The organism is Formosa sejongensis (assembly GCF_033447105.1).
Classification (GTDB): Bacteria; Bacteroidota; Bacteroidia; order Flavobacteriales; family Flavobacteriaceae; genus Formosa.
In genome coordinates, this window is sequence record NZ_JAWQUN010000006.1 from 173,015 (window position 1) to 230,295 (window position 57,281).

Here is a 57,281-nt window from a genome sequence, read left to right on the forward strand (position 1 = left end):
GACAATACTGGTCTCCCTTTGCCAGGGGTTTCGATTATATTGAAAGGAACGGAAAAAGGAACCACCTCCGATTTTGATGGTATCTACCAGATTTCTATTGAAAACCCGTCAACGGCCATACTTATATTTAGTTACGTTGGTATGGAAACCATAGAAATTAACGTAAACGGAAAAACAGAAATTAACACAACTCTACTTGAGAATGTTACCGCAATGGATGAAATTGTTGTTATTGGATATGGATCTCAACAAAAGAAAGATATTACCGGATCTGTATCTGTAGTAAACTCAGCAGATTTTGAATCGAGGCCAAACACGCAAATGGCATCATTAATTCAAGGAAAAGCAACCGGTGTTCAGGTTCTTTCAAGTTCAGGGAAGCCCTCACAAGGCTTAAGCATTCGGATAAGGGGAACAAATTCAATTAATGCTGGAAGTGAGCCTCTCTATTTAATTGATGGAGTTCCGACTACCGATACAAGGTCTATAAATCCGTCCGATATTGAAAGTATTACCATTCTAAAAGATGCGTCTTCAGCCGCAATTTATGGTGCACAAGGAGCAAATGGTGTAGTACTTATAACTACAAAAAGAGGTGCATCCGCAAAACCAACAGTGGCATTTGACACCTATACTGGTGTTTCTCAAGTTTGGAATACGTTACCAGTATTAAACGGAGAACAGTATAGAGATTTAATGACTGAACTGGGTCAAAATACGGATTGGGAAAACTATAATGAACATACCGATTGGCAACAAGAAATTTTTCAATCTGGATTGTCTCAAAATTATCAACTCTCTGTGAGCGGAAATAGCAATAATACAAATTACTATTTATCTGGGGGGTATACCTCACAAGTTGGTGCTGTTAAAAGTTCAGAAATGGATAGAGCTAACTTTAAAATAAATTTAGAGCAGAAAGTTAATGACTGGTTAAAAATAGGCAGTAGAGTATCCTATTCAAAATATTCAGATGTCGATATTAATGACAATTCAAGCGCAAATACTGGAGGTGTTTTACTGGGCGCACTAAATACACCAAGTATCATTGGGGTTTATAATCCTGATGGAACGTTTACAAGTAATCCATTTCAAAACTGGGAAAACCCACTTGCAAGTACAGATGGAAGTGATAGAGAATATAATAACAGAAGATTTCTTGCTAATGTTTACTTAGAATTTGATTTCGCAAAAGATTTTACGTTCAGAACAAACTATGGTATTGATGATAGCAACGGAATTTATAACTACTTCTTAGATCCATATCGCACTAGTTACGGAAGAGCATTACAAGGCATAGGTATTTATAATACAGATAACTCCTTCTTTTACATCCTTGATAACACTTTAAAATATAATAAAGTAATCAAAAAAAATAAAATTGAAGCGTTAGTGGGTTTTGTAGTTCAAAAAAACACTTGGGAAAATAGCGCTATTGAAAGAAGGAATTTCGCAAGTGATGGGATTAAAACTGTAAACGGTGGTTCTGAAATATTTGTTGCAACAGCCTATGAATCGGAAAAAGCAAATACCTCGTTTATAAGCAGAGTTAATTACGATTATGACGATAAATATTTATTAACTGCCAATTTTAGAGCTGATGGTTCAAGTATTTTTGGTTCAGAAAACAGATGGGGATATTTTCCTTCGTTCTCCGTAGGTTGGAGATTATCTGAAGAAAATTTTCTAAAAGAATCAAATACAATTAACAATCTTAAATTAAGATTTGGTTGGGGTATTGTTGGGAATGATCAAATAGATAATTATGCTTATTTAGGACGAGTTGGTAGTGGTGCAAATTACCCTATTGGAGGTATTACTATGCCAGGAACCTATCCTGCTTCCATTGAAAACTTAGCTTTAAAATGGGAACAATCTGAACAAGCAAACATTGGTGTTGACCTAGGTTTCCTTCAAGGTAGAATACTTTTTACAGCCGATGCTTATGTTAAAAACACATCCGATTTATTATTAAATGCTCCTTTACCAAAAAGTACAGGATTTGATAGTGCCGTACAAAATATTGGTGAATTACAAAATAAGGGGATAGAATTTGCTTTAACCACCATAAACATTAACAAAGCAGTTGTTTGGTCATCAACTTTAAATCTTTCTTTTAATAAAAGTGAAGTCGTAAGTTTAGTTGGACAAGAACTTTACCAGGGTGAAATTGCAGGAAGAGGATATGCTAGTTTGGTTAAAGAAGGACTTCCTTTAGCTACTTTATATGGTTATGAATATGGTGGCGTAGATAGTGCAACAGGAAATGCTTACTATATTAATAACGCTGGCGAAGCTACTTTTTCGCCAACTGCAGACGATAGAAAAGTAATTGGTGATCCCAACCCAGATTTTTTATATTCTTTTGATAACACCATTACTTATAAAGGATTTGGATTAAATATATTCTTACAAGGTACTCAAGGAAATGATATGCTGAATGCTACCAAAATTGAAGCAGAAGGTATGTTAGACCCAAAAAATCAATCTATTACAGTTTTAGATAGATGGAGAAATCCTGGCGATGAAACTAGTATTCCAAAAGCGACTTGGGGAAGTACCGATAATTCAAGAATTTCTACTCGTTTTATTGAAGACGCGTCTTACTTAAGATTTAAAACTATTTCCTTAAGCTATAATTTTGGATCCGAATTTATGGACAAACTTAAAATGGGAAGTTTAAAATTATATGTAACAGGTGAAAACTTATTTACCATTACAGATTACTCAGGTTTCGATCCTGAAGTAAATGCATTCGGCGGAAGTAACACTGTTAGAGGAATTGATTATGGAACCTACCCTCAGACAAGAAACCTAATTTTCGGTGTAAACGTTACATTTTAATCAATAAATAAAAATATTATGAAAATAACTAAAATAATAGTTGCATTAGCCGTAACATTTACGTGTTTGTCTTGTGAAGACTACTTGGACTTAAGTCCAATTTCCGAAGAGACATCTGATAATGCATACGACAGCGCAAGCCAAATTGAAGCAGCACTTACGGGAACATACGAATCATTTCAATCATCAGATTATTACATTTGGGACAATATTCTTTTTCAAGATGTAAGATCCGACAATCATTATGCAAGTGGTGATAATCCTGAAATATTCTCCATAGATTATCTAACCATTTCACCTACAAATTCAAAAGTATATGGTAGTTGGTCTAATTTATACAATGCAATCGCAAAAGCAAATACGGTTATTGATAAAATAGATATTGTTGAAGACCCTAATTTAACCGAAGAAAAAAGAGAGCAAATTACTGGTGAAGCTTATTTTCTAAGAGCCTATCACTACTATAATTTAGTGAAAGGCTGGGGTGGAGTTCCACTAGTTTTAGAAGCTGTAAAGTCAGCAGATCCTGCAGTTGTTAATATTCCAAGATCATCAGAAGAAGACGTTTACGACCAAATAATTTCCGATTTACAATTAGCAGCTTCACTATTACCAGATACTTTTGGAAGTGAAGCTAGTGTAAACAAAGCAAGAGCCACCGCTGGTGCTGCAAATGCTTTGGCAGCAAAGGCATGTATGCAAAAACCAAACCCAGATTATAGTCAAGCGTTAACTTTTATAACTAAAGTTGAAAGTAGTACAGCAAACTATATTTTAATTGATTACAATTATTTGTTTGATGGAAATCACTATAACAATAGCGAATCTATACTTGAAGTTCAATTTTTAGGTGGTGATGAGGGAAATTGGGGCCCTCAAATGTTGTTACCTCCATCAATCTCGGGAGATACGTGGAGAAAATTTGTAACACCTTCACACAACTTAGTAAACGCCTACGATGCTGAAGGTGATGTTGTCAGAAAAAATGCTAGTATCTTATTCGAAAGCGTACAATGGATTGATGAATATTGGGGGAATGAAATTGGAGCGACCATACCATTTGGATATAAATGGAAAAATGCTAGTGGCTGGTCAAGTACAAATCGTCAATATTTATTAAGATATGGTGATATCGTATTATTAAAAGCAGAAGCATTAAACGAAACTGGACAGTTAGAATTAGCTGCTATTGAAGTAAATAAAATTAGAAATCGTGCACTTTTACCTGATTTAACTCCTGCACAACGAGCATCTAAAGACATTCTAAAAACAACTATTTTAAACGAAAGAAGACTAGAATTAGCACAAGAAGCACAACGCTGGGACGACTTAGTTAGAAATAATGTAGCTGTTTCTACAATGAGTAATTTGGTAACAATTGATTTAAGAACTGGGAATCCTGTAAACTATAACATGACGCCTGCTAAAATTTTACTACCAATTCCTCAACAAGAATTAGATAGAAATCCAGCATTAGTACAAAACCCTTTATAAGCCTAAAAACCAATAAAATGAGACATATATATATAAAAATAATTTTCTTATTAGTGCTGATATTTACTATTGGAGCTTGTGAAGAAGAAGACAATTTACAACCCGAAGGGCAATGGGAATTATCCACGCCTTCAGCTGTAACACCGCAAAGTAATGAACAGATTGTTTTGGAGGAGAACAATACAAATGAATTAATAACTTTTAGTTGGACAGAAGCAACTTCATCTGCAGGTTATGATGTTTATTATTCCGTGCTTATTGTTGATGGAGAAAATCCTAATTATACCAATCCGATTATGGATATAGAAGCTGAAAATAGTGGTAAAGATCTTTCAGCTACCGTATCGTATGGCGATCTAGATACTGCTTTATCTTTAGCTGGATACGCAGCAAACTCCAATGCAAATTTAATTTGGGCTGCCGTAGCACAAAGCTTAAGCAAAGAGGAAATGGGCATTAGTAATTTAATTGTAAAGCGTTTTGAAAACGAAATTATTCCAACTCAATTATTCTTATCAGGTACTGCTACTGAAAATGGTAATGATATATCAAATGCAATTCCATTAAGAAGATTGAACAATTCAGAAGGTAATCCCTCAAATAATTACGAAATGTACACGAGTTTAACTGCTGGAAATACATTTATGTTTTACAGCGAACAATCGTTGCCTGCTCATAAATACGGAGGTGCTGAAGATGTTTTAGTAAAAAATGGAAATCCTATAAGTGTCACTGAAGATGGTCAATACAGAATATCTGTAGACTTAGATAATAACACCTATTCTTTATTAAAAATTAATACATGGAATGTAAAAGGAAGTCCAATTATTGGTGGCTGGGATAGTGATGAGCCTTTAGCATATATTGGAGGTGGTGTTTGGCAAGCATCTATGGATTTAGTTGAAACCGGAGGATTTTTATTTAGAGCTGATGTTCCTAGTGGAGATTATTGGAGCTACTTAATGAAACGTGTTGTTGGAACTCCAAATGAGGTCATTATGGAATCGCAAGCTGCAAGTCAAGGCTTATTATATGAAGATATTCCTTCTGAAGAAAAAGGGACTATGATTGTTACATTAGATTTATCATCAAATGCATACACTTATACTATTGAAAAAGACCCAAATGTAGCTGAACCTATTGAAACTCCAGAAACACTATTCTTATTTGTAAATAATACAATGGTTGAAGAATTAACTAAAGATGGAGATGTTTTTAACGCTTCTAATTATCTGGCATTACAAACTAGCGATGTAGTTTCTTTTAACGTAGCATCAGATGGTTCTGGAAATGGATATACAATATTCTCTAGCATTGGAGTAACAGACACTCCTGATGACGCAAAAGTAATCGCTAATGCAGAAATCAGCAATGGTAATGATGAAATATCTGTTGAAAGAGATCAAGCATACAACTTTAGTATAGATTTTTCTAGTGCTAAATTAACTTGGAGCTACTACAACATTACATTATTTCACTGGGACGAATTAAATCAAAAATGGGATGACAGAAATGAGTACTTAATGACTTATGTTCACCCTTATAAATTTACTACTTCAGCAAGTTTAAAAGCTAATTTTGACATGAAATTCTTCTCGCCTTGGGATAATGATTTTGGCGCAGATAATCCAAGTGCATTAAATGGTACAATGACAAATCACGGTGGTTCAAACTTTAAAAATACAACTATTGATGGGACTTATACTGTTTCGATAGAAGTTACAAATGACTACTTAACTGGGACATATAATTTTGAACTATAACTAATATAAAACCAACTGCTTATGCAGTTGGTTTAAATCTAAAAAAATGAAAAATAAAATTATAAAATACATTAAAATTTTCATCATTGGAATTATTTGCATCGGAATTCAAATGGGGTGTCAAAGTTGTCAAAGTGAAAATGACATAAACGAAATAGCTCCTCCAGTTGTACAACCTGTAAATGTCGAGTTTTACTTAACAAAAGCAGATCAATCTGTTTTATTTACAAAACAAACTTCTGGTATTTCAGCTTATAGCGAAAACAACTATTCAACCATTACTGTTAACTCTTCAATTGAATATCAAACAATAGATGGTTTCGGATACACCTTAACTGGTGGTAGTGCAATGCATATTAATAATATGTCATCAACAGCAAGAGCTAATTTATTAAATGAACTCTTTAAATCTGATGGAAATAATATTGGTGTAAGCTATTTAAGAATTAGTATTGGCGCTTCCGATTTAGATGCCGCTCCGTTTTCCTATGACGATTTACCTTTAGGTGAAACTGATGTTGAATTAAATAAATTCTCTATATATGAAGATCAAAAAAATTTAATCCCGGTTTTAAAGGAGATTTTAGCAATTAACCCTAACATTAAAATTATGGGTTCACCTTGGTCTCCTCCTACTTGGATGAAAACCAATCAAAACTCGAAAGGAGGTAGTTTAAAACCTGAATATTACGATGTTTACGCAAACTATTTTGTAAAATATATTCAAGCGATGGCTGCAGAAGGAATTATTATAGATGCTATTACAGTTCAAAATGAACCATTGCATCCGGGTAACAATCCAAGTCTTTTAATGGAAGCTTCAGATCAAGCAGAATTCATTAAAAATCATTTAGGTCCCACTTTTGAAACCGCTGGAATAACTACGAAAATAATTATTTACGATCATAATGCAGATAGAACCGATTACCCCATTTCAGTTTTAAACGATATAGATGCAAATAAATATATTGATGGTTCAGCCTTTCATTTATACGGTGGAAATATCAACGATTTAAGTAAAGTTAAAACCGCATACCCTGATAAAAACTTATATTTTACAGAACAATGGGTAGGTTCAAACGAGAAATTTGAAGACAATTTAAAATGGCACACTAGAGAGCTAATTATTGGAGCAACTAGGAACTGGTGTAAAACAGTTCTAGAATGGAATTTAGCCGCCAATTCCAATCTGGAACCACATACAGATGGTGGTTGTACAGAATGCTTAGGAGCTTTAACAATCGATGGAAATACAGTGACTAAAAACGTTGCATATTATATTATAGCCCATGCTTCTAAATTTGTTCGTCCAGATTCAAAAAGAATTAGTTCTAACTACATTTCTGAATTACCAAATGTAGCTTTTAAAGCACCTAATGGCGACATCATTGTAATTGTACTAAATAATACAGGCGTACAAAAAACATTTAATATCAACGCACAAGAAGACCCTATTACAACCACTTTAGATGCAGGTTCAGTAGGAACCTACATCTGGTAACCATTTATAAAACTTAATAAAATGACTTATAAATATTTTATATTACTTTTTTCAGTATTTACAATAGTTTCGTGTTCAAAAACAACTAAAAAAGAAGCTATAATAGCAGAAATAATAGAAGAATCCCCTTCTATAAAAAATGAAGTTGAAGTGTATGCAACCGTTAAAGACAGTGATTTAAAATTAACTTTAACAGGTAAATATAAATTCGAAGCAGCCACTCAGCCTTTAGAAACGGAAGTTTCGATCTTTGTAAACACAAATAAAACATTTCAAACCATGTTAGGTATTGGAGGTGCAATTACCGATGCCTCTGCTGTTGTTTTTTCCAAATTACCAAAAGATAAACAAGAGGAATTAATACAAGCGTACTATGGGGAAGATGGTATTGGTTATAATATTATAAGAACAAGTATTCATAGTTCTGATTTTAGTCCCGAAAGTTTTACTTATATAGAAGAAGGAGATAAAGAATTAACTACTTTTTCTATTGAAAAGGACAAAGAGTTTAGAATACCAATGATAAAAAAGGCAATAGATGTTATAAAAGATAATGTAGTTTTTTATGCTTCACCTTGGAGTCCTCCTCCATTTATGAAAGGGAGAAAAGACATGTTACAAGGCGGTAAATTACTACCTGAATTTCAGCAATCTTGGGCTAATTATTATACAGAATTTATAAAAGCCTACGAAGCTGAAGGCATTCCGGTTTGGGGTGTAACCATACAAAATGAGCCTATGGCTGTACAACGTTGGGAATCTTGCATTTATACTGCTGAAGAAGAACGTGATTTCTTAAAAAATTATTTAGGCCCTACTTTTGAAAGAGAAGGTTATGGTGATAAAAAGATTGTTGTTTGGGATCATAATCGCGATTTAATTTCTCACAGAGCAAATGTTATTTTTGATGATCCAGAAGCTGCAAAATATGCTTGGGGTATTGGTTTTCATTGGTATGAAACCTGGTCTGGAGCAGAACCAAATTATAATAATCTGCAAAACATAAACGATTCCTTTCCTACCAAAAACTTATTATTTACAGAAGGCTGCCAAGAAGCATTTGACCCAACACATTACCAACGTTGGTCTAATGCAGAGCGTTATGGAAATTCTATGATTAACGATTTTAATAACGGAACCGTTGGTTGGACAGACTGGAATATTTTATTAGATGAAACGGGAGGACCAAACCACGTGCAGAACTTTTGTTTTGCACCCATTCACGGAGATACGCAAACAGGGAAGTTAATTTACACACCCTCATACTACTATATTGGTCATTTTTCTAAATTTATAAAACCTGGAGCAAAAAGAGTAAGTACAACTTCTAGCAGAAGTACTTTAGAAAGTACTACCTTTATAAATGAAAACGGAACGCTAGCAACAATAGTTATGAATAGAACAAAAACTGAAATTTTGTATAAATTAATTGTTGACGAAAAGGAAATCTCTTTACAGATACCTGCTCATGCTATGCAAACCGTAACTTATTAAACTAACTAAACCAACCAATGACAACACAATTCGAATTTTGGGATTACTTTATTTTTATAGCATATGCAGTTTTAATTTTAGGAGTGGGACTATGGGTTTCTAGAGATAAAAAAGGACATGAAAAAAATGCTGAAGATTATTTTTTAGCGAGTAAGAGTTTACCATGGTGGGCCATAGGTGCCAGTTTAATAGCGGCGAATATTTCTGCAGAACAATTTATTGGAATGTCAGGATCAGGGTTTGCCTTAGGATTGGCAATAGCATCCTACGAATGGATGGCCGCGATTACTTTAATAATAGTAGGGAAATATTTCTTACCCATATTTATTGAAAAAGGATTGTATACCATTCCCGAATTTGTCGAAAAACGATTTTCAACAAATTTAAAAACTATTTTAGCAGTCTTTTGGATTGCTTTATATGTCTTTGTAAACCTAGCATCTGTACTCTATTTAGGTTCATTAGCGTTAGAAACTATTATGGGAATTCCAATGATGTACGGCGTCATGGGTTTAGCCTTATTTGCTGCAGCATATTCCTTATACGGTGGACTTTCGGCAGTAGCTTGGACCGATGTTATTCAAGTTGTATTCTTAGTTTTAGGTGGTTTAGTAACTACCTATATTGCGTTAAATACAGTATCTGATGGGCAAGGTGTAATTGCAGGTATGAAAACAGTTTATGAAGCTTCACCAGAACGCTTTACAATGATTTTCGATGAATCCAACGAATATTACGATATGTTGCCTGGCATTGGTGTTTTATTAGGAGGTATGTGGGTTGCGAATTTATATTATTGGGGTTTCAACCAATATATTATTCAAAGAACATTGGCTGCAAAATCGTTAAAAGAATCTCAAAAAGGGATATTATTAGCTGCATTTCTAAAATTAATAATACCTGTAATAGTTGTAGTTCCTGGAATAGCAGCGTATGTAATGGTAAATGATCCTGAGATTATGGCAAGATTAGGAGCCGAAGGATTACATAATTTACCAACCTTAGAACAAGCAGACAAAGCGTATCCTTGGCTATTACAATTTTTACCTACAGGAATGAAAGGCGTTGCTTTTGCAGCATTAGCAGCAGCTATTGTTTCGTCTTTAGCATCTATGTTAAATTCAACCTCAACGATTTTTACTATGGATATTTACAAACAATATATTAACAAAAATGCGACTGATAAGCAAACGGTTAATATGGGTAGAATATCTGCAGCAGTTGCCTTGGTTATTGCTTGTATTATGGCACCACTTTTAGGAGGAATAGACCAAGCTTTTCAATTTATTCAAGAATATACAGGAATTGTAAGTCCAGGTATTTTAGCAGTCTTTATGTTAGGATTATTCTGGAAAAAAACCACAAACAAAGCAGCAATTATTGGAGCATTAGTTTCAATTCCAATTGCAGTAGCATTTAAATTTACTGCGTTACCATTTATGGATCAAATGGGCTATACAGCCGTTTTAACAATGCTGGTAATAATCATAACCAGTTTAATTCAGCATAAAGGAAAAGATGATGAAAAAGGAATTCCAATTACCAAAGAATCATTTAAAACAAGTGTAAGTTTTAACATTGGAGCTTTTGCAATTATGCTAATTTTAGTTGCGTTGTACGCACGATTCTGGAACTAAAAAACAGATTAAAAATATAAAAAAAAGACGACCTGAAAATGTACAACTGTTATGTGTGTGTTTTCAGGTAGTCCACTTTAAAAAGTCTTTCAATAGTATTCGATTTATGCTGTATATAGCTAATACCACATGTGGTATATGCAATATTGTGGTAATAATTTAACTTGAAGTAGATTTTTTAAATTTGTAGAAATAATGGTTTTGAACTCAAAACTCAAAACTCAAATTAGGGAATAGCAACTTGGTTACGTTGTGCAGAATAATTATCAGAAACCAAATTTCTATTTAGAAAATTCAGCTTTACTCCTTTTTATATTGAAATTTATGGAGCACCATTTTTTATTTTTTTAACTTCGCAAAAAAAAAGCAGTAATCACTTAGCAAAAAACGTTTATAACATTTCAGAAATTATTTATCTTCATTTTCACAGATTGAGTTATTACTATTTCATTCGTAAATAAAAGTATCTTGTCTTAAAAATCCTGATAAAACAGTACATTATAACACGTTTATCTGCTCATAAAAAAACCTATAATCCTATTTTGTAAGATGTATTATAATTTATTCAATTTCTCAGGCTTATTCTGAAAATTGACTATTATTAATCGATTATTAGGACATACGCTTGAATATGATTTTATGCTTAAAAATATAAAATGATTAAACACATTAAAAATCTTAAAACAGCTAAAAAAACACATAAAGTCGTTCAGATATTCTCCAAATTAGCAATAATGTGTGTATTAACGTTATTTTCAATAATGATAGTTTTAGAAAAATTCGAAACACATGCTCTTAAATCTGGAATCATTATATTGCTTATCACATTTATCTTTTGGTTAGGATATCGGTATTTAGATGTACACCAAAACGAATATACTTACGAGGAGCTTTTAGTTGTAGTCTGGGTGCCTATAGGTGCTGTAACATGTTATTTACTGAATGTTTTTGGTAATTTAGGAGGTGTATTATCGACTGCAATCACAGGAACTTTCGCTTCTTTTTTACCTGTTTTTAATACTAAATCTGAATATTTAAAAAAACTACCACCAGCTATTTATTGCGGATCTTTTGTAGGAATGTCTAGCCTAGAAATTGCACCGTCCATTCATTTTGTAATCCTTGCTGGGGTTTTGGCTGGTACATTTTTACTCTTATCCAAAAGCATTTTTATGGGAATTGGAGGAAAGTTAGGCATGGTCGCCTTTGGAGGTGTGCTTATGGTGTCTTTTGTGTATTGGTGTTATTTATGGCTAACATTATGAACAATATAATAATTATCATAACAGGAATTTTAGGAGCTACTTTAACGTTTTACGTTAATGAACGCTTAAAACAAGGAGCTGTTAGAGCTTCGGCATTACTAACTTTAATAGTCAGTTTATTTTTTTATTGCTTTCCAGAACTATTAAATCCTTATTTAACCCAAAATACTCCAACAGCGTTTATTGGAGCATCCTTTGTTGGTATGGTATCATCTAAAGCTATATCTCACTACCACTGGTTAATCATCGCAGGAATTATTTTCAGCATTATTTACATTAATAAAAGCACGTTTTTTAGAGGTTATGGAGGCGCTTTAGGAACATCGGCATTTATTGCATTATTAGCCACAATGGCAATTCCCGTAGTCTTTTTGTAGGCTTCCCCTAATTAGGACACCTTAAAATTCGACAAATAATTATTATTTAGGTCAGATTTGATGAAGAATTTAAATTCTTCATCAAATCTGGGCATATATTCTTTGGGAGATATGTTTCCTAAAGATTTATGTGGATGATTAAAGTTGTAATCTTCCCTCCAGTTATCACTAATTTTCTGAAGTTGATATATATCATTAAAATAATAAGCATCTAGTATATCTTCTCTAAAGAAGCGATTGAAGCGTTCTATATATCCGTTTTGCATAGGTTTACCAGGTTGTGTGTATTTAATTTCTATAAAGTTCTTTTTACACCAGTTCATAAATATTTTTGAGATAAACTCAGGACCATTATCACACCTGACATATTTAGGTGTTCCTATTTCTTCTTTTAAATGTTCTAGTGTTTCTACAACTGCTCTTGCTGGATAAGAAAGCCCAGCGTTAATAGCTATTGCTTCTCTATTACAATCATCGATGACATTAAAAACACGCACCTTTCTACCATCAGTAAGAACATCACTCATAAAATCCATACTCCAACATTCATTGAGTGTAGCAGGTACTTCCAATGGTTGTTTTTCACGTTTAACCAAACGCTTCTTATGTTTACGTCTTAAACTAAGCTTCATCTCACGATAGACTCGTAAAACTCGTTTCCTGTTCCATTTTAGACCTTCTCGACGTATCTTATAATAATATTCATCAAAACCGCGAGTGGGATAGGCTTCTGTTAGTTTACTGAGCTTATCAATAACTTTGCTATCATCCCTTTTACTCTGGTAGTACCACATTGACCTAGTGAGGCCAACAACTTTACAAGCGCGTATAATAGGTACTAAATATTCCTTGATAAGATACTTAACTCGAACTCTCTTGTCGGAAGGCCCTAGAACTTTTTTGACAAAATATCTTTCAACATCTTATTGTCAAGACTTACATCGGCAAACATCTGTTTGAGTTTAAGGTTTTCCTCTTCTAAATCTTTAAGGCGTTTCAATTCTTGTTTTTCCATACCACCGTACTTTTTACGCCAGTAATAAAATGTGCTCTTATCAATACCTAATTCTCTGGATAAATCTCCTACAGACCTTCCTTGTTCATTTTCCTTAAGAGCATTGATGATTTGACTCTCGCTAAATTTGCTGATTTTCATTGTGACAGTTTGAATTTAAAGTTAGTAAATTCGAATTAGTAACTGTCCTGTTTTTAGGGAAGCCTACATTTTCAAAAAAGAAAAAAATAACTAATGGATTTCTAATATTCAGAAAATGGATTTTTAGAGATAAGGACTAATTTATATTCTTATAAAAACGCAACCTTTATAACTAGAATCAAATCAGTTAGTTTTCATTTTTCAGACTGAACATTGATACTGTTTATGTCTAAAATAAATATAAAACAACTTATAATTATACTTTTAACGTCACTAGCGTCCTAAACGATTAATCTCTTTTTTAAAAAAGATTGACCGGTGCTGACTTTATTGAATTACTTGCGCTGAGGGAGGTACTTTTTCTACATAAGTTGAATTTTGTTTTTTGGTTGGCCTATCGAAAATTTATCGTAAAATTTGAAGAGAAAGTATCGCGAAATTTAAAGCTGTTTGAGCTAAACTTATGTTTCTATATTGTTGATTTTTAGTAGCGAGTTCTTTAAATTTAGATACTGAACGAAAAATTTAGATAAAAGTTCGTAAGCCTAGATTTTTTTGGTTCGTTTTTTTATCAATGAAAAAAATGAACATATAATATTATTTAGGACACGATTATTTTAACGTCACTACTAATAGCATCTAAACATTAATTAAGCATAAAATAATTGATGAATTTAATATTATAAAAAATAGCGTTTAGAAAAATCTAGCTCAAATTTTTTTACCTATTAATAAAAACATGGCCTTTATAAAATGTGCTTTGATAATACTCACGATAGCCGAATAATTTTAAGAAAAACGTGAACGTTTTACGGCATCGCATTTAACCAATGAGATAATTAATATCAGTTCCGAATTTCTTTAGATGGCTTTCAAAAATGGCGTTTTATAATTTCGTCGATTTTAAAAATAAAACATTTCTAAATAAGCATAACTACACAAAAATCAGGACTATAAAAGATAGTGCTTATAATAAATTTTAGTACTTTAACACTTACTTATACCCAATAGTCGATTTAAATGCGAATAACATTACTTTTCCTGACTTTTTTAATATTACCAATTAGCCTACATGCACAAAATAAACATGATGGGTCTGGTGCTTTATTAAATTCTTCTGAATCTGAGATCCTAATTCATTTAGATTCCATTAAAGAACTAATGATAATCGATTATTATAAAGAAGATTACAACTCCGTAATTCTGACTGCCAACGAAATTTTAAAACTCGCTCAACGCAATAACCTTCCGTTAGAAGTTATTAAGATTCATAGTTATTTAGCTAATTCTTATCTCCAAATAAAGGATTCCATAAAATCGATTGCATATGCCAGAAAAAACATTGAACTATCAGAACAAGTAAAAGACACCACTACTATTATAGGTTCTCAGATAGATTTAGGTAATATTTATGTCGGAATAGGCGAGTTCGACAAGGGTTTAAATTCGTTTAAAAATGCCATACCGCTTGCAGAAAAGCAGAACAACAAAATGGCAATTTTTATTTTAAACTATAATATAGCCGAGATCTTTTTTAACAACCTTAAAGATCCTGAAAGTGCAAAACCATATCTCGATATCGCAACCAAAAATGTTCCAGAAAATTTTAAGTTTGGACATACAGGATTAGGCTTATATAAAGGTCATTATGCATTTTACAATAAAGATTATGATTTAGCTTCAAGTTTATACCAACAAACCATTGTCATGGCTAAAGAAATAAACTATATACAAGTCTTACGAGAAAGCTATGAAGGCTATATTAATTGTCTGGTCATAAATGGCGATTACAAAAAAGCCTACGAGATTGGCAAAATAGAAGACAGTCTTTCACAAGCTAGAAGCAAGGAAGAAATTGAAAAATCTGCTAGAATTTTAACCGCTGGTTTAAAAAATGCTAAAATACAAGAAGAACTTGAAAACAAAGAACTAAGAAACGAACTTGTTATTGAAAAAGCAGAGACACAAAAAAAACTTTTAATGATTAGTGTCTTTGTTTCTATACTCCTTTTAGGGCTTTTATTATATTTATTAAGAGTAATTAAAATTCGAAGAAGACTTAATCTAGAATTGATAAAAAAGAACCAAGAATATTTAGAAGCCAAATTAGAATCTGAAAAATTAGCTCAGGCTAAATCGCGATTTTTATCGACTATGAGTCATGAGCTACGTACTCCGCTTTATGGTATTATTGGTTTGAGCACAATCCTTAATAATGATGAAAACCTAAAATCTCATAAATCCGAATTGCAAAGCCTAAAGTTTTCGGCAGATTATTTACTTAATCTCGTAAATGATGTACTGACGTTAAATAAAATGGATTCTAACGAAAAAAACAAACTAGAATCTAAAGCATTCGTTCTTAAAGATTTTCTTAATAATATTAAGGAGTCACTAGAATATATTACTGGACAAACAAACAACGATTTTATTATTTCGCTAGACTCTAAAATTCCAGATTGGATAAAAGGCGATCAGACAAAATTATCGCAGATTCTTATTAATTTAATAGGAAATGCATTAAAATTCACAGACAATGGACACGTGCAACTTGCTGTTACATTATTAGAGAATGTAAAAAACAACTTAATAATAAAATTTGAAGTAAAAGATAATGGAAAGGGAATTTCCGAAATTGATCAGCAAAAAATATTTAAAGAATTTAGACAATTAAAGCATCAAGGTTATTTTCAAGGATCTGGCTTAGGACTTACTATTGTACAAAAGTTGCTTATAGATATGGGGTCAAACATTCAATTGGAAAGTGTGGTAGATGAAGGTTCAAATTTCTTTTTTGAAATGACTTTTGCTATTGCTAAAAAGAAAACACCTCAGGAAGATATTTGCGACAAAACTACTATTGAAGTTCTTCAAGGCAAGAAAGTCTTGGTCGTAGATGATAACAGTATTAATCTTCTTGTGACAAAAAAAACATTGGAATCTCATGGCATATTTGTAGAAGTTGCCACAAATGGTTTAGAGAGTATTGATAAGATAAAACAAACAGATTACGACATTGTACTAATGGATGTTAATATGCCAATAATGAACGGCATAGAGGCTACCAAGAAAATACGAGAACTTAATAAGTCCGTTATTATTATTGCCCTTACTGCAGTAACCCAGGACGAACAGGAAAATCGTTTCAAAGACTCACAATTTGACGATGCCATTGTAAAACCATATAAAATGAATGAGTTTTTAAACACCCTTGCCTCTAACCTTATTAAGAATTACCAGAGCAAGTCTTAAAAAAGTCAGTATTTACATAAAGTTTAATCTACTAAAAAATTGATTTTCAATTCTGAAAAATGTTTTTTTTCTTGAACTGATTGCTTTAGAAAAAGAAGCTAACATCAAATTTTCAGTATACAGAATACTAAATTTTATTACCTTGTAATACTTTTCTATGGCATGTGTATTAATATGGTATATACAAACATATAAAAGCAGTAAAACACATAACTTAAAATCTTGATTTACAGCTAATCAAAATTATTTTTATTCATTTTAAAACCTTGATTCGTTACCTAAGTAAGAGATTAATTTTATGAAAAGACTACTTACACATTTCATTCCTATTGTTGTTGTTTTTTTTATTTTTCAAAATAAAGGATTTTCTCAAAAAACAGATACCATTGTCCATATAAACGGAAATATACTTACTGGAGATTTCAAAAAAATGGAATATGGCGTTGCGTCTTGGGATATGACAGGACTTGGAACTGTTAACCTTGAAGAATATGTTATAAATACTATCCGATCTAAAAAACTTTTCGAAATAAAGTTAAAAAATGGATTGGTTTACTTTGGATCTTTTGGCCTGACAGAAGCTCCCCGAAAAGTTTATATTATAAAATCTGATGGTAAAGAATTAATTGCCATGGATGATATCGTCGAAATTTATCCTATCAAAAAAACATTCTGGAACAGAACCACTGGTAATTTTAGCCTAGGGGCAAATTTTTCAAAAGGTAGCAATGTAGGAACGATAGCCTTTTCAGGAAATTTAAGCTACAGAAAACGAAAAACCTATTCCGATTTAACATGGGATTTAAACAACACCTACCAAGGAGACACACTGAGTTCTAACAAAACTGATGTTTCTCTTACATGGCAACGTTTATTAAAAAATCAATGGTCTGCAGGTGTAATTGTAGGTACTACACAAAACAGTGAATTAGGAACAAAACTCCGTATTAACTTAAGTGGTGTTGGTCTTAAAGATTTAGCCTATAATAGTTGGAACAGACTGTATGCTGGAACAGGATTAAGTGTGGCTCGAGAAACCCCATATGATAATGGAAATATTACCACCAACCTAGCTGGGTTATTTCAAGTAGTATGGAAAGTATATAAATATTCCTCTCCAAAAATCTGGGTAAATTCCAATATTAATTATGTCCCTTACTTTACCGGACCCGAAAGATATCTCGCTAGTTTTAACTTGAACCCGCAAGTCAGTATATTTAGTAATAACTTTAAAGTTGGTTTTACGTTGTATTATAACTACGATAGTAATCCGACATCGGATGCCTCTACAAATGATTACGGATTGAACCTACAATTCACGTATTCCTTTCATTAATACTAATCATTAAACATCATTTTAAAAATGATTCGTGACTATTTAAAACGATTACAAAAATTAATTGAAGTACAATTTCACTAATAAAAATATAAGCATTAAGTATTAATTTTTAAAGCTTGTGTATATTTACAACGTCCACAATTATTTAAATTTGACGCTATTAAGATTACAAAATTAAAAACTATGGCTAATAGCGCAATGTTGGCCTGAAGTTAAAATAAACACATTTAAGAATGATTGCAAGAAAAGGAATAGGTTTTAAAAGTCTTATAAAATGGTCGGGAGGCTATTATTTTTGGCTCTCAATCTTTAATGGAATAATAGCTTTGCTTTATCAATTTGAAATTATAAGAGTAACGATTCCCTGGTTACCTGTCTCTGTAATTGGTACAGCTGTTGCATTTTATGTTGGTTTTAAAAATAATAGTGCATACGAAAGACTTTGGGAGGCTAGAAAAGGCTGGGGAGGCATCGTAAACGAGAGCCGAACTTGGGGCATGTTAGTAGACAGTTACATAAATAACCAAAATACAGATAAAGACAAAAGTGATTCTGAGTTACATGAAATAAAAAAACGTCTTATCTACAGGCATATTGCCTGGCTTTATAGCCATAGAAGTCAGCTTTTAATCCATAAACCTTGGGAACATTTGGCGCCAAAAGGAAAAACAAAAATTACGATAGGTTACTTTAGGAAAAATTTTGGCACTGGCCTTTTGGACGATGGTATAACCAAAGAAGAATTAAAGCTCTTTTTACCCGAAGACGAATATGACAGGTTAATTAATTATGCAAATACAGCAACTCATATTATAAACGAACAATCAAGAGATTTACAAAAACTTAGAAAAGAGAATTTAATTAACGATTTCCGACTTATACAAATGGAAGATGTTTTGAGAAGTTTTTACAAATTTCAAGGCATGAACGAACGTATTAAATCATTTCCTCTTCCAAGACAATATTCATCGTTAAGTCACTATTTTGTTGCAATCTTCATTCTATTATTACCCTTTAGTATGATTCCTGAATTAATGACTTTTGAAAATTGGATTTTTTGGTTTTCTGTACCGATAACCTCACTTATTGGTTGGGTATATATCATGATGGAGCTTGTGGGCGACTCTTCAGAAAACCCTTTTCAAGGACTTATAAACGACATTCCAATGATGTCCATTTGCCGCACGATAGAAATAGATTTAAAGGAAATGCTTCATGAAAAGGATCTTCCAGAACCAATCAAAATAATAAACGGCGTTTTAAATTAAAAAAACCTTTACCTAAAAACCACTAAAGAATAATTATTACTTTTAAGTCTAACTAACATTGCATTGACAAAAAAACACAACTAAATCTAATGACTCATACCCCAATTCCAACATTTCCACTAGCCTTAACCGTAATGTTAGGTCCACAAATTTTAGTAGCAATTTTATTAATTACTAGAAAAGATCCTATTAAAAGTTCTTTAGTTTACATCGCATCGATTGTATTAACGTTAATCGCTACAACTTTAATGTACTACATGTTAGTAGATATTACTCACTTTCAAGACACAACTTTAGGCGGCAGACCGATGTTAAAATACGTTATCGTTGCTTTTATTGTGTTCTTAATAATTAAGTTAATAGCTAACCGTCACAAAGCTACAAAACCTCCTAAATGGATGAAAAGTATCTCTACTGCCTCACTACGTAGAATTTTTATAATTGGGTTTAGCCTTATCGCTTTTATGCCCGCAGATATTGTAGCAGCCTTTTCTGTAGGAAGCCTTTTAAATAATAATCCAAAAGGATTTTGGGCTGCATTGCCATTTTTTGGAGCCGTTACACTTATAGCAGCCACCCCTTTAATTTTTTACACCCTTTTAGGTAAAAAAGGCCCCGCATATTTAAAGAAAGTAAATGAGTGGCTTAACACACATGGTTATGTAATTAACATTATTGTTTTGTTATTTTTTATATATCTATTGCTTTATTAATATAATTAAATGGTGAAGAGTTAACAGATCAATTCATCTAATCACATAATTTTCTTCTAAAATAAAACGTTCATAAATCAAATATTAGCATCCTAAAATCAAGGTGTATTAATATACATCGGTATAACAATTCTCAAGACCATTACTACTGGAACATGTCTAAAATTCATTCCAAATAGTAATGGTTTTTTATCTTAATTCTACTCATTTCTAATTTTCAAGATTCAAATGTTAAAGTAAATTGACAGCCTTCTATGTATTAATTTTTAATTTATATTTGCCGAAAATTTGAGCTTTTTACTCCGATTTTTAAATCAATTTTTAACCATTAAATAATAAATTAACAATGAAACAATTATTAAGTGCAACATTATTTCCAATGCGGAAGTTGCTATTTTTATCATCCATCTGTTTACTTGCTTTAGGGTGTTACCCTGATAGAGGCGGTGAATCTGTAGATGATTTTGATGCAGTATATACTACGTATTCACCTGAATATAATTTTGAAGCAACATACACTTATTCTTTACCAGACAATGTCGTTGATCTAGATGACTCGGAAGAAAATAGTCCAGAGTATATCGATCAAGAATATAGCAATGCCATTTTAGGAACGGTTAGAACTAATTTAAATGCTTTAGGTTGGACAGAAGTGACTACAGATGAAGCTGAAGTTGTTATTGTAGCGGCTGCTTTCGATCAGACATTTTTATCTTACAACCCAGGTTGGTGGAATTGGTACTACCCATGGTATCCAGGTTGGGGCTGGGGATATCCAGGCTACTACCCAGGCTACGTTAGCGGTTACACTTCAGGATCTATTCTAGTACAAATGACGTATCCAGAAGATACAAATAGTGATAACGAAGTTCCTGTTATATGGTTAGGTGCTTTAAATGGATTGATTCAAGGTAGCGAACAAAATATTATCAGTAGAATTACAACTAACATAAACCAAGCGTTCTCTCAACCTCCATTTAACAACTAAAATTGTATTTATGAAACTTAAATTTATAATGATTGTTAGTATGTTAACACTAACAATTTCAGCAATAGCACAAGACAACAAGTATAATCTTAATTATATAATCGGATTTCCAACCGGAGCCACAGCAGATTTTACAGAATCGACAAGTTGGAGAGGTATTGGATTCGATTACACCCATATGATTGATAAACAATGGGGTTTTGGTGCGAGTATAGAAATGCAAACGTTCTACGACGAATTAGGAAAAGTTACAACAACTGAAGGCACAGAAACTATAACGGCTAATCGTTATAATTATATTAATAGTATTCCTCTTTATTTAACAGGTTCTTACTTTTTAAATGAAACTGGTAAATTCACACCATTTGTTGCTCTTGGAATTGGTACTATGTACAATAATCAGGAACAAGATCTTGGACTTTATACTATCGAACAAAATGCATGGCAATTTAGTATGCGCCCAGAAATAGGATTCGAATACGAAATAAACTATGGTTTTGGTCTTCGTGGTGCATTTAGATATAATTATGCTTCAAAATCAGGAGATTTAGAAGGCTTTTCTCATTTAGGATTGGCTATCGGAGTGGTTTGGAGTAACTAATAAAACATTCTTTTATATTAAATCCGGACTTATTAATCTGGATTTAATATAAAATCTGATTAGTTTTTTTAAAATTTAGTTTATATTTAAAGAGAATATCAGTTATTTTTTAACTAAAAAACTGATAATATTGTAAAACCTAAAAAATAATTAAAGTGAAATCGAACTTAAAAAATTTACAAATATTGTTAATGACATTATTTGTAACAACTGCGACAATCGCACAAGTAAAAAGTGATTTCGACAAATCTGTTGATTTTTCGAAATACAAAACATATTCAATTGAAGGCTGGGAAAAGGATAGCGACAAAGCTATAAATTCCTTTGACAAAGAAAGAATCACAACTGCTATCGAGTCTGAGTTCTCTTCTAGAGGGATTACTTTAGTAGCAACTGGTGGTGATGCAGCTATAACACTTTACATTGTTATAGACAACAAATCGAGCACAACAGCTTACACCAGTTTTAACGGTGGCTTAGGTTACGGCGGAGGCTGGGGCTGGGGATATCGCGGTATGGCCATGGGTGGCATGGGTATGGGCGGAACAGCGACCACAACCTACTCTCAAGACGATTATCAACAAGGTACTTTTGTTGTTGATATGTATGATGCTACTAGTAAAAAATTATTATGGCAAGGTGTTATTACATCTGTAGTAAAAGAAAACCCTAAAAAGAGAGAGAAATCTATTCCTAAAAAGATTTCAAAAATGTTTGCAGACTATCCTATAAAACCATTAAAATAGGTCTCTTTTGTACTTTCAGAATACCTTTTAAAGATATAAAAGATCCATCCTATGCATTATAAGATGGATCTTTTTTTTTGAGATTATATTTGTATTCAATTAAATTCACAGTGTCTTTTTATACCCTTGCAATGTGATTTATAAAAGTGTAAATTGCACTAAAAATACTACACACTAACATAAGTCATTATTACTTAAAACTAACTTCATATGAAAAAAAAATCATTACAAATCACTGCTTTGACAGCTTTTAGTGCCTTTGCATTACTAACTAGTTGTGAGCAAGCTGATAAAAAAACAGCAGAGACTAAACCTGTTGTAACACAAGAAGCAAGCACATCTGACGAAGGTCTGACTTCAGAAGAAAAGAAAACAAAAGCGGCTTCCATACCAGATAAGGTACAAACTGCAGCAGGAGAACTTACATTTTTTGATGGTGTGCCAACAGGTAATACAAGCGAATTAGTATACGATTATCTAGACCGTGCTAGAGGTGTAGACGTTTTTCTTGATAATATTGGGCCGCTATCTATTTATAGTCTTCAGGTTGCTGTTGCTGCACAAGGTGCAGATGCACCTAATAAAGTTGCCATTTGGGAGCAGTTAATGGATTCGCGCACCCCTGTTATTACCGCTAACACATCTACTATGTATGCCTATTTTTGGACTGACTTAGCAAAAGATGGTCCAACGGTAATTCAGATTCCACCAGGAATGCTTGGTTTCATGGACGATGCTTGGCAACGTTATGTGGGCAATATGGGTGTCGTAGGTCCGGATAAAGGTAAAGGAGGAAAATATCTTGTAATCCCTCCAGGATATACTGGTGAGATCCCTGAAGGTTATTTTATTTTAAAACCAAAAACCAATAGAAACTTTATTTTCTTGAGAGGTTCTATCGCTAAAGGATTAGAAGCTGCCACAGATAATTTCAAACAAGGACTAAAAATTTATCCGTTAAAGGACAAAGCGAACCCAGCACCAACAGAATTAGTAAACATGTCGGGGCGTTCTTTCCAAACCATTTTCCCGAATACAATAGAATATTTCGAAATGTTGAACGCTATTGTTCAAGGAGAGCCAGATGATGCTATTGATGCTGAAGTTCGTGGTGAGTTAGCGGCTATTGGAATTGTAAATGGAAAGCCATTTGCTCCAGATGCGCGAATGACTAAACTTCTTACAGAAGCGGCAACTCTAGGTAATGCGGCTGGTCGTGCCATTACATATGCACCTCGTATTCCTGGTGTAGAGATCTATCCAGGAACAAAACACAACTGGGATATGGCTTATGCTAGTAAAAACACCTCGTTTGAAGCAGACGGTATTATGGATTTAGATGCTAGAGTATTTTTCTACTTTAATGCAGGTGGTGTAACCCCAGCAATGGCGGTAACACATGCAGGAGCTGGTTCTGATTATGCTTTAGGTATGTTAGATAGTGATTCTAAGCCTTTTGATGGTTCTAAAACCTACAAATTACATTTACCTCCAAACGTACCAGTAAACGATTTTTGGGCTGTAACAATTTACGACACCCAAACACGTTGTATGTTGCAAACCAATCAATTATTTCCAACTGTAGGTAGCCAAACCGATGGTTTTGTAAAAAATGAAGATGGATCTTACGACTTATATTTTGCTCCAAAAGCACCAAAAGGACATGAAAGCAACTGGTTAGAAACTGTACCAGGTAAAAGTTGGTTTAGTATTTTACGTATGTACGGCCCACTTGAACCATGGATCGATAAAACATGGATACCAGGTAATATTGAAATAGTGAAATAAAAAATAATTCTAACTATTTAATAAACACGAATTAACATGAAAAAAACATTTAAAAACCTTGCGATGGCCGCAGTTACCTTACTTGTAGTGGCTACGCCAGATGCTTTCTCTCAGGAGAAGTCTTCACAAACTAAGCTAACACCAGAAGCCGTTGCAGAACAAGCCTACACTTATGGACTACAGCAGGCCATCTATTATGGACAACGTTGGACGTATACCCAAAATGATGTAAAAGGCAATCAGGTCTATACAGGTCTTAACCGTTTTGCTTGGGTACGTAAGCAAATTACACCTGATTATCCGGTAGTTACACCAAACGCAACCACACTTTACGGTTTGGGTTTTGTCGATTTAAGAGAAGGACCAGTTGTTGTTGAGGTGCCAGAGATTACTGATCGTTATTTCAGTGTTCAAATCATGGATCAATATGGAATTTTCCGCATAATTGTTGGTTCGCCTTTCAACGGTACAGCTGCACGTAAATATATTTTAGTGCCACCAGGTTATACTAAAGATATACCTGCAGATTTTGCAACGACAGATATTTTTCAATGGCCATCTTTAACTGCTTCTGCAATTGCGCGTATGGCAGTTGAAACAGGATCTGCAGCCGAGATTAAAGAAATCAACGGTTACCAAGACGAACTAACAATGACGCCGTTGGCAGATTGGTTGGCTAATGGTAACAAAGGAATTCCTGAAGCTGACAGAAAAATTGTAAAAGGAGACTTTTTTATCCCAGCTGGTTTACCTGAATATCAATTTGGACAAGTTGACAAACAGACACCTGAGCAATATTTTACATTGCTTAGTGTTATTTTAAATGATGTAACTATGCCTACTATCGAAGATTCTATGATGGAGGCAAAAATGCTTAAAGAACTTGAACAATTCAATATTGGTAAAGGCTTAACTTTTGATTGGAGCAAACTTACAACAGCACAGCAAAATGCATTAACGACCGGTTTTAAAGCTGGATTTGCTGATGTTCGTAAAACATTAAAAACTAACATGATTAATATGAATGGTTGGGGTGTAGTGCGTAACGATGGTGGATTTGAAACCCATTGGATGGATCGTGCCATTATTGCAGATGCTGCTTGGGGTGCACCAGACAAAAATGTCTCTCATGCTGGAGCATTTTTATTTACAGATTCAACAGGAAAACCTTTTAGTGGTGAAAATAAATATACGATGACTTTTGATATGAAGGACTTACCTCCAGTAACTCAATTTTGGTCAATTCCAATTTATGATGCTAATGGTTATTTTGTTGCTAATGAGATTAACAGATATACCATTAACAGTTTTATGTTAGCCGCTGGTGATTTAGTAGCTAAAGATGGAAAACTTGTTATTTATATACAAAAAGATAAGCCAACAGATCCAGAAAAAGCTAAGAATTGGTTACCTGCACCAAAAGAAGGTTTCCGTTTTACTGCAAGATACTATGGTCCTTATGCACCACTTGTAAACGGTTCTTATAACATGCCAAAAGTAGTACCAGTTAAGTAATATAATATGTAAAAGACATGATGCCGTAAAGCAAACCCTGTTTTTGTATTACAGATTTATTTAAAGTACGGATTAACTCTTCCAAGTTAATCCGTACTTTTTTTGTATTACAGATTTAATACTCATCTAAAAAACAACGATATACGAGCTAAATTTATTATATATATAAATTAAATAATTCACAGATAAGAAATTTAACTTCTGAATTGTTTTATTTTAATAAATTATTACCTTGCATTAGAATACTAAATTCTATACTAGAATATTAGAAAAATAAACTCATGAAAAATAAATCATTAAAAATTATTGCGATAACCCTTTTCAGTGGACTAACACTGATGCTAGGTTGTAAACAAGCCGATAAGAAGACAGAAGAAACCAAATCGGAAGTATCTGTGCTTACCGCTGAAGAAGCAACTAAAATCGGTGTCGAAGGTGTCGTTTACGGGATGCCTCTAGTTATTATGGATCTGACTAAAAACGTTTCCACAAATGTCGCTGGCCCAGAACCAGACGCACATGCACCAATCAATCAATTTGGAAATATGGCTGCTTATCCGCCTGCAACAGATCATAGCGTAGTAAGAATGAATGTAGACACACTATATTCATGGGGATGGCTTGACTTATCTGATGGACCTGTAGTTGTTACAATTCCAGATACTGGAGACAGATACTACTTAATGCCTCTAGTAGATGCATGGACAAATGTATTTGCCTCTCCTGGTAAACGCACAGGAATTAAAGCTGGAAATTTTGTTATTACCGGTCCAGGTTGGAAAGGTGATACACCAGAAGGTATGACTGTTTACAAATCTCCGACTAGTATGGTTTGGACACTTGGTAGAACTCAGGCTAACGGACCAAAAGACTACCCTGCAGTTCACAAAATTCAGGATGGTTACAAAATCACTCCACTTAGTGCTTGGGGAACAGATTATACTGCTCCTGCTGGCGTTGTTAATCCTAATATAAATATGGATCCTCCAATTAAGCAATTGGAAGCGATGAGTACTACTGAGTTCTTTAATGCACTTACAGAACTTATGGTGAAAAATCCTGCTTATGCTGAAGATGCACCAGTATTAGAAAAACTTGCTATGATTGGTGTTGTTCCTGGTGAGAAATTCGACCTTTCTAAACTAGATCCAGCTGTTGCCAAAGCGCTAGAGAACGTTGTTCCTATGGCCTTAGGTAAACTAAAAACAGCACCTCTTGCTGCACCTGTTGATGGTTGGGAAGTTCCACCTGCGAAAGTTGCAGATGCTGGTACAGATTATGGTTTACGCGCTGTAGTTGCAATGATTGGCCTAGGTGCTAACATTACTGCTGATGCTATTTATCCGAATGCTTTTGAAGACGCAGATGGAAACAAGCTGAATGGAGAGAATAACTATGTGCTTCATTTTGACAAAGGAGAAACTCCTCCTACAAATAGTTTCTGGTCGTTAACTATGTATAATGCAGAATCTTTCTTTGTTGAAAATCCGATTAATCGTTACAACATCGCTGGTTGGATGCCACTAAAATATAATGACGACGGATCTCTAGATGTTTACATCCAGAAAGAGTCTCCAGGAAAAGCAAAAGAGTCTAACTGGTTACCTGCAGCTGCTGGAACATTTAGTGTGACTCTTAGAGTTTATTGGCCTAAGGAAACTATGATAGATGGAAGTTGGAAAACTCCAGGAATTAAGATGGTTAAAGAATAAGACTATTTATTAAATATTTATCTAAAGTACGGATTCGCTCGAAAGAGTTAATTCGTACTTTTTTTATTTAAGAATTAATCTTTTAAGTCAGTACCGATCTAATATATACTAGAACTATTTTTTTTAACACAAGCTCGTGTAGAGAGTTATCAATTTTAAATATTCAAGTTACACTTTTAATCAAACATAAAAATATTAACTAACATCACATTGCTTTATAATAGGTATTTATAGTTCTACCAAAATTTCTATTACTGACCAGTTACTTAAACCAAAATCTCTTTATTTCACAGGGAATACATCGACTTCAAAGCTGAAGATCCGTTCGTGGTTGATCTACTTCTTGGAATGCTTGGATTTGTTGACGATGCTTGGTTCAGACAAAGTGAAAGGCGGTAAATACTTATGGTTACAACCAGGTTATACTGGGCATGTTCCTGATGGTTACCTAATAATAAAATCTACAACAACTTGATGTTCCTACACGGATCAATCAAAAATAGGTTAGCACCAAATTGCAAAGCGAGTAACAGTTTGCAAACGTTAACGGGGAAAACTGATTTATTATATTAAAAATGCACGCATTATTAGAGCCATGAATCGAAAAAACGTAGAGACTAGGTGAGATTGAAATAGTAAAAGAACAATACGATTTAAAATACACCAATACTCATATTAATTTACGTGGTTGGGAAAATTAAAAAAACCGGAAGACTTTAAAAGTTTCCGGTTTTTTGTTTTAATACGTTATGCAACATATAGAATATCTAAAAAGACTTCTATTTTAATTTTAAGCTAAAATGGTATTAGTTAGATTAACGACCTATAGGAATTCCTATTGCAAAAAACACACGAAATTTATCAGTACTATTTACCCATGTAAAGTCTAAATCTATAGGGCCTATAATAGAATTATAAGATAGTTTACCTCCTGCTGAAACTAAGCTACTCGGATCTAAATTATCATCCCATTCTCCACTAGGAGAAAAAGCATCTTCTGCATAATCATTAAAATCACCGAACCCTACAGAACCAACATTGAAATGAGGTGTTAGGTATAAATTATTAATAAATTCATATTGAAAAGCAATATTAACACCCATAAATTGACTTGCGGGTAATTCGTTTTCTAATAAACCAGAAAACACAAAATCGTTATCACGCGGACGCTTAAAATCACCTCCCAAATAATAGTTAGCACCATAGCCATATTCTTGAAAAGACAAATCGTCTCCGCTCGATTTATCTAAAAAGGTAAATCCTATTTTGGCTCCTAATATTAAACTCATTTTTTTATTTAAACTTTTTATATATTGATAGTTTAATCTAAATTGAGTAAAATCTGTTATATGCCCAGATTCATCAGTATCTAATGACGTATCATAGTAGTTAACTTCCATATCGTTAGTTAATGCTCTACCAAGTTTTACTTCTAAATTGGCTCCTTCACTAGGAAAAAACACTTCATTTAATGAATTGTAAACAAACTGTCCATAAATTTCGATAGTATTAAATTTATAATCTACTAAATTCAAAACATTGTTTACTACTGCCGGATCTGCATCTGGTTTAAGAGACGTGTGCTCGTATTCTAAACCAATACCTGCATAACTTTTAAGCGTATTTATGTTGCGATTAATTTGGTTATCGAACTGAAGATATCTAAACTTCATTTCGTCTATAGAATTTCCCTTTATAATAACATCTTGATTTAAGTTTTCTCCAAAGACTTCCGATCTAAACCACCAGTCTTTATTATTCCCAAATATTTTTTGATATTGGACTTTAAACTTTGGTTCTTGTGCAACATCTAGAGTCACTAAAAAACGAGATGAAGCTCCTAATATATTTCGTCCCGTATAATTAAGTAAGATCCCTACACCTCTAGTGTTATCAAAATGAGCAGCCAACTTCACTTGATTGTGGGATTTTTCGATGGCTGAAATTTCTAAAGTTGTATCATCACCATCAAGAATTTGAGTTGCAGAAATAGATTTAAATAAATTAGTCCCCAAAATTTTATTAACGTGATTTTCACCTTCAACAATGGTATAGTCTTCTTTTACTTTTAAACCAGATCTAGCCTCTACTAAGCGTAAGTTCTCTTTACTTATACCTTTATAAACAATAGTATCAAAAATAACACTTTTTGGCACTTCAGGTAATGCATGTGCTCTTTGCTTATAAGGCTTAAGCATTTTTGCAAGATCGACAAGTTGTCCCACACTAGCCTCAGTTGCTATTTTACCTTCATCGTAAATCAAGGTGCTTTTATCAAAATCACCTGCAGAGAAAGTAAGGTTTGGCACGTGATTTACTAAAATATCGCACTCTTTTTCATGAGCTGCATCTAGCAAACTACTTGAAAGCATCCCTGTTTGAAACATTAAATTTGGAAGACTGTTTAGTTGTTCCTTAGTTTGTAAACCACCAGACACTTCACTTCCTATAATAAAATCTGCTCCCCAATCTATTGCGACATCTACAGCAAAATTATTTAAGACTCCTCCATCTACTAGTAAAGTATTTTTATATTCTACAGGAGCAAAAACACCAGGAATAGACATACTAGAACGCATAGCTATTGCAAGAGAACCTTCGTCTAAAATCACTTGTTTACCAAATACAATATCTGTTGCCATTGCTCTAAACGGAATCGCATAATCATCGAAGCTATTAACGTTATATACAGGATATGTGATGGTTTGAAAAAACTCTCTTAAATTTTGATCGTTTAAAATTGCCAATACAGGTTTAGGTTTTTTATCAATCACTTCGAAGCCTACAGAAAAGCGCTCGAATTCACTTTTTTCCTCGTTACTTACATCATTAACAGATACTTTTCCTCCAAATAGAGTAACCCAATCTGCTGTTTCGGCAATTTCTGCAATTTGATTTCCAGAATAACCTATCGAATATAAAGCACCTACAATTGTCCCCATACTTGTACCCACAACTAAATCGGGAACAATCCCTAACGAATCCAACTTTTGTAAAAGCGGAATATGTGCAATTCCTAAAGCTCCACCTCCACTTAGCACTAACGCTACTTTTGGTTTTTCTTTGGCATCCTCCTGAGCTTGCGCTACATTGGATAATAAAATACAGCTTAATAGAAAGCTTAGTTTTAGTAATTTTTTCATCAAATGGTTGATTTATTTTGAACGTTATTCTTAATTTCTAAGGTAATAAACACACCTAAACCAGATGTATAATTTCCCTTAAGCAATACTTTATATATGTATTAAACTCTTTTTAATTGATAACACTTATACATGTGCTTCCGAGGATTTTATCATATATTATTAGTTACTAAATAAAGGTAACAACTTATAAGTCTGCTATAGTATGCGACACTTATAAGTTATTACCTTTAGTAATCTTTAATCTTTTATATCATACTACATTTAAATTTTATCTATAATTAGTAAACAAAAAATAAGAGTATTATTATAATTATTTTATGCGTTTTTAAAGTAAGAAACGATAATTAAATGATAAGAGAAAAGATCTTCTATCTGCTAAAATACTGGTTTCAGTTCTTAACATCAGGTGTTTGTTATATTGAAATTGCATACCTACAACACCACTCCAACTTTCGGCTAAACCTTTATTTAAACTATATAAAATCGTTCCATCACCACTTGCATTTTCAATATGATCTACAATTGGAGTTAAAATTTTATCTGCAGCTTTTTTCTCGGCTGGAGTTGCTTCATTAGCATACCAATCGTTATAATTAGTTACAATTTCATTTCGTTTATCGTCTGAATTTGGCAACAATTCATCAAACGTAATACTTCCTGTAGAACCTCCAGAGGTGTTTATATACATTGCTCCTGCCCAAAAACTTAAATTTCTTGTAGGCTTATTTTTAAACACAAACGACTTTCCAAAACGTGCACCAAATACACTAACAGGAACTGCTTTATCTACAAGTTCTGGCTTGGTCCATGTAAAATTAAAATCTGTTGCTAAATAAAATGTTCCAATTCCAAATGCGGTTAATACTCCAACACCTGCAGTGCTCGCACTTTGATCTACAACAGAAGTAAATTTTATAGGATAGGTAAGATTCACTTCCGTTTTAACATTTGAATATCCAATGATCCCGTAAACATTTAAAAATGGAAACACCCAAAGGTCTGGTCTAAAATTTATAGTATACGTTGTATTAACATTATCTGCAGTAGTTATAAAGCTAGCATCTGTTAACGGTAAATCTATATTGTCTGTTTGTAATCCTAATTGTAAATTATTAATTAACAAACCTTGTTCCATCCAGATGTAATTAACCATTGCCCCAACTGGATATGGAATATCTACGCCCATCTTATACGCTTTTTCTCCCCATATTGGAAAGGTATGATCGTAATCTATCTGTTTTAGACTATCTACATAGGCTTGGTTAATATCTCGGACTTTAGTGTTCGGGTATTGCGCATATGTATTTTGAATTCCAAAAAACCCAAAAACCAATAGTATAAATAAAAATTGTGATATCTTCTTAAAACAAGTACTCATTGGTGTTCCTTTTGTTTTCATTTTCAAGTCAAAAAACAAGCTTACTTATCATCCTTTTTAGATTCTTTCTTCTCCTTTTTAGATTCTTTTTTCTCTTCAGGCTTCTTGTCTCCCTTTTTAGAAACACCACCAATTGGAATACCAAGTCCTAAATAAACAGAGCGATTATATTGCTTAGGTTCGGCGTTATTATTATTAATATTAACTAGACCGTAGTAATATTTTATATGCAAGCTCAATCCTTTAGGCTTATTCCCTAAATCATAGCTTAAACCCGCTAATAAACCTGCATCTAAATGTGCAATATTATCTTTAATACTTAATTTATAGGTTAAATCGTCTTTCGCTTCTATGTCTTGTAAAAAGTAATCATAGGCCTTAGAACGTAGTCCTAACATAACTCCTAAACCACCATAAAACCCACCATGTATTTGTCGTTTTATAACTAAAGGCACATTAAAATAATTTATTTTTCTTTGTACAGATCCGCCTTCAAACAACTCATCTAATTCAGTATTATCTAATGAATACACTGCGATATCTTTTGAACCCATTGTTGATTTCACAATAACACCAGTATAAAATTTCCAAATAGGTTCTTTATTTATATTGATATCAAAATAAAAACCAAGATCAAAATTTGACATATAATTAGAAGGAATACCTTCTAAGCCTGAAAAATTCACACCTCCTTCTAATCCAAACTCAACGTTAGGTGAATTTAATTTGTCTCCAAAAAGTAAGGAAATTAATACTTGTGATTGTGCTTGATATCCTGTTAACAGGATAATAACCCACAGTGCTAATTGCTTTTTCATAAAAAATATTATTTAACCGTATATCCTTTTCCTTCCATACAAGCGGTAAAGGCATTATTATAATCAGTTGCCGCAGCTTGGCTTTTACTTGAAGCAGCTTGAGCATTTTGTTGTTCTTGTTTTTGCTCTCCTTGTACTTTAGCACGTCTACCTCTAAGACCTCCTAAAACGGCTCCAATTGCAGCACCTTCTCCGGTATCTCCAGCAATTGCTCCAATTGCAGCTCCTGCTCCAGCACCTAAAGCACCACCCTTAATAGCAGAACCATCTGGTGATTTATCTACGGGCGCAGCGGTATATTGTGTTGGATTCATAGGATCGTAACCTGTTTGCTCCTTAGCCCATGAATAACATGCTGATTCATCTGAGTTCTGGGTCGCTTGATCTTGACCTTTTGCAGGGAATACGTATAAACCCAAACCGGATGCTATAGAAGAATTTTGACTTGATTGCGCATTGGCCATAAATGCTCCTGCTACAAGCATGAATAGTGTTATTTGTATTTTTTTCATGTGAAATAAAAGAAATTTATTAATATTAATAAAAAGACTAATTACTGTCAAAGTGATTAATAAAAGTGAATATGATTAAATCACTTTTAAGGGTCAAATATAAAGTCTTTTTAACAAAGATTAACATATTATTATAATAATATAGTTTCTAGCTTTAAAGATTAACAATTTTTAAAAGCTAAACTTATTAAACACCTATATGTAAGTATCTTAAAAACAAAAAACCCACGAGATTAACGTAGGTTTTTGTTTTTAAAATCATGCTTAAAAATGTACTCCTATTATAAGGAGAACGAATATTTAACTTATCGTCAATTTCGATTTAAATAACGTATTCAAATTGTAAAAAGACTTAACAGCAGCATGTGTTATTATTTACTTGCGTGTTTTAGTTTGGGAACAAAAAGGCTGCTTGAATTCTTAATTGTGATTCTGGTCCATTATCAGGTCTTACTACATTATAATAGTAACCAAGTTGTGCATTAATAGGTAATTTACCTACACGCACTAATTTACCAAATCCAGCTCCTAAAGGCACTGTCCATTGATTCCCTGATTCAGCTTCCCAGTTCGCAGTTATGATTGGCGCTGTGTTGATATACCATTTTTTTGGTAAGTTTTTTACCGCAAAAATTTGTGAGTAAAAGTAATTTACATCAGGTGCATATTCAGATCCTGCAAACGACCATGTATTTTGAAGTATACCTCCAATGGTCCATCCTTTAGGTTGAACTAATAAAACAACAGAAGGTCCAGCAGACCATTTATCTGTACCTGTATAATCGCTAGTTGCAGTAGGAATCCCTAAAGCTAAACCACCACCATAAATAAGTTTAGTCGCTTTTTTAGGTGTAAGAAATAAGCTTAAGCTAATATCTCCTAATCCATATTCACTATCGTGTTCTCCAACAGGCTGAGAAATTAATGGAATAATCGTTCTCGTAATTAAATTAAATTTATCATTTATTGAAATAGGAATTACCGGCTGAATATTTGTTGTGTTTTGCGTACGGTTAAATTCTCCAACTCCAAAATTGATATTATTTTGAACAGGCACACTAATCATACTCGCAATAGGGTTCTGAATTTTTTTCTCTAGGTCTGAAGCAGATTCTGGAGCAGCAGTAGCTGCTTCAGTTGCTGTTTTTTCTGCCTGAGCAAAAATACTTACGCTACTTAAAAGTAGAGCGATTAATAAAAGGTTGAATTTTTTCATTGTATTCTAATATTTAAAAAAGTTATTTTAATTAATTTAAATTCGCGCGCGAAATTAACATTTATTTTGGATTAGTTGGTCGTTTTTGCTATTGTTTTTTTCTTGCTTTTCAGAAAATTAGTGGTCCAAATTAATTCAAGTTCAAATGCATTTGTTTGAAAATGTTCTTCGTTATTATAGGTAGTACTATATTTTAAATTTCCGTAGAACACATTAGGTATAACCTGATATCCAATACCACCACCAACAACACTCATTTTATCTTTTACACTTGGATCCCAATACACATCAGATCCCGTATCTTCTCCAACTTGCCATGCATTTCCTCCTTGTATTGTAATTTCAAGTCTATCGGTTACATATTGGCTAATTCCGTACTCTAAAATAAAACGAGATCCCGGACGTACGTTTGTATCTTTAACCGTACTATGCCATCCATAAGAAGGCATAATCATAAGTGCAGTCGCTTTTTGAGGTAATGGATAATAATACACTGCAGCCTGTAACAATTGTGTCCAATAGCCAAGCCCTACATTATCACTTCCTCCTACTTCATACCGTCCTGTAGGTGCATAAAACATATACAACGCAGCGATATCAAAATTCTTTAATCCCCAAGACAACATTATTGGTGCAATGGTTAAATCTCCAAATCCAGATGCACCTCCATCTACAGTCTGATTGTTAGTTAACTCTCCTAATGCAACACCTGTACTTGTAGTTGTGTAATTAGGCGATGCGATAAACATATATTGTGCATTTCCTAAAAAATCTATTTTTGGAGATGCGTATACAAACATCATGCTATTTACATAACCAGAAATATCGACATCTATAGGATAGGTTACTCCGTCGTATTCAAGGGCATTTACACGATCTCCATTTCTATCGTGAAAGGAGTTAGACTTCATATATATATTATAATCCATAACGAATAAACCATCCGTTCCAGGGTTCGCATAATCTCGAACTCCAATAATTCCCGGCGTATAACCTCCCGATAAAAAAGGAGATATTTTAGGAGGTGTTTGTGCTAATGCGGTATTCGCGACTAACATGCATATAAAAAGATTAAGTAAAGTTTTCATATCATATAAAAAATTTAAATTTTGTTTTGTTTAATTTCAATCGTATGTATAATACAGACAACAACATGTGTACATGGTGCGTTTTAAGACACCATGAACTATGCTGAAATTTATTATTTTTTTACTAATTCAATTTCACTTGGTCTCCATGTTTTGTTTATCCATGGTTCTAGTGGTCCGTACATACGTAAAATACTAAACCAACTTTTCCCTGGAAGTGTTTGCAACCAGTTATTTTCTTTTCCAGCTGGTGCTTTTGGTCCGAAATACAGATCGTAAGATCCGTCTTTATTTTTTTCGAATCCCTTAGATTGACTTCCTGCTGTTGGGAATGGCTGATCTGTTTGTAATAACGAGCGTGTTTGCGTATCGTAAATCGTTACGGCCCAAAAGTCGTTTACAGGAACATTTGGAGGCAAATGTAACTTGTATGTTTTAGAGCCATCAAAAGATTTCTTATCTGCATCTAAATATGCAATGGCATAATCAGATCCTGACCCTGCGCGTGTCATTGCCATAGCTGGTGTAACTCCAGTTGCATTGTATAAAAAGATGACACGTGCATCTAAATTCATTGCTCCGTCTGCTTCAAAAGAAGTATTCTTATTTGCATAACCCATAGTCCAAGAACTATTTGTATCTGGATAAATGTACACACCATCTATACGTGGCTTGTAAGTAATTGCTCTTGCTGAAGCCGCTCCAATTACAGCCGCTTCATTTAGTAATTTCGTCATCCTTGCATCAGGAGCAAAAGGCTTTCCTTTCACTATTCCGATAGACGCCAATAAACCTCTAGCTTCAGAGTCAATAGCATCGATAGGTTCTACTTGCACTAATGTATTAAGGTCTTCATAGAAACTAACATCATTATGAACCAGGGTACTATATTTTTTTCCTGAAAAGTTAACAAACTTAGTTGCTGGTGGATTATCGGCCTTAGATAACGGATAAATCTTAAGGTTTGACTTTATATTTTCAACAGCTTTAGGTAATCCATCTTTAATAGAGGCACGTAAAAACATTAAATTATTATACGTATCAGTCTTAATTACAAAATAACCTTCTGGTACTTCTCCGGTGTAACCTGGAGGTAACCATAAATACTTTCCACCTTTACCTTTATCTGGGCCTATAACACCCATATTGCTTATAAATCTAAACCAAGCATCGTCAATAAAACCTAACATTCCAGGTGGCAATTCTACAACTAATGGACCTTCCTTAAGATCGATATACGTTAGAGCATACATTGTAGATGTATTTCCTGTTAAATATAAAGACTCCGATTTAAGTAAGTCTTCGGTAATAGATACTGTGTTACTGGTTGCTCCGATGCTAGCATTCCCTTTACGCATAGCGTTAAGCGACCCAGAACCCTGATTATCAAGAAAGACTTGAACTGCACGCATACGGTCAAGATTATCGTATACCGTTTCTACTGTTGCATCTGTTGGCACACCATCGAAAAATTCTAATTTCCCAATAGGAGTTTCTACCTCATTAGCTATGCCAATTACTTTCAAATCAATATCTGAAGGTGATTGCGCATAACTTGGCAATGTAACAAAAGCCCCAATAAGTGCAATTGTTAGATAATTAAAAGTTTTTTTCATCATCATTTTAATTTAAGTTAGTTATTTGTAAAAAAGTACTGGCAACCGTAACAAAGTATACCAGTACTTTAAAAAATCTCTCATTTATTATTTTACTAATTCAACTTCACCTGGTTTCCATGTTTTGTTAATCCATGGCTCCAATGGTCCGTACATACGTAAGATGTTAAACCAACTTTTTCCTGGAACAGTTTCTAACCAATTGTTTTCTTTCCCAGCTGGTGCTTTTGGTCCAAAATACAGATCGTAAGACCCGTCTTTATTTTTTTCAAATCCTTTTGTTTGACTTCCTTTTGTTGGAAATAACTGACTTGTTTGCAACTGACAACGTGTTTGAGTGTCGTAAATCGTTACAGCCCAGAAATCGTTTACAGGAACATTTGGAGGTAAATGCAATTTATAAGTCTTCGCACCATCAAATGGTTTATCGTTATTATCTAATGTACCAATTGCATAATCAGAACCAGCACCTGCATGTGTTACAGCCATTGCTGGCGTTACACCACCTGCATTGAAGTAGAAAAATGTACGTGCATCTAAATCCATAATACCGTCTGCTTCAAACGAGGTATTTTTGTTAGCATACCCCATATCCCAATTCATACCACTACCTGGATAGATTTCTACACCCTCAATACGAGGCGCATAGGTAATTGCACGACCTGCAGCATTACCTAAGGTTGCAGCTTCTGTAAGTAATTTTGTCATTCTTGCATCTGGAGCAAATGGCTTTCCATTTACAATACCAATAGCAGCTAACTCTCCACGAATTTCAGCATCGATAGCATCTTCTGGTTCACCTTGAACAATCGTGTTTAACATATTATAATACTCTAAAGTACTTGGAAAAATAGTCTGGAACGAGCGACCTGACATGTTTACCAATTCGGTAGGTGCAGGATTCGCTTTATCTTTTAAAGGATATACTCTTAATCCTTTTTTGAAATTATCTGTTGCAGCCTCTAATCCTTTAGCGATTGAACCTCTCAAGAAAATAAAGTTTCTGTGTGTTTTAGGTTTTAAGATAAAATATCCTTCAGGAATTTCACCAGTATATCCAGGAGGAATCACAAGATAGTCCCCTCCTTTACCTTTATCTGGACCTACAACACCCATATTTCCAACAAAACGTTGCCAAGCATCGTCCATAAAACCAAGCATTCCTGGAGGCAATTGGATAACTGTTGGGCCATCTTTTGCTAAATCTGTCCAGAAATACGCGTACATAGTAGACGTATTAGACGTAATTACAGGCGTACGAGAATCCATTAACTGCTCCCAAATGGCAATTTTATTAGGTGCATCGGCACCTTGTTCTGCCAAAGCATATTGAAGACTATAAATAGATACAGCCCCAATATTATCAAGAAAAACATCTACTCCGCGAGCACGGTCAAGATAATCGTATACCAATTCGCTAGTATTCCCTACAGGTACACCATCGAAAAATTCCAGTCTACCAGCAACTGTTTCAACTTTGTCTGGCATAGATGCAGCTTCTGTTTTCTCTGCTTCACTTAACTTACTATAATCAGTTTGCGCATAACTTGGCAATGTAGCAAATGCCCCAATAAGTGCGATTGCGAAATAACTTAATGGTTTTTTAATCATAATTTTCAGTTTTAAAAATGGTTTTGTTTATTAAACTTTATCTATAAATTGTTCACCTCCCTAGATTTGATTGGTCATAGAACTTTAATTAAAAAAATAAAGCTTTTATGAATCTTAAATTTCAGCGCCTTTTTGAAATGAACTACTTATTTCATTCATTATTTTTTAGCATTCTTTAATTGAAAAGCCATTGAAATATTAGCCAATCCGAATAATAAAATACCACAGCCCATCCAGAATGTAATAGCAAATACACCTGCAAATAGGTTATTCATAATAACGTAACCGACAAATACAGTAAGTGCCCCACCTAGTAATGTAATCCACCAGTTACTATTTCCTAATTTTTTTAATCCAAATGAACCTGCAAACAGCATAACGCCATAAAAGATCATCCAGAAACCAATAATAAAAGGGAATGTTGTTGCTGTAATTGCTGGATTAGAAAGCAATATAGAAGCTAATAAAATATCTATAATACCTTCTGCTAGTCTCCAGCCCCATTGATCGTCCCAATGGCGATTAGATATTGCGGCAAAGGTTATTGAAACCCCTGTTACCATAAGTGCAATACCAATATATAATGCCAAACCTACTAAGGCTTCTGCAGGATGATTAAAAGTAAAAAATGCAAGTGCTATTAAAACAATGCCTTTAAGAAGTGTAAGCCACCAATATTTTGTTTGATTATTCATGTTAAAATTATTTTAAATAAAAAAGAGGAGAAACTAATCTGTGTATGAATATTCCAATACGCAGAATAGCCCTCCTCATTTAGTAAAATTTCAGAAACTATTTATTAAAAAATTGGTTTGTTATTTAACCAATTCAATTTCGCTAGGTCTCCAAGTTTTGTCTAACCAAGGCTCAAGAGGCCCGTACATTCTTAATACAGTAAACCAACTTTTACCAGGAATGGTTTGTAACCAGTTATTTTCAAACCCTTTAGGCGCTTCAGGAGCAAAATACACATCCATAGAACCATCAGCATTTAATTTAAATCCTTCAGTTTGGCTACCTACACTAGGTCTTGCTTGATCTGTTTGTAATTGAGATCGTGTTTGAGTGTCATACAAGGTAAATGCCCAGAAGTTATTAACTGGTACATTTGCAGGTAAATGTACTTTATAGGTTTTAGCACCATCCATGGCTTTTTTATCCGCATCTACAAAAGCAACTCCGTAATCAGATCCTTTTCCAGGGAATGAAACTGCCATAGCAGGTGTTACTACAGTATAGCAATAGTAGAAGAAATCTCTAGCATCACTATTCATAGTCATTTTATCTTTACCATTAAAGAATACATTTTTATCTAAGAATCCCATCATCCAAGAACTATTTGTATCTGGATAAATTTGAACTCCTTTCATATTATCAACACTTCCGCTTGTTCTTGGGTACCACACGATAGCACGTACAGTAGCATTCCCAATAGCAACAGCATCCGTTAGAATTTTTTTCATTCTAGCATCTGGAGCAAATGGTTTTCCTTTTTCAATACCAATAGAAGCAAATAGACCTCTTGTTTCAGGGTCTAACATGGCTAAGGGCTCTTCTTGAATGGTTTTGTTAACCTCTTCATAGAAAGAATAATCGTTATGGTGAATGGTATTGAATGGTGTGTTAGATCCATTTACAAAATTCATTGCGGGAGGATTAGAAGCCATAGATAACGGATATACTTTTACCGTTTCTTTAGCTAAAGCTACAGCTTTCTCTAAACCATCAGCAATACCTACACGCATAAAATTCCATACTTTATAAGTTGGCGAATGCACTACGTAGTAACCTGAAGGAATATCACCTTCGTATCCTGGAGGCAACACCAACCATTTTCCACCTTTACCTTTGTCTGGTCCAAAAACACCGATATCACTAATATACTCAAACCAAGCAGAGTTAAAACCACCTAATAACCCTGGAGGAGCTTCAACAACCATTGGTCCGTTTGCTTTTAAATCTAACGATGGAATAACATATAAAGTAGACGTATTTCCTGTTAGGAACGTTTCTTTAGAATCCATCAATTCTTCAAAAATTAAAATATCATTGAATTTTACGTTCGCACCAATAGTTTTTGGACCTTCCATTAATTCTCTAACAGATGCACCCTGAATACCTTTTAAAAAGGCATCGACACCTCTTGAACGGTCTAAGTTATCATACACTAATTGTACGGTTTCCTCTGATGGCGTACCATCGAAAAAATTTAAAGTTCCAATAGATGTATCTACTACATCTGGTGTTAATATTCCTTTAGGAATATCGGTTGTTTGCGTGTACGTGCCAACTGCAGGTTCTTCCATAGGGGATTCTGCTTTAGCAGGAGTATCTTCCTTTTTGGTTTCCTGACAACTAAAAAAAGCTGAAAGGACAACTCCAGTAATTAGTAATTTGTAATTCATAAGTTTTTGTTTACAGTATTAAATTTAATAATTATATATAAAAACACCAACAAGAACAAAAATCATGTAGGGCTTTAAATATCACTTTCAAAAAAGCACGGTTTATGCTTTACTAATTCAATTCACTTGGCCTCCAAGTGTCGTCCATACAAGATTTAAAATAGAACATTAAAACATCTGTGAATTCCATAAAAACAACACCATCAGCCTTATAAAAACATATATAGGACCTACGAATCGTATTAATTATAATAGTTCACAAAAAAAAATTACATATTCTAATTACTTAATAGCACGCTAATTTGCATTACAAATGTATTCATTTACACGTGAAAATTCTAAAAAAAATAATTATTAAGAAGTAAGTCAGATGTAATTATTGTTGACTAATAAATAATTTTTAAAACCGATTTTTTTTTCAGATTCATTTTGCAGAAGCGACTTTAATTCATTAAAATTTTACAATTCGTTATTTTATATGAAGCAGAAGAAGGTTGAATTATTTAAATATAAAACAAACATATACTACGTTATTAAAGGACAATTCAGACCATAGCATCCTAAATTAAGACTAAAAATTTTTATGCCCGTATCGCACCTAATCACTATCGCATATTATTTTTTGTCTGATCTTTTTGAATGCTACCGATATAAAACGAACTCAAAAAACAAGAAATTAGAACTTAAAAACACCTCAATTAAAACCAAAACCAACATCCATTTAACGGTTAAATAACCAAGTTTAATTGACAGAACAAGACCTTATAATTATATTATAGTATCTTGTAATAAAACTAACATAAAAACCAACATGATGAAAATGTTTTATTATATAGGCTTAGTTGCGCTTTTCCTTTTTGGAAATATTGAGCACACACTAGCGCAACAAGTACTACCATTCCCTCCCACGCCTTCGGCTAGTGAGGCTGGCCCAACTATGCAAACCTCCACATACAAGAAAAGGGTAGATCCAAAACGTCTTCCTGATGATGCACCTAATATTTTAATTATTTTAATTGATGATGTTGGTCCTGCAACACCTTCTACCTACGGTGGAGAAATAAACACACCAAACTTAAGTCGTATAGCAGATCTTGGTATCGGTTATAACAGGTTTCACTCTACAGCCATGTGTTCACCTACGCGAGCTTCATTACTTACGGGAAGAAATCATACGGGCGTTGCAAATGGTCAGATTGCTGAGATTGCAAATGATTGGGCAGGTTTTAGCGGAACAATTCCAAAAACATCTGCAACCATAGCCGAAGTTTTAAAAAATTATGGTTACAATACGAGTGCTTTCGGAAAATGGCATAATACACCGGCAGAACAAACCACTTCTAAAGGCCCATTTGAATACTGGCCAGCAGGTTATGGTTTTGAGTATTTTTATGGATTCCTTGCTGGAGAAGCGTCACAATACGAACCACAAATGGTACGTAATACAACGCCGGTAAAACATCCTGAAACAACCCAAGGTCATGACGAATATCACCTGACTGAAGATATTACAGACGATGCTATACTTTGGTTAAGAGAACAGCAAGCTTTTGCTCCAGACAAACCATTCTTTATGTATTGGGCGCCTGGTGCAGTACATGGCCCACATCAGGTTAATGCCAGATGGGCAGATAAATACAAAGGTAAATTTGACGACGGTTGGGATGCCTATAGAGAACGCGCATTTAAAAGACAGAAAGAATTAGGATGGATTCCTCAAGACACTAAATTGACTGCCCGTAATGAAACCATGACAGCTTGGAAAGACATTCCAGAATCTCAAAGACCATTTCAAATACGGTTGATGGAACTTTTTGCTGGATTTGCTGAACATACAGATTATAATGTAGGTTTAATTTTTGATGAGTTAGAAGCACAAGGAAGATTTGATAACACCATAGTGTTTTACATATGGGGTGACAATGGTTCGTCTGCAGAAGGACAAGATGGCTCTATTAGTGAACTGCTAGCTCAGAACGGAATTCCTACTACTGTAGATCAACAAATTGAAGCTTTGAATAAACTTGGAGGTTTAGATGTATTAGGAACAGCAAAAACAGACAATATGTATAATGCAGGTTGGGCTTGGGCTGGATCTACACCGTACAAATCAACAAAATTAATTGCAGCTCACTTTGGTGGTACGCGTCAGCCAATGGCTATTTCTTGGCCTAAAAAAATAAAGCATGATAATACACCAAGACCACAGTTTCACCATGTGATTGATATTGTTCCTACAATTTATGAAATTACAAATATCACCCCTCCTTTACAGGTAAATGGGTTTGCACAAGACCCTATTGATGGGGTAAGTATGGAATATACCTTTGCCGATCCATTAGCAAAAGGGACCCGAAATGTTCAATTTTTCGATATTATGGGTAGCCGTGGTGTATATTACGATGGTTGGTTTGCTTCTGCTTTCGGGATTAGATCTCCTTGGTTACCAGGTCTTCCTGCAGGTGCCGCGAGTTGGAATCCAGAAAATGACACTTGGGAACTTTATAATATTGATGAAGACTGGAGTCAGGCAAATGATTTGTCTAAAAAAATGCCAGAGAAATTGCAATCAATGAAAGATTTATTCCTTGTTGAGTCTGCTAAATATAAAAACCTTCCAATTGGTGGAGGGCTTTGGTCTGCTATTTATCACCCAGAAGATGCACCTTCAACACCATATACAGAATGGACGTTTAGTGGTCCTATTACACGTATGCCAGAATTTACGGCACCTAAATTAGGGAAGTTTGACAATAATGTGAGTTTAAATATAAATGTGCCAGAAAATGCTAGTGGTGTGCTGTATTCTCTTGGAGGTTTTTCAGGAGGACTTACTTGCTATGTATTAGATGGTTACTTATGTTATGAATATAACTTGTTTGAAATTGAAAGAACGAAATTAAAATCTAAAGCAAAATTACCACTAGGTGATGTTAAAATAGAAGTGGTTTCAAGAATCGTTTCTCCTAAACGTGGTGCGCCATTAGATGTTACACTTAAAGTTGATGGAAAAGAAGTTGCTCAAGGTCAAGTGCCAATAACAGCTGCATTTACATTTACTGCAAACGACTGTCTTGACTTTGGTAGTGATTTAGGTTCTCCAGTATCTACAGATTATTTTGATATTGCACCATTTCCTTTTAATGGAACACTAGGTATTTCAAAAATTTGGTATCCTGAAAAGTAAAATAAACCACTAAACTCTTATTTTAAATAGAGATCTCGGTAATTAATACATGCCTGAAAATAATATTTTTAGGCATGTATTTTGTTTAAACATACTGACAATTAAAACTCTAGAAAGCATAAATCAAACGATAAACACTTCTGGGCTAATTATAAAATTTTGAATACATATTAAATAAAAAGTCTTTTTTGGATATTCGTTTTTGGCAATATTTATGCATTATTTGGTCAGTCGGTAGATAAACAGGCTTGAGAAGATTATGCTCTGAACTATGCTTTTTAATTTAAAAGCGAATTAGGAACTGCCTATTGGAATTCCTTAAATAATTTGATAACCATTGAAAAAGCTTTAAACAAAAGGATTGAATTTAATTTTTCTGGCTTTGTTTCTTACAAGAATCAATCGTCAACCTAAAATACTTTGGAAATACGATCCGTTATAGGGTTTAGATACCATTATAAACTATAAAAAAACGACCGCTTAGAACATTAGTGCGTTTTGAAAATAGACATATTGAAGACCTTGATCACCATACCTGGATCACAACAAATCGTATAAGAATTCGTCCAGAATGGCTTACGCATCCATAAAAAGCTAAATAATCATGAGGATAAAGTTTGGTATATTATTGCTGATGCAGAGTATTTCATCAATATAAATGGAAGTACAGAAGACACCTTTGATGATCTAGCACAGCTAAGAGCAGGTATAGGTTTTAGGTTTAATTATGCCTACCGAGCTGAATTGATATATAATACAATTTTCTAAAAATTCTGTTGATGAGCAAATAAACCAATCGGCACACATATTAAATTTTAGGCTTAAGCAGTATGTAAAGCGAAAGAATCATAAAAATAAACAAATTCGTGAAAACTCTTTATAATCTATTAAAGAATTTATATTACTTTTAAAATCCGAAAACATTTCATAAATAAAAACCAACTAAAAATGAAAAAATTAATCAGTACCTTATTTCTTATACTCATAGTAATGAGTTGTTCTACTAAAAAAGATAATTCTGAAAAGAATGTTGCAATAATTGAAAACTATATTCAAGCTGTAGAAGATTTGGATTACGAAACAATGTCTGCTTTGCTAGATGATGAATACATAGGTATAGGTCCTTCTTATGGAGACACTATTAGAAAAACTAATGCGGTAAAAAACTGGAAATGGAATGCAGAAAACTTATACGATAGTATTGACTACACAGAATCTAAAAGCGCACCTATAGTTATCTCTACTGGTAAGAATCAAGGCGAATGGGTTTCTAACTGGGCTCAGACTAATATTACTTACAAAAACAACAATGAAACAGTAATAATATGGTCTAACTCTATCTACCAAATTGTGAATGACAAAATCGTAAAAAGTTATACGTTTTATAACGAAGCAGATGCTTTAGAACAATTAGGTTATACGTTTATAAACTTTAATGATTTTTAATAGATTAAAATTAACACAATGATAAAAAATATATTTTCACTTATAGTTGTATTACTATTTACGAATACTTTATTAGCTCAATCCTCAGCAAATTCATCCATTGCTTCTGGTTTAGGATTGTATGTTTTTCCTTCAAACAATCAGAGTCAAGAAACTCAAAATACCGATGAAACAGCTTGCTACTCTTGGGCCAAACAACAAACAGGATACGACCCTATGAATCCTACATTATATGTACCTGCTCAAGCAAGCACGTCTCCAGACGGTACTGCTCTTGTTGGAAGTGCTGTTGGTGCGGGTGCGGGAGCTGCAATTGGAGCCATAGCAGGAAATGCTGGTGAAGGCGCTGCAATTGGTGCGGTTTTAGGTGCGCTTAGAGGTCGAAGAGCGAAAGTGGAGGGCGATCAAGCACAACAACAACAAAACAATCAAGCCGCAGCACAAGCAACAGCCAACGCTAAAAGCGATTATAGCAAAGCTTTTTCTGCTTGTATGGACGGTAAAGGTTATACTGTAAAATAAAGCTTAATCACCCTGCTTTTACTATTTAATATTTGTAAATTACATAAGCCATTTCGTTTATATTAAAAACCCATAACTGTCGTGTTATGGGTTTTTTATTTACTTTGTATTGCTAAGGTTTCTAGTTCTGAAATCAAACCTGTACTAAACATTAATATATGTTCATTTTTTTCATTGATTAATGGATCCTTCGACTTCGCTCTGGATAGACTAAGCAAAAAAAATCTAGGCTTACAAACTTTTATCTAAATTTTCGATAGGCCCAACAAAAAACAAAATTCAACTTATATAGAAAAAGTATCTACCTAAGCACAAGTAATTCCATAAAGTCAACAGCGGTACATCTCTTTAGAACGCTACTGTAATGACAACCTAAATTTTTCAGCAACAACTAACAAACAATTTTTAAATACTATTAATGTATATCCGTATTAACTCATAATAGTTATTAGTTTCAGTTTGATCAGAGTCGAAAGCTATTACATACCATCTCGACGCCGCTCGATTTGACATTAAGTTAATTAAAACACTACATCATGACACTTAGCGGACATGCAATCCCATTAAAATTTAAGAATAAACGCGATTTTAATCTTCTGCTTAACTTATGTTAATTTCAATTCAAAAAGTTAATTCGTAAAAATCTGTTCCGTTTTAAATCACTTTTTATTATTTTCGTTTAACATCAAGTCATTTTTACGATATAACCTCCCCAAAAACGTATATTTTTTTTAGTGACTTTAACCTGTTTTTTCAAAGCTGAATGCCTACAAAACCATTAAAAAAAGAAGAACAACCTACAATTACAAACGAAGAAATTCTGGATGAATTAAATAAGATTATTTCTAATCCTTCACTTTTAAAATCTCCTGTTCTTACTAACTTTCTATGTTTTATTGTTAATGAAACTCTAGAAAACCATTCTAATATATTAAAAGAATATACCATTGGAGTTAATGCTCTTGGAAAGCCTGAAGACTTTAACCCGCAAATTGATGCTATTGTTAGAATTCATGCAGGTAGACTTAGACGGGTATTAAACAAATATTATTTACACGACGGAAAATCAGATGTAATAAGAATAGAACTTATTAAAGGGACGTATATACCCGTATTTAGAATTCAAAAAATTAATGATGCAACTAAAGTAATACCAACCCAAAACAATCCCGTTCAACACTCAAGGTCTCGACTTACTCTTGCAGTACTACCCTTTCGTAATTTGTGTCCGGACAATACATTTTTATTTTTTATTGATGGTTTTGGAGAAGAGCTTACACGTATATTTAGTACCAGTCAAAATATTGCAGTAGTCGCACACCATTCCACCTTAAAATACGCAAATACTTTAACCGACTTAAGAACAATAGGTTCCGATCTTGGGGTTCACTATCTCATAACAGGATCAGTTAGGCGGACTTCTAAAGAAATTAGAGTAAGTGTAGGACTTGTAGAAACATTTAAAGGCACACAAGTTTGGTCTAAAAATTACATCCATACGCCTCACATTGATAAAGACATGGAAATTCAGGATCAAATTAATTACGATGTTTTTTCTATTTTAAGTGGTCTCTATGGTATTATTATTACAGACACGATGGATACCGCTTTCCAAAAAGACAAAAAATTAGATTTAGAATCTTTTGATGCTATTTTATGGAACTATTACGCCCAAAGAACCCATTCTTTAGAGGATTGTAAAATGGCACAGATCTCTTTAGAGAAATGCCATAAAAAAAATCCCAATAATGTAATGTGCTTAACCGTTCTGGGGAGTTTATATCTGGATTTTTACAGCTTAGGTTATCCTAATATAGAAGACCCCGTAAATAAAGCATTCGAGCTCATTAATAAAGCTACAAAAATTGCTCCTCAATTTCAATACGCTCAGGTAATCTTGGGATGGGTAAATATTTATCTAGGCAAAAAAGAAAAAGCCTTAAAAGCGTTCGATTATAGTTTGGAATTAGCAACTCCATCGGCTTCAGACAAAGGAACTTTGGGATTTGGATTAGTTTGTGCAGGCAAATACAATCAAGGTTTTAGTTTACTAAAACAATCCGTAGACTTTAATCCGCATTGCCCTTGGTGGTACCATATGGGTTTTTTCTGTATTCACTATAAAAACGGCGATTATGAAAAGGCACTTTCGTACACTAAAAAAATGAATGTTTCAGAAGATGTTGTTTTTCTACCATTGCTAAAATTAGCTGTTATGGGACAATTAGAAATGTTCGTAGAAGCGAAAGCTGAAATTGATATCCTTAATAATAAGTTTAACCATATTGTTAGTAATTTAAAGAACCATTTAGATAGCTTTTTATTAGACAACAATCTGGTCGACAACATTATAATTGGAGCTAGAAAAGCGGGGCTTACTACCATATATAATATCGCCTAAACAATAAATATTCACAACACTTAACGGTTAAATAACGGAACAAAACGTTACATGTATACTCGTGAGATCTATTTAAATAGTAAAAAATAAAATTCCTATTCATAGAATATTTCTCAGTTTTAAATTAAAAACCGGGTTTTAATTTTGGATATAGAAAACGTTTAATACATATTATAATTAACACCGAATTGACATACTAAAACAAAACAACAAATCTGACACAATTAGCTTATTTTAAACTATTTACAACACATACTAAACAGTATATTTCTAATACAATAACACTCTTTTTGTTTTAGAAATTTTAAATTTTTTATGAAGTAATCCCTACGCTGTTTATAATAACATTTACACTTTCGTTAAAAGGAAATCCTAAAAACAGTATCACAGCTAGACCAAAAAAGTTAAAGGATTCACAAATAATTACCATCGTCTTACTTATTTAATTAATTGATGTCTTTTTTAAACACCAATACAAATAGTTTTTTTTGTAATTTCACACTCGAAAACTGCAATCCAATTCAACAGCTGAAGTGACTTGCTTTTATAAAACTAAAACCAATTATGATAACATCGCTTCTTAATAGCTATTCTAGAGCATTTGTTTTTCTACTCATTTTTTCAATATTAGCCCCAACATCATACGGTCAAACAGAGACAAAAGAGGAGAAACCTAAAAAAGAGAAATTTAGTTTCAAAATGCTTAAAGACCCTCAGGACGGGATGTTTGATTTAAGTGATCTTTTAATAGAGCATCATGGTTTTATTCCAGTGCCTCAAATCATTACTGAGAAATCGCTTGGTGGTTTTGGATTTATGTTAGCACCTATTTTCATTGAACCTAATAAAATTAAAGAACAGGATGGTAAACCAGTAGCTCCAAACATCACTGGAGGATTTGCAGGTTATACCGCCAATCAAACTTGGGGCGTTGGTGCTTTTCGAAAAGCATCTTTACCAGAATATCATTTAAAATATACTGCTGGTGCCGTGTATGCCAATGTTAACATGGATTTTTATAGAACACTTCCTATTGTTGGCGAACAAACCTTCGATTTTAATTTTAGAATTGCAGGAGCCTACCTTTCTGTTTTAAGACAAATTGCTAAAACCGAATTATATCTTGGTTTAGAATACTTTTTTGGACATAATGAAATTAAGCCTAATTTTGAGAATGATAGAGTAGCCGATTTCGTAAAAGACAAGGATTACAGCAGTAATATAGGAAGTTTAGGTCTTGATTTAGAATTTGATAAACGAGACAATATGTTTACGCCTAATTATGGTTGGTACATCACGTCTGAATTTCGTGTAAATGCAAATTGGACTGGAAGTGATTATAATTTTCAGAATTTTAATGCCGACTTCATTAAGTATTTTCAATTCACCCCAAAATGGGTTAGTGGTTTTCGTTTAGATAACCAATTTCAGTTTGGAGATGCTCCTTTTTATTTAAAACCATCGATTCAAGTAAGAGGTGTGCCTATGGCAAAATACCAAGGAGATCAAGTATATTCGTTGATGACAGAACAACGTTACGACTTTGTTGAAAGATGGAGTGGTATCGCTTTTGGTGGACTTTCTAAAGCACCGACTGAAAAAGTAAACTTTAATGAATCTGACTTAATCGCTAATTACGGTGGAGGATTCCGATATTTAATAGCTCGAAAATTTCAATTAAGAAGTGGTGTAGATGTCGCTTGGACAAATAAAGGCGATTTTGGATGGTATATTGTTTTTGGATGTGCTTGGAATTCTTTCAATTAAACACCTATCTATTTCTATTATATTACCGCAACACCTTGTGTATTTACGTTTTAAATATAAAAAATCTAAAAATAGCATAGGCATTTGTAGCAACACGAGAATTAATCTTTTTCGATTCCCATTTCTGGAAGCATTAATAAGGAACCTACAAAAAAGCAAAACGCACCAATTAGTGTAAAAATAAGGCTCATTTCAACAGAAAAATTGCTAGCACCTCCGTGTGGAACAAACGCAAAGAAAGCAGAAATCATAAAGGCGATACATCCCAAAAGGTTAATAAAAACGACCCACCACGACATGTTTTTTATCTGCCATATCCAATACCGATGTCCGACTTCTATAAAGGCCAGATATCCTGAAACCAGAAAGAGAATAGATCCTGCAAAATCGGGTGTCCAAATCCATAAATCGGACTGTAAATTGTTTAGGTTAGATTTTGTGCCTTCAAAAGTATTGATATTGAAAAGCAAGGTTCCTACAAACTGAAATAGCGCACTTAAAAAACCCAAAGACCACAAATTCAAACCTTTTCTTTCTGTCTGAAAATCTGTCGAATTACTCAGTTTTTTATTTGCAAGAAATACTTGCAACAACTGAAGGAATGCAGCTGTTGTAAAAGGAATTGACCCCAGAAAGAAAACAAAATTAACTTCTGTTGTACTAAGTTTAAAATGCAATGCTATTGCCGGCCATAAACTTAAAACACTTCCTAACATAAACAGGAAGGAGCCCAAGGCAAATATCATACTGATCCACCAATTTAGGGTAGCCACTTTCTTAAAACCATTCCAAAAGGCCTTTCGGACCGATTTAAAATCTTTTAAAAAAGCAGCCTCTAAACCTTTTCTATGGAGCCTAGACTCCCAAGTATGGATTACACCACTAAAATCACTAAATATTAACTTTGTTACAAAAGGACCAAACCCTTCTGTCTTAAGTATTGTTTTATCTTTCAAATCGATACGCTACTAATGTTTAAAACCTGAAGCTTCTTCTTTGCTAAGTGGTACTTGTATCGGGTGTTTTTTAAAGAAATCGACAGCATCTTTAATATCTGTAAATAGAGAGTCTGCTAAATCAAAACTTACACCGTGACGCACAAGAATACGCTGAATTGCAACATCTTCACAATTTGATGGCAGTGAATATGCTGGCACTTGCCAACCTTTAATTCTAAGTCTGTCTGCAAGATCATACAATGTAAATCCTGGATCTGTACCTTCTTTAATCTTCCAACACAATGCTGGGATTCCTGACGCCATGTCTCCATTATAAATAATATCAAACAAGTCTAATTTTTCCAATTCTGCTGAAATGTATTGCGCTGTTCTATAACAAGCTGAATGCACTTTAGCATAACCTTCTTTTCCTAATCTGATAAAATTGTAATATTGTGCAATTACTTGCCCACCGGGACGTGAAAAGTTTAAAGAAATATCTCTCATATTACCTCCTAAATAATTTACCCAAAACACAAGTTCTTCCGGTAAATCAGTTGCTTCACGCCAAATAACCCAGCCCACACCAAGTGGACACAATCCAAATTTATGGCCAGAAGTATTGATTGATTTTACTCTTGGAATTTGAAAATCCCATTCCAATCCTGGGGCACAAAAAGGTGCTAAAAACCCACCACTTGCACCATCAACATGGATAGGAATATCCAGACCCGATTCTTCTTGAAATTTATCTAAAGCCGCAGCGACTTCTTTAACAGGTTCGTATTGACATGTAAATGTAACACCCAAAGTAGGTACTACACCAATAGTATTTTCATCACAACGTTTTAAGACTTCTTCTGGCGTCATTAAATAACGATCTTTATCCATCGGAATTTCACGATGTTCGATATTCCAGTATCGTGCAAATTTGTGCCAACATACCTGAACAGGTCCTGAAATTAAATTCGGCTTGTCAAAAGGTTTACCAGCAGCTTTTTGTTTGGCTTCCCATTTTCTAAGCATTGCCATTCCGCCAAGCATTGCAGCTTCACTAGAACCTACGGTAGAACAACCAGCAGTTTCAGTAGAATTAGGAGAATTCCATAAATCAGCCAACATATGTACACAACGTTTTTCAATCTCAGCAGTTTGAGGATATTCATCCTTATCGACCATATTCTTATCCATACACTCGTCCATTAACTTGTGTACTTCTGGTTCAGACCATGTTTGACAAAAAGTAGCTAAGTTTTGTCGTGAATTACCATCCAGCATTAATTCATCGTGTACAACTTCATAGGCTAATCGGGGATCACTCTCTAAATTTGGCATTTTAAATTTAGGAACCCTACCCTCCATTTCTTCTGTAGCAAATACATCTAAGTTAGACTTGTAATCCGTTGGTTTTTCAGCTTTTTCGCTCATTTATAGTATTGTTTATGACTCGTTAATCTTACTTTACTTAATTGATATAGGCAAGTTACATATTTGTGGAATAAAAAGAACAGATTCAGCAACGGAATCCCTGTGCTATGTCTAAAAAGTTGAGTGTATTTTCTATAATTATTTTATTTTTCAGTTTCAATTAGTCATAAGTCCTCATCAATATAACAATTTACACAACTCATTTACAGGCATTTAATTCCTATCAATTATGAATAACACAAAACGACTATTTCGACATTAAATTACGAGGTAAAAAAAAACATATATAGGATACAAGCTGTTCTATAATAACAAATCATCAGTTTTAGATAACTATCATTAATAAAAAAATAAAAATACACCACAATTATTACGAAGTTAAAAACATTTCTTATTTTAGGCTCATCTAATACAGATTACAAACAACTTAATTATAACGCAACTAAAAGACATTTTCAAACAATTTAAAAGAACTTACACCTATGAAAAATCTATTTTTACTATTAATATTAACCTTTTGTATCTCTGCTAATGCGCAAAGTATTCTTGGGCAATGGGATTCTTACGACGATAAAACCAAAAAAAAAAAGGCACTCATTGAGATTTATAAAACAAACGATATTTATTACGCTAAAATTGTAAGTAAATATATTGGAGAAAAAGATTCAACTTGTGAAAAATGCGAAGGCGCAAAAAAAGACAAGCCAATTGTTGGGTTAGTTATAATTGAAGATCTTAAGAAAGACGGTAAAGAATATAACGACGGAACCATTTTAGATCCAGAAAATGGTGAAGTTTATAGCTGCTATTTAAAATTAGTAGATGATAATAAACTTAAGGTAAGAGGTTATATGGGTGTCGCACTTTTAGGAAGAACTCAGTATTGGATTAGAAAGAAATAACCTCTCTTTAATAATTAATATAACAGCACAAGTATCTCTTTGCTTTTTAAGAGAGCAAGACTAAATCAAAATATAAAAACCGTTACTTTTAGACAATAGAGTAACGGTTTTTTATATACTGTAAGTTTCTTAATTACGAAAATATAGCCGTATGCCCAATTGTGGTTCCATATGATTCTGACAAAATAGTATCGACAAAAATCCAATCCGATTTCACTTCCGATGGTGTAAATGTCGCCATTAAAAATCCGCGTCTAGATGCATCAAAATACTGTAATCCATCGACTAGAACAGTCAGAGCCTGTTCAAAACCAGCAATTATAGCTGGATTGGTATCTCCTAAATAGGTTTCAAAACCAGGAGAACTAATACCCGATGTTGCCAATTCTATTCCTACTTCTGTTCCATTTTGTGAGGTTAAAACATTTTTCCATGCATTATGGGTATCTCCTGCCAATGTGACTATCTTTTTACCATTTAATGCATTGTAAATAATCTCACGATCTACAGGGTAACCATCCCAGGCATCTAAATTATAAGGAATAGCAGCCATTACTCGTGTAATTTCCGCAGTTGTAAGTGTAGGATCTTGTTTAACCATTCTTGTTTTAATAGTTACAAGTTCTGTTAAAGTCTGAACAAAATTTGGACTTCCAAATGCCATTAATAACTCGGCTGGAATATACATATTTCCCATTAAAACTTGTTGCCCTAACACTTGCCATTTAGCCGAATTCCCTTGTAGTTCGTTAACCAACCAATTACGCTGTTCTGCACCCAATAATGAGCGAGAAGGATCGCTTAAAGCAGATTGAAATGCAGCTCCGTCTAAACCTGTCGCCGTATAATAATTAGCTAAATCTAATTGTTTATCACGTCCAATAACACGAGTATCTAACATGATTAAATTTACAAGATTACCTATATTAAAGGTTCTGTATATCACTTCATTATTTCCCTCTGTTAATCTCGAAAATGGTAAAAATTCGCTATAAGCCTGAAGTGCTGCTTGCTTACGTACTTGAAAAGAACCTTCTGTAGCTTCATCATGATTTTCGGCACCTTCCTTATAGGTATCATTCGCTATTTCGTGATCGTCCCAAACACAAATAAATGGTTTTTTCTGATGTGCTAATTGTAATGATTTATCGGATCTATATTGTTTGTATCGTGTTCTGTAATCATCTAAAGACAAAATTTCATGTGCGGGTTCATGTTGCCTGTTTAAGAATGCATTTTCTGCTGAAGCACCATAACCTCCAGCCCCATATTCATAAAAATAATCGCCTAAATGCACAATTATGTCTGCGCTAGAAGTTGCCATAGCATCGTAAGCATTAAATAATCCAGCCTGATAGTTAGAACAAGAGCAAACTGCTAATTTAACTTCTGTAGCTTCTATAGGTAGTGTAATAGTTTCCCCAACAACAGAAATCGCATTATCTAAACTATTTATAAAACGGTAATATAATTTTTGATCGGCATTAAATTCCGCTAATTCTACAGCAATAGTTAAATCTCTTGATAACTCTGTAGTTATTTTCCCTGTTCTTAAGATATTAGAAAAATTTACATCTGAAGATACTTCCCAAATAATTTCGCTGTTTGCAGATGCATAGCGTGTCCAGATAATCACACTTGAATTTGTCGGATCGAAACTTGCAACACCTTCATTGAAGTTTTTAATAGACAAAAGAGATTCGTCATAATCGGTCTGATAATTATCATCGTCATTACTACAACTAATAAAATTAGGAGCTAATATAATCCCTCCTGTAGCTATTAAAGCTTTTTTTAGAAACCCACGTCTACCCGCGCCTTTTGATGCCATAATTGAATTTAATTTTTTTCAAAAATGACGCATTTAAAGTTCTTCGCAGTTAGTTAATCTTTAACTGTATGTTACTTTATGTTTTAAATTAAGTCTTTAAAAAACATCTGTTAACATTAAAATATTATTAATATGCTTTTACACCTTTAAATTCATTGCATAACAAACAACTCAAGATTAGATATAGTATAATTCTGAAATTCAAACTTAATCTTGAACACCTTTTTATAGTGAATGAATTCCCACATGTTTCTTATCTCTTAATTCTGAATTTCTAACACGAAGAAGCCCAGAAAGCATAACTCTCTGGGCTTTTAAACTAATTAATACTAACACCTAAAAATTAGTTCTTATAACATCATTTCCTTTAATTTTATTTTTGCTTCAGTATAACCTAATTGAAAAATTCTATCGACATGAACTTTAGAAAAAACATCGTATTCACCAACCTCTATTGGAGAAATAAGCACATCGCAATCATGAAATTTTGTTTCTATAACTTTAAATCTAGAAATCGTATACGCGCGATTAACTATTGTTTTGGTAGACTTTAAGTCCTTTTTTTTGATTTTTGGAAGCGGATTTACATAAACACCAATAATTTTATCGCAATAGACTTTTAAGGGTTCTATTGGAAAATTATTAGTAACACCTCCATCACATAATAGGCAGTCGTTAAATTCTATAGGAGAAAACACTCCTGGTACTGCTGCAGATGCTATTATAGGTGTGGTTATTTTACCTTCATAAAAAAATCGGGTCTTCCCTTCTACCAAGTCTGTAGTCGCAATAAACATCGGGATTTTTAAACTCTCGAAACTATCTTCCTTAAAATAGGCTTCCAATTGTCTTCCCAGTTTTTTCCCATCTAATAAACCAGGTTTGAATAAAGTATAATTATTAATAGAAAACAATTCAATTTCGGTAAAAAGTTCTAAAATTTTCTGCCAATTATGTCCTGCAGCATACAGAGATCCCACAACAGCGCCTGCACTTGTGCCAGAAATATAATCGGGTGTAATACCTAATTCTTCCATAGCTTTTAAAACGCCAATATGTGCAACACCTCTATAACCTCCTCCAGATAATACGAGTCCTATTTTATTTGATGTTTCCATTCTATAATTTTAATGAAATATATTAATTAAAATATACTTTGATACACCTAAACTTAAAAAAAAATTAGAATCGAAGTTACTTCACTTTTTAAATTTCCTTCTGCTAAGCCACTAATTTTTGATTTGATCTTTTTAAATTAAAAGCCACTGCTATTTGCGTAATTCCTATACATAATATATTAACAGCAGAATAAAAGACAACCGTTAACCCTCCTAATAACGGATTCCAAATCATCATAAATGAGAACAGAATCCCTAGTATAGCATTCGCTAAAACTACACGCCAACCTTTTACTAAAGCTTGTTCTAAGTCTACAGAAAACTCTATTCCCATTATAGAACGACATAACAGTATAAAACCTATATAAATAGGTAAAGACCGTTGCAAGGTCAAATCAATTGAATCTATTATTATATTGAATAACTGTTTGTAAATTAAGTTCTCAAGTCTTATTTTTAGGTTATGAAATTACAGAAAGCCCCAACCTTAGCGGACAG

General features: G+C 33.5%; 41 protein-coding genes (1 of these 41 cut by a window edge). 24 read left to right on the plus strand and 17 right to left on the minus strand.

The annotated features are described in order from the left end of the window. The 8 genes from R6X41_RS08770 to R6X41_RS08805 form a co-directional block, all read left to right on the plus strand. Window positions 1–2,844, plus strand: the 3' portion of a protein-coding gene (locus R6X41_RS08770) for a SusC/RagA family TonB-linked outer membrane protein (protein WP_318499364.1). It extends 114 nt beyond the left edge of the window; only the last 2,844 of its 2,958 coding nucleotides appear in the window; its start codon lies off the left edge, out of view; it ends in the stop codon at window positions 2,842–2,844. 18 nt (window positions 2,845–2,862) lie between these two features. Beyond that, complete coding sequence (locus R6X41_RS08775; RefSeq protein WP_318499365.1) at window positions 2,863–4,338, plus strand: RagB/SusD family nutrient uptake outer membrane protein; 1,476 nt, start codon at window positions 2,863–2,865, stop codon at window positions 4,336–4,338. Window positions 4,339–4,355: 17 nt separating this feature from the next. Further along, the gene (locus tag R6X41_RS08780; protein ID WP_318499367.1) at window positions 4,356–6,101 is read left to right on the plus strand and encodes a SusE domain-containing protein; all 1,746 of its coding nucleotides are present in this window, start codon (window positions 4,356–4,358) and stop codon (window positions 6,099–6,101) included. A gap of 46 nt (window positions 6,102–6,147) precedes the next feature. Continuing rightward, a complete protein-coding gene (locus tag R6X41_RS08785; protein WP_318499369.1) occupies window positions 6,148–7,602 on the plus strand; it encodes a glycoside hydrolase family 30 protein in 1,455 nt (484 codons plus the stop codon). Between the two features lie 21 nt (window positions 7,603–7,623). Then, window positions 7,624–9,096 carry a glycoside hydrolase family 30 protein gene (locus R6X41_RS08790; RefSeq protein ID WP_318499371.1) on the plus strand — a complete coding sequence of 491 codons (1,473 nt, stop codon included), beginning with the start codon at window positions 7,624–7,626 and terminating at the stop codon, window positions 9,094–9,096. Between the two features lie 17 nt (window positions 9,097–9,113). Continuing rightward, on the plus strand, window positions 9,114–10,733 hold the full coding sequence (locus R6X41_RS08795; protein WP_318499373.1) for a sodium/sugar symporter: 1,620 nt from the start codon (window positions 9,114–9,116) through the stop codon (window positions 10,731–10,733). 656 nt (window positions 10,734–11,389) lie between these two features. Further along, window positions 11,390–11,998 (plus strand): hypothetical protein, encoded by a 609-nt coding sequence (locus R6X41_RS08800; RefSeq protein ID WP_318499375.1) that lies wholly within the window; start codon window positions 11,390–11,392, stop codon window positions 11,996–11,998. Beyond that, window positions 11,995–12,375: a hypothetical protein gene (locus R6X41_RS08805; RefSeq protein ID WP_318499376.1), complete on the plus strand. Its 381-nt coding sequence runs from the start codon at window positions 11,995–11,997 to the stop codon at window positions 12,373–12,375. Before R6X41_RS08800 ends, R6X41_RS08805 begins: the two co-directional genes overlap by 4 nt. 11 nt (window positions 12,376–12,386) lie before the next feature. On the opposite strand, the gene R6X41_RS08810 is transcribed toward R6X41_RS08805, so the two are convergent. Then, entirely contained in the window at window positions 12,387–13,229 is an 843-nt protein-coding gene (locus tag R6X41_RS08810) for an IS3 family transposase (RefSeq protein ID WP_318499448.1), read from the minus strand. Window positions 13,230–13,264: 35 nt separating this feature from the next. Then, window positions 13,265–13,531: a transposase gene (locus R6X41_RS08815; protein ID WP_318499378.1), complete on the minus strand. Its 267-nt coding sequence runs from the start codon at window positions 13,529–13,531 to the stop codon at window positions 13,265–13,267. 1,020 nt (window positions 13,532–14,551) lie between these two features. Here R6X41_RS08815 and R6X41_RS08820 point away from each other — a divergent pair. The 10 genes from R6X41_RS08820 (at window position 14,552) to R6X41_RS08865 (ending at window position 27,453) form a co-directional block, all read left to right on the plus strand. Continuing rightward, a complete protein-coding gene (locus R6X41_RS08820) occupies window positions 14,552–16,783 on the plus strand; it encodes a tetratricopeptide repeat-containing hybrid sensor histidine kinase/response regulator (RefSeq protein ID WP_318499380.1) in 2,232 nt (743 codons plus the stop codon). Between the two features lie 298 nt (window positions 16,784–17,081). Further along, window positions 17,082–18,119 (plus strand): DUF481 domain-containing protein, encoded by a 1,038-nt coding sequence (locus R6X41_RS08825; protein ID WP_318499382.1) that lies wholly within the window; start codon window positions 17,082–17,084, stop codon window positions 18,117–18,119. A gap of 236 nt (window positions 18,120–18,355) precedes the next feature. After that, window positions 18,356–19,390, plus strand: a complete 1,035-nt coding sequence (locus tag R6X41_RS08830; protein WP_318499383.1) for a bestrophin family protein — start codon at window positions 18,356–18,358, stop codon at window positions 19,388–19,390. 89 nt (window positions 19,391–19,479) lie between these two features. Further along, window positions 19,480–20,103 carry a GAP family protein gene (locus R6X41_RS08835; RefSeq protein WP_318499385.1) on the plus strand — a complete coding sequence of 208 codons (624 nt, stop codon included), beginning with the start codon at window positions 19,480–19,482 and terminating at the stop codon, window positions 20,101–20,103. 346 nt (window positions 20,104–20,449) lie between these two features. Next, complete coding sequence (locus R6X41_RS08840) at window positions 20,450–21,091, plus strand: DUF4136 domain-containing protein (RefSeq protein ID WP_318499387.1); 642 nt, start codon at window positions 20,450–20,452, stop codon at window positions 21,089–21,091. Window positions 21,092–21,101: 10 nt separating this feature from the next. Beyond that, window positions 21,102–21,692 carry an outer membrane beta-barrel protein gene (locus tag R6X41_RS08845; protein ID WP_318499389.1) on the plus strand — a complete coding sequence of 197 codons (591 nt, stop codon included), beginning with the start codon at window positions 21,102–21,104 and terminating at the stop codon, window positions 21,690–21,692. A gap of 191 nt (window positions 21,693–21,883) precedes the next feature. Then, window positions 21,884–22,438 carry a DUF4136 domain-containing protein gene (locus R6X41_RS08850; protein ID WP_318499390.1) on the plus strand — a complete coding sequence of 185 codons (555 nt, stop codon included), beginning with the start codon at window positions 21,884–21,886 and terminating at the stop codon, window positions 22,436–22,438. Window positions 22,439–22,648: 210 nt separating this feature from the next. After that, window positions 22,649–24,226 (plus strand): DUF1254 domain-containing protein, encoded by a 1,578-nt coding sequence (locus R6X41_RS08855; RefSeq protein ID WP_318499392.1) that lies wholly within the window; start codon window positions 22,649–22,651, stop codon window positions 24,224–24,226. Window positions 24,227–24,262: 36 nt separating this feature from the next. After that, window positions 24,263–25,741, plus strand: coding sequence for a DUF1254 domain-containing protein (locus tag R6X41_RS08860; RefSeq protein WP_318499394.1), 1,479 nt, complete (start codon window positions 24,263–24,265; stop codon window positions 25,739–25,741). Between the two features lie 281 nt (window positions 25,742–26,022). Further along, a complete protein-coding gene (locus R6X41_RS08865) occupies window positions 26,023–27,453 on the plus strand; it encodes a DUF1254 domain-containing protein (RefSeq protein WP_318499396.1) in 1,431 nt (476 codons plus the stop codon). A gap of 815 nt (window positions 27,454–28,268) precedes the next feature. On the opposite strand, the gene R6X41_RS08870 is transcribed toward R6X41_RS08865, so the two are convergent. The 10 genes from R6X41_RS08870 to R6X41_RS08915 form a co-directional block, all read right to left on the minus strand. Then, window positions 28,269–30,596 (minus strand): patatin-like phospholipase family protein, encoded by a 2,328-nt coding sequence (locus R6X41_RS08870; protein WP_318499398.1) that lies wholly within the window; start codon window positions 30,594–30,596, stop codon window positions 28,269–28,271. A gap of 328 nt (window positions 30,597–30,924) precedes the next feature. Further along, window positions 30,925–31,998 (minus strand): hypothetical protein, encoded by a 1,074-nt coding sequence (locus R6X41_RS08875; RefSeq protein WP_318499400.1) that lies wholly within the window; start codon window positions 31,996–31,998, stop codon window positions 30,925–30,927. Window positions 31,999–32,018: 20 nt separating this feature from the next. Further along, a complete protein-coding gene (locus R6X41_RS08880; RefSeq protein WP_318499402.1) occupies window positions 32,019–32,795 on the minus strand; it encodes an outer membrane beta-barrel protein in 777 nt (258 codons plus the stop codon). Between the two features lie 8 nt (window positions 32,796–32,803). Beyond that, window positions 32,804–33,307, minus strand: a complete 504-nt coding sequence (locus tag R6X41_RS08885) for a YMGG-like glycine zipper-containing protein (RefSeq protein WP_318499404.1) — start codon at window positions 33,305–33,307, stop codon at window positions 32,804–32,806. 388 nt (window positions 33,308–33,695) lie between these two features. Then, a complete protein-coding gene (locus tag R6X41_RS08890; RefSeq protein WP_318499406.1) occupies window positions 33,696–34,523 on the minus strand; it encodes a neuromedin U in 828 nt (275 codons plus the stop codon). A 71-nt stretch (window positions 34,524–34,594) separates the two neighbouring features. Further along, a complete protein-coding gene (locus R6X41_RS08895) occupies window positions 34,595–35,611 on the minus strand; it encodes a SphA family protein (protein WP_318499408.1) in 1,017 nt (338 codons plus the stop codon). A gap of 113 nt (window positions 35,612–35,724) precedes the next feature. Next, on the minus strand, window positions 35,725–37,227 hold the full coding sequence (locus R6X41_RS08900) for a DUF1254 domain-containing protein (protein ID WP_318499410.1): 1,503 nt from the start codon (window positions 37,225–37,227) through the stop codon (window positions 35,725–35,727). An 87-nt stretch (window positions 37,228–37,314) separates the two neighbouring features. After that, on the minus strand, window positions 37,315–38,838 hold the full coding sequence (locus tag R6X41_RS08905; protein WP_318499412.1) for a DUF1254 domain-containing protein: 1,524 nt from the start codon (window positions 38,836–38,838) through the stop codon (window positions 37,315–37,317). A 158-nt stretch (window positions 38,839–38,996) separates the two neighbouring features. Next, complete coding sequence (locus R6X41_RS08910) at window positions 38,997–39,533, minus strand: HdeD family acid-resistance protein (protein ID WP_318499414.1); 537 nt, start codon at window positions 39,531–39,533, stop codon at window positions 38,997–38,999. 120 nt (window positions 39,534–39,653) lie between these two features. Next, the gene (locus R6X41_RS08915) at window positions 39,654–41,243 is read right to left on the minus strand and encodes a DUF1254 domain-containing protein (RefSeq protein WP_318499416.1); all 1,590 of its coding nucleotides are present in this window, start codon (window positions 41,241–41,243) and stop codon (window positions 39,654–39,656) included. An 820-nt stretch (window positions 41,244–42,063) separates the two neighbouring features. On the opposite strand from R6X41_RS08915, the gene R6X41_RS08920 reads away from it, so the two are divergent. The 5 genes from R6X41_RS08920 to R6X41_RS08940 all read left to right on the plus strand — a co-directional run bounded on the left by R6X41_RS08920 (window position 42,064) and on the right by R6X41_RS08940 (window position 50,566). Next, window positions 42,064–44,430, plus strand: a complete 2,367-nt coding sequence (locus R6X41_RS08920) for an arylsulfatase (protein ID WP_318499418.1) — start codon at window positions 42,064–42,066, stop codon at window positions 44,428–44,430. Between the two features lie 948 nt (window positions 44,431–45,378). Next, window positions 45,379–45,876: a nuclear transport factor 2 family protein gene (locus tag R6X41_RS08925; RefSeq protein ID WP_318499420.1), complete on the plus strand. Its 498-nt coding sequence runs from the start codon at window positions 45,379–45,381 to the stop codon at window positions 45,874–45,876. Window positions 45,877–45,894: 18 nt separating this feature from the next. Beyond that, complete coding sequence (locus R6X41_RS08930; protein WP_318499422.1) at window positions 45,895–46,398, plus strand: glycine zipper domain-containing protein; 504 nt, start codon at window positions 45,895–45,897, stop codon at window positions 46,396–46,398. A gap of 763 nt (window positions 46,399–47,161) precedes the next feature. Continuing rightward, window positions 47,162–48,799 (plus strand): tetratricopeptide repeat protein, encoded by a 1,638-nt coding sequence (locus tag R6X41_RS08935; protein ID WP_318499423.1) that lies wholly within the window; start codon window positions 47,162–47,164, stop codon window positions 48,797–48,799. Window positions 48,800–49,363: 564 nt separating this feature from the next. Beyond that, window positions 49,364–50,566 carry a BamA/TamA family outer membrane protein gene (locus R6X41_RS08940; RefSeq protein ID WP_318499425.1) on the plus strand — a complete coding sequence of 401 codons (1,203 nt, stop codon included), beginning with the start codon at window positions 49,364–49,366 and terminating at the stop codon, window positions 50,564–50,566. 101 nt (window positions 50,567–50,667) lie between these two features. On the opposite strand, the gene R6X41_RS08945 is transcribed toward R6X41_RS08940, so the two are convergent. Both R6X41_RS08945 and gad read right to left on the minus strand, forming a co-directional pair. Next, window positions 50,668–51,522 (minus strand): hypothetical protein, encoded by an 855-nt coding sequence (locus R6X41_RS08945; RefSeq protein WP_318499427.1) that lies wholly within the window; start codon window positions 51,520–51,522, stop codon window positions 50,668–50,670. A gap of 12 nt (window positions 51,523–51,534) precedes the next feature. Further along, window positions 51,535–52,932: a glutamate decarboxylase gene (gene gad / locus R6X41_RS08950; RefSeq protein ID WP_318499429.1), complete on the minus strand. Its 1,398-nt coding sequence runs from the start codon at window positions 52,930–52,932 to the stop codon at window positions 51,535–51,537. A 482-nt stretch (window positions 52,933–53,414) separates the two neighbouring features. Between gad and R6X41_RS08955 the strand changes: the two genes are divergently transcribed. Further along, complete coding sequence (locus tag R6X41_RS08955) at window positions 53,415–53,834, plus strand: DUF2147 domain-containing protein (RefSeq protein WP_318499431.1); 420 nt, start codon at window positions 53,415–53,417, stop codon at window positions 53,832–53,834. A 133-nt stretch (window positions 53,835–53,967) separates the two neighbouring features. Here the strand turns inward: R6X41_RS08955 and R6X41_RS08960 are convergent, their stop codons facing one another. From R6X41_RS08960 to R6X41_RS08970, 3 genes are all read right to left on the minus strand, one after another. Beyond that, window positions 53,968–55,665 carry an alkaline phosphatase D family protein gene (locus R6X41_RS08960; RefSeq protein WP_318499433.1) on the minus strand — a complete coding sequence of 566 codons (1,698 nt, stop codon included), beginning with the start codon at window positions 55,663–55,665 and terminating at the stop codon, window positions 53,968–53,970. A 350-nt stretch (window positions 55,666–56,015) separates the two neighbouring features. Then, window positions 56,016–56,783 (minus strand): patatin-like phospholipase family protein, encoded by a 768-nt coding sequence (locus tag R6X41_RS08965; protein ID WP_318499435.1) that lies wholly within the window; start codon window positions 56,781–56,783, stop codon window positions 56,016–56,018. A gap of 103 nt (window positions 56,784–56,886) precedes the next feature. Beyond that, window positions 56,887–57,117, minus strand: a complete 231-nt coding sequence (locus R6X41_RS08970) for a DUF308 domain-containing protein (RefSeq protein ID WP_318499437.1) — start codon at window positions 57,115–57,117, stop codon at window positions 56,887–56,889. Between the last annotated feature and the right edge of the window lie 164 nt (window positions 57,118–57,281).

Excerpts from the sequence above, each read along its gene's own strand:
- R6X41_RS08775 (WP_318499365.1), top strand. The coding sequence starts at position 2,863 with ATGAAAATAACTAAAATAATAGTTGCATTAGCCGTAACATTTACGTGT.
- R6X41_RS08780 (WP_318499367.1), top strand. The coding sequence starts at position 4,356 with ATGAGACATATATATATAAAAATAATTTTCTTATTAGTGCTGATATTT.
- R6X41_RS08785 (WP_318499369.1), top strand. The coding sequence starts at position 6,148 with ATGAAAAATAAAATTATAAAATACATTAAAATTTTCATCATTGGAATT.
- R6X41_RS08790 (WP_318499371.1), top strand. The coding sequence starts at position 7,624 with ATGACTTATAAATATTTTATATTACTTTTTTCAGTATTTACAATAGTT.
- R6X41_RS08795 (WP_318499373.1), top strand. The coding sequence starts at position 9,114 with ATGACAACACAATTCGAATTTTGGGATTACTTTATTTTTATAGCATAT.
- R6X41_RS08800 (WP_318499375.1), top strand. The coding sequence starts at position 11,390 with ATGATTAAACACATTAAAAATCTTAAAACAGCTAAAAAAACACATAAA.
- R6X41_RS08805 (WP_318499376.1), top strand. The coding sequence starts at position 11,995 with ATGAACAATATAATAATTATCATAACAGGAATTTTAGGAGCTACTTTA.
- R6X41_RS08815 (WP_318499378.1), bottom strand. The coding sequence starts at position 13,531 with ATGAAAATCAGCAAATTTAGCGAGAGTCAAATCATCAATGCTCTTAAG.
- R6X41_RS08820 (WP_318499380.1), top strand. The coding sequence starts at position 14,552 with ATGCGAATAACATTACTTTTCCTGACTTTTTTAATATTACCAATTAGC.
- R6X41_RS08825 (WP_318499382.1), top strand. The coding sequence starts at position 17,082 with ATGAAAAGACTACTTACACATTTCATTCCTATTGTTGTTGTTTTTTTT.
- R6X41_RS08830 (WP_318499383.1), top strand. The coding sequence starts at position 18,356 with ATGATTGCAAGAAAAGGAATAGGTTTTAAAAGTCTTATAAAATGGTCG.
- R6X41_RS08835 (WP_318499385.1), top strand. The coding sequence starts at position 19,480 with ATGACTCATACCCCAATTCCAACATTTCCACTAGCCTTAACCGTAATG.
- R6X41_RS08840 (WP_318499387.1), top strand. The coding sequence starts at position 20,450 with ATGAAACAATTATTAAGTGCAACATTATTTCCAATGCGGAAGTTGCTA.
- R6X41_RS08845 (WP_318499389.1), top strand. The coding sequence starts at position 21,102 with ATGAAACTTAAATTTATAATGATTGTTAGTATGTTAACACTAACAATT.
- R6X41_RS08850 (WP_318499390.1), top strand. The coding sequence starts at position 21,884 with ATGACATTATTTGTAACAACTGCGACAATCGCACAAGTAAAAAGTGAT.
- R6X41_RS08855 (WP_318499392.1), top strand. The coding sequence starts at position 22,649 with ATGAAAAAAAAATCATTACAAATCACTGCTTTGACAGCTTTTAGTGCC.
- R6X41_RS08860 (WP_318499394.1), top strand. The coding sequence starts at position 24,263 with ATGAAAAAAACATTTAAAAACCTTGCGATGGCCGCAGTTACCTTACTT.
- R6X41_RS08865 (WP_318499396.1), top strand. The coding sequence starts at position 26,023 with ATGAAAAATAAATCATTAAAAATTATTGCGATAACCCTTTTCAGTGGA.
- R6X41_RS08870 (WP_318499398.1), bottom strand. The coding sequence starts at position 30,596 with ATGAAAAAATTACTAAAACTAAGCTTTCTATTAAGCTGTATTTTATTA.
- R6X41_RS08875 (WP_318499400.1), bottom strand. The coding sequence starts at position 31,998 with ATGAAAACAAAAGGAACACCAATGAGTACTTGTTTTAAGAAGATATCA.
- R6X41_RS08880 (WP_318499402.1), bottom strand. The coding sequence starts at position 32,795 with ATGAAAAAGCAATTAGCACTGTGGGTTATTATCCTGTTAACAGGATAT.
- R6X41_RS08885 (WP_318499404.1), bottom strand. The coding sequence starts at position 33,307 with ATGAAAAAAATACAAATAACACTATTCATGCTTGTAGCAGGAGCATTT.
- R6X41_RS08890 (WP_318499406.1), bottom strand. The coding sequence starts at position 34,523 with ATGAAAAAATTCAACCTTTTATTAATCGCTCTACTTTTAAGTAGCGTA.
- R6X41_RS08895 (WP_318499408.1), bottom strand. The coding sequence starts at position 35,611 with ATGAAAACTTTACTTAATCTTTTTATATGCATGTTAGTCGCGAATACC.
- R6X41_RS08900 (WP_318499410.1), bottom strand. The coding sequence starts at position 37,227 with ATGAAAAAAACTTTTAATTATCTAACAATTGCACTTATTGGGGCTTTT.
- R6X41_RS08905 (WP_318499412.1), bottom strand. The coding sequence starts at position 38,838 with ATGATTAAAAAACCATTAAGTTATTTCGCAATCGCACTTATTGGGGCA.
- R6X41_RS08910 (WP_318499414.1), bottom strand. The coding sequence starts at position 39,533 with ATGAATAATCAAACAAAATATTGGTGGCTTACACTTCTTAAAGGCATT.
- R6X41_RS08915 (WP_318499416.1), bottom strand. The coding sequence starts at position 41,243 with ATGAATTACAAATTACTAATTACTGGAGTTGTCCTTTCAGCTTTTTTT.
- R6X41_RS08920 (WP_318499418.1), top strand. The coding sequence starts at position 42,064 with ATGTTTTATTATATAGGCTTAGTTGCGCTTTTCCTTTTTGGAAATATT.
- R6X41_RS08925 (WP_318499420.1), top strand. The coding sequence starts at position 45,379 with ATGAAAAAATTAATCAGTACCTTATTTCTTATACTCATAGTAATGAGT.
- R6X41_RS08930 (WP_318499422.1), top strand. The coding sequence starts at position 45,895 with ATGATAAAAAATATATTTTCACTTATAGTTGTATTACTATTTACGAAT.
- R6X41_RS08935 (WP_318499423.1), top strand. The coding sequence starts at position 47,162 with ATGCCTACAAAACCATTAAAAAAAGAAGAACAACCTACAATTACAAAC.
- R6X41_RS08940 (WP_318499425.1), top strand. The coding sequence starts at position 49,364 with ATGATAACATCGCTTCTTAATAGCTATTCTAGAGCATTTGTTTTTCTA.
- gad (WP_318499429.1), bottom strand. The coding sequence starts at position 52,932 with ATGAGCGAAAAAGCTGAAAAACCAACGGATTACAAGTCTAACTTAGAT.
- R6X41_RS08955 (WP_318499431.1), top strand. The coding sequence starts at position 53,415 with ATGAAAAATCTATTTTTACTATTAATATTAACCTTTTGTATCTCTGCT.
- R6X41_RS08960 (WP_318499433.1), bottom strand. The coding sequence starts at position 55,665 with ATGGCATCAAAAGGCGCGGGTAGACGTGGGTTTCTAAAAAAAGCTTTA.
- R6X41_RS08965 (WP_318499435.1), bottom strand. The coding sequence starts at position 56,783 with ATGGAAACATCAAATAAAATAGGACTCGTATTATCTGGAGGAGGTTAT.
- R6X41_RS08970 (WP_318499437.1), bottom strand. The coding sequence starts at position 57,117 with ATGGGAATAGAGTTTTCTGTAGACTTAGAACAAGCTTTAGTAAAAGGT.